Here is a 42,535-nt window from a genome sequence, read left to right as displayed (position 1 = left end):
GACCCATCGTCATTCACGAGGAATTTCGGCACGATGAAAAGCGAGATGCCCTTCACGCCTTCGGGCGCGTTGGGCGTGCGCGCCAGCACGAGATGCGCGATGTTCTTCGCCATGTCGTGCTCGCCCCACGTGATGAAAATCTTCGTACCGAACAGCTTGAACGAGCCGTCGCCTTGCGGCTCGGCGCGCGTGCGCACAAGCGCGAGGTCCGAGCCGGCCTGCGGCTCGGTGAGGTTCATGGTGCCGGTCCATTCGCCGGAAATGAGCTTCGGCACATAGGTCTGTTTTTGCGCGTCGCTGCCGGCGGTCAGGAGCGCTTCGATCGCGCCGTCGGTTAGCAACGGACAGAGCGCGAACGACAGATTCGACGCGTTCAGCATTTCCACGCAAGGCGTGGCGATGAGCTTGGGGAGGCCCTGCCCGTCATAGTCGACGGGATGCTGCACGCCTTGCCAGCCGCCTTCGGCAAACTGNCGGAANGCNTCCNTGAAGCCNGGNGTNGCGGTCACCACACCNTCTTTCCAACTGCTCGGATTGCGGTCGCCCTCGACGTTCAGCGGAGCCAGCACTTCGCCACACAATTTCGCCGACTCTTCGAGCACGGCCTGAGCGGTATCGAGATTCGCGTCCTCGAAGCCCGGCAGCGTCGCGATCTGTTCGAGGTCCGCCAGTTCCTTCATCACGAACAGCATGTCCTTGATGGGCGCCGTATAGCTCATTTCTGCTCTCCTCCTGCCTGATGGAAAAAGGGCGCGGGACTTGTCCGGTCCTGCGCCCTTCGTATGTCGCCAAACGCCTTGATGGCTTGTTAGATGGCTTTGATGTGTGGCGCCAGGACGCTCAGCCGAGTTCGTTCACGAGTTCCGGCACGAGCGTGAACAGATCGCCCACGAGGCCATAATCCGCGACGCTGAAAATCGGCGCTTCCGGGTCCTTGTTGATGGCGACGATCACCTTCGAATCCTTCATGCCCGCCAGATGCTGGATCGCACCTGAAATGCCGACTGCCACATACAGTTGCGGCGCGACGATCTTGCCGGTCTGGCCGACCTGGTAGTCGTTCGGCACGAAGCCCGCGTCGACCGCCGCGCGCGATGCACCGAGCGCCGCGTTCAGCTTGTCGGCCAGCGGCTCGAGAACCTGCGTGTAGTTCTCGCCATTGCCCAAACCGCGGCCACCCGACACGATGATCTTCGCCGACGTCAGTTCAGGCCGGTCCAGTTTCGTCACCTCGCGGCTCACGAACTGCGAGATGTCCGTGTCCGCAGCGGCTTCGATCTTTTCGACGGATGCGCTGCCGCCTTCGGCCGCGACAGCGTCGAAACCGGTCGTGCGCACCGTGATGACCTTGATCGGATCAGCCGATTGCACCGTGGCGATTGCGTTGCCCGCGTAGATCGGACGCTCGAACGTATCGGCGGAATCGACTGCGGTGATGTCGCTGATCTGCGCGACGTCGAGCTTCGCGGCGATACGCGGCGCGATGTTCTTGCCGTAGGCAGTCGCGGCGGTGAGGATGTGCGAGTAATCCTTCGCGATGTTCAGCACGGTGGCCTCGATGTTCTCCGCGAGACCTTCGGCCAGTTGCGGCGCGTCGGCCAGCAGCACCTTCGAAACGCCCGCGATCTTCGCAGCCGCGTCAGCCGCGGCCTGCGCGTTGTGGCCGGCCACCAGCACGTGAATATCGCCACCGACCTTCTGCGCGGCTGCAATCGTGTGCAGCGTCGCGGCCTTGATCGACTGATTGTCGTGTTCAGCTATTACAAGATTCACCAGATTCGTCATTTGCCCTGTCTCCCTGTCACAGCACCTTGGCTTCGGTCTTCAGCTTTTCGACCAGCGTCTTCACATCCGGCACCTTCACGCCGGCCGAACGCTTCGGCGGCTCGGCAACCTTCAGCGTTTTCAGACGCGGCGTGACATCGACGCCCAAGTCCTCGGGCTTGATCGTTTCCAGCGGCTTTTTCTTCGCCTTCATGATGTTCGGCAGCGTCACGTAGCGCGGCTCGTTCAGGCGCAGATCGGTCGTGACGACAGCGGGGAGTTTGAGCGACAGCGTCTCAGCACCGCCGTCGACTTCGCGAGAAACGGTTGCCTTGCCGTCGGCCACCACGACCTTCGACGCAAACGTCGCCTGCGGCAAACCCGCCAATGCGGCGAGCATCTGGCCAGTCTGATTCGAATCGTCGTCAATGGCCTGCTTGCCGAGGATCACCAGTTGCGGCTGTTCCTTGTCGACCAGCGCCTTCAGCAGCTTCGCGACCGCCAGCGGCTGCAACTCTTCATTCGACTCGATCAACACAGCGCGGTCCGCGCCAATCGCGAGCGCCGTGCGCAGCGTTTCCTGCGATTGCGTAACGCCGCACGACACGGCGATCACTTCGGTTGCCACGCCCGCTTCCTTCAGGCGGACCGCTTCTTCGACCGCGATTTCGTCGAAGGGATTCATCGACATCTTCACGTTCGCGATATCGACGCCCGTGCCGTCCGACTTGACCCGGACCTTCACGTTGTAGTCGACCACTCTCTTGACTGGCACCAGGATTTTCATGCACACGCTCCAAAGTTACGAATACGTCAACCCAACGAACATTATAACGACTGCCCTCGTGGCGGCCTTGTCGCGGGCGCTCTTGCAGGAGGATATCGCCCTCCAGCGGCGTGACGGCAATAACGAACGATCGTTCTATTTTAACCGCGAAAAAACCCGGGCGCCAACCCCGGGTTCCGACTTACGGCTCTAATTTTCATGTTGCCGGCTGGTCACGCAGTGTCTGAAACCTTCAGCTCACCACGCCGTGATCACGGCGCCGCCGAATTTGCCTTCGACAAACTGCTTTACTTCCGGCGAATGGTAGGCCGCGACCAGCTTCGCGACCCACGGCTTGTTCCGGTCGGCCTCGCGGATCGCGATGATGTTCACATACGGACCCTTCGGGTCTTCAATCGCGATCGCGTCCTGCTTGGGCTTGAGGCCCGCTTCCATCGCGAAGTTCGTGTTGATCGCGGCGGCGTCCACATCATTGAGCGAGCGCGGAATCTGCGCGGCATCGAGCTCGACGATCTTCAGCTTCTTCGGATTCTCGACGATGTCGAGCGGCGTCGCCTTCAGACCCGCTTCGGTGCGCAGTTTCAGCAGCCCCTGCTTTTGCAGCAGCAACAGCGCACGGCCGCCATTGGTCGGATCGTTCGGCACTGCGATCTTCGCACCCGGCTGCAGGTCCGTCAGCTTCTTCAGTTTCTTCGAATAGATGCCCATCGGATAAGTGACGGTGTCGGCCACGCGAATCAGCTTGTAGCCGCGATCCTTGACCTGCGCCTGCAAGTACGGGTCGTGCTGATAGCTGTTCGCGTCCAGATCGCCGCCCGCGAGCGCCGCGTTCGGCTGCACGTAGTCGGAAAATTCGACGACCTTGATGTTCAGACCGTTCTTCGCTGCGACCGTCTTCACGACTTCCATGATCTGCGCGTGCGGACCGCCGGTCACGCCGACCTTGATGGTGTCTTCAGCGCGAGCCGCATTGGCGGCGATGAGCGACGCGGCGCCGAGCGCCGCGACCAGCTTGAGAATCAAACGACGTTGCATGATGGACCTTTTGAATTATTTATGGCTCAGACGACGCACGAGCCAATCCCCGAACGACTGCACCAACTGCACGAAGACGATCAGAATGACCACGACCGTCAACATCACTTCCGGAAGGAAACGCTGATACCCGTAGCGAATGCCCAGGTCGCCGAGACCGCCGCCGCCAATCGCGCCCGCCATCGCCGAATAGCCGACCAGCGAGACGAAGGTGATCGTCAAGCCGGCCACCACACCCGGCAGCGATTCCGGCAACAGCACTTTGAAGACGATCTGACTGGTGGTCGCGCCCATCGCCTGCGCCGCCTCGATCAGGCCGCGGTCCACCTCACGCAGCGCCGTTTCCACGAGACGCGCGATGAACGGCGCCGCGGCAATGGTGAGCGGCACCACGGCTGCGGCCGTGCCGATCGACGATCCGACCACGAGGCGCGTAAACGGAATCACCGCCACCAGCAGAATGATGAACGGCGTCGAGCGCACCGCGTTGACGATCACGCCCACCACGCGATTGACCGCCACGTTCTGCAACACGCCCTGACGGTCCGTCAGATACAGCAGCACGCCAAGCGGCAAACCCACCAACGCGCCGACCAGTCCGGAAATGCCCACCATGACGAGCGTTTCCCAGAACGACTGGACGAACATATCGAACATTTCACTCAACATATGGGAGCTCCTCCACCACCACACCCTGCTCGCGCAGATACGCCAGCGCCTGCGCCACCTTCGCCGGTTCGCCGCCCGCCAGCACCGCGAGCGAGCCGAACGCCTGCCCCTGAATCTCGTCGATCTGGCCGTGCAGGATGTTGAAGTCGAGTTCGTAGCGGCGAATCGTCTCGGAGAGAATCGGCTGGTCGACGCCGGAGCCCGTGAACGCAAGGCGCAGCAAATGACCGCTGCCCGTCTTCAGACGCTCGGCGACGCGCGCCTTCATCGCGGGCGGCAGTTCCTGCGCGATCACGTCGCCGATCAGCGCGCGCGTGACTTCGTGGTGCGGTTGCAGGAACACGTCGATCACCTTGCCCTGTTCGACGACGCGGCCCGCGTCGAGCACCGCGACGCGATCGCACACCTGCTTGATCACATCCATCTGATGGGTGATCAGCACGATGGTCAGGTTCAGTTCGCGGTTGATGCGCTTGAGCAGTTCGAGAATCGCGCGCGTGGTTTCGGGATCGAGCGCGGACGTCGCCTCGTCGGAAAGCAGCACCTTCGGCTTGCTCGCGAGCGCCCGCGCGATGCCCACGCGCTGCTTCTGCCCGCCGCTGATCTGCGCCGGATAGCGGTCCTTCTGCGCGGACAGGCCCACCAGTTCCAATAGCGGCACCACGTTCGCTTCAATTTCGTCGCGCTTCATGCCGGCGAGTTCGAGCGGCAATGCGACGTTTTCAAACACTGTGCGCGAGGACAGCAGATTGAAGTGCTGGAAGATCATGCCGATTTCGCGGCGCGCCTCGCGCAACTGCGCCGCGGGCAGCGTCGTCAGATCGCGGCCGTCGACGACAATGTTGCCTTCGGTCGGCCGCGTCAGCAGATTGATGGTGCGTACAAGCGTGCTCTTGCCCGCGCCGCTGCGGCCGATGATGCCGAACACCTCGCCCGCCGGAATCGACAGATTGACGTTGTGCAGCGCCTCGACCCAGCCCCGGGGTCCGGCAAACCGCTGGGAAATATTGCGTATTTCGATCATGGAAAAACGAAACGGCGGGTTTGCCGACGAGTGCCGCGCGCTCCCCGGCCAAGCGGCCGCCGTCACTTTTATTAGGGTTTGAGCCGGCGATTCTACCGCAGCGAGGACATTCTCTTTAATAATCAATTACGATCTTTTCATAACCTGCAGAAATTAGAGGAGGCACCCGCAGCTCATGCGATCTCCGTACGACCGCAACGCTCTATGATCTCGCGAACCACAATGAACGGACGCGCCGCCATGGAGACATCCCAAGACAGCTTCATCAGTGCCGATCAGAAGGTGACGGATGGCGCCGAGCCTGTTCGCACGACCGTCATCACGGCGGATGGCCTTGAATTGCCGCTATACCGTTGGCCCACCAAAGATTCGCCGCGCGCCACCATTGTGCTGATTCACGGACTCGCTGAGCACGCGGGCCGCTATTCGCCGCTGGCCGCGCGGCTCAACGCGGCCGGCATTGAACTGCTGGCAATCGACCTGCGCGGTCACGGCTTGGCGCCGGGCAAACGGGCCTACGTCGACCGGTTCGACGACTACCTGCTCGACGCGCACGCCTTGCTCGACGCCGCCGCGCAAAGCGAAGCGCCCACACACGCGCCGCTCTTTCTGATGGGTCATAGCATGGGCGGTGCGGTCGCCGCGCTGCACACCATCGAGCGCGCGGGCGGCGCAGGCCAACAACCGGATAGCCGCGCGAAGCTGAGCGGCCTGATTCTGTCGAGCCCCGCGCTCGCGCCCGGACGAGACGTGCCCGGCTGGATGCTGAAGCTAAGCCAGGTGATCAGCCGCCTGTGGCCCACCTTCCCGGCGATGAAAATCGACCCCGCCCTGCTTTCGCGCGTGCAGTCCGTCGTCGACGCGAATCGCAGCGACCCGCTCGTGCATCATGGTCCGATTCCGGCGCGCACCGGCGCTGAGCTCTTGCTGGCGATGGCGCGCATCGGGCGCGGCCGCGCGGGACTGCGCCTGCCGCTCCTCGTCTATCACGGCACCGCCGACAAACTCACCGAGCCGGAAGGCAGCCGCGCGTTCGGCCAGCACGCCGGCTCACCGGACAAGACGCTGAGGCTATACGAAGGCAGCTATCACGAGACGATGAACGACCTCGACCGGGACCGAGTGATTGGCGACCTGATCGAGTGGATCGATCAACGCGTGGCGCCGGCGCATTAGCTGTTCAGGTAGATCAGCGCTTCCAGTCGGGCAGGCGTTTGTCGATGAACGCCTGCACGCCTTCGAGCGCGGAGTCGTCCATCATGTTGCAGGCCATGGTTTGGCCCGCGAGCTGGTAGGCGGCCTCGATGCCCATTTCGAGCTGCCGGTAGAAGAGGCCCTTGCCCGCGCTCACCGCTTCGACTGGCTTTGCGCAGATGCTGGTGGCGAGCCGCGCCACCTCGGCGTCGAGCGAGTCCATCGGCACCACGCGATTGATGAGACCCTGGTGCTTCGCCTCGGCGGCGTCGATGAAGTCTCCGGTCAGCAGCATTTCAAGCGCCGCCTTCCGCGACAGATTGCGCGACAACGGCACAGACGGCGTCGCGCAGAACAGCCCGAGATTCACGCCCGACACGGCGAAGCGCGCGGTGTCCGAGGCGACGGCCAGATCGCACATTGCGACGAGCTGACAACCCGCGGCCGTCGCAATGCCGTGGACACGCGCGATCACCGGCTGCGGCAAGCGCTGGATCGTCATCATGAGTTTCGTGCAGCGGGCGAACAGTGCCTGGTAATAGCCGAGCGACGGCGCCGCGCGCATTTCCTTCAGGTCATGCCCCGCGCAAAAGGCACGCCCTGCGCCGGCGATCACCACCACGCGCGCCTGCGACTGCGCGAGTCCGCTCAACGCGGTCTGCAAGGCGTCGAGCAGCCCCTCGGAGAGCGCATTGAAAGCGTCTGGCCGGTTCATCGTCAGACAGACGACGCCCGGCACGCCGTACGCGTCGATTTCCGTGTCCACCAGCGAGGCGGTCTGTGCATCGGCATTCATGGCTCGCTCCGTTGACGTGATCGGTTGGCGCGGAGTGCGGGGCGCGGTTGCGGTTGCTGGTCAGATGCCGGCCAGCGCGCGCACGTGCGCGACCACGCTGCGTCCGAGCGCAGAGAGGTTGTAGCCGCCTTCGAGACAGCTCACGATCCGCCCGCCCGCATAGCGTTTTGCGATGTCGCGGATCTGCTCGGTGATCCACACGTAGTCGTCCTCGACGAGGCCCATGTTGCCGAGATCGTCTTCGCGATGCGCGTCGAAGCCTGCGGAAATGAACAGCATCTCCGGCTTGAAATCGTTCAGGCGCGGCAGCCAGAGCATGTCCACCGCCTCGCGCACGGCCATGCCTTTCGAGCGCGCGGGCATGGGCACGTTGCACATGTTGGGCGCCTGATTGTCGGCGCCCGTGAACGGATAGAACGGATGCTGGAAGAAACTGCACATCAGCACGCGCGGGTCGCCGGAGAAGGCCGCCTCCGTGCCGTTGCCGTGATGCACGTCGAAGTCGATGACGGCCACCCGCTGCAGGCCGTGCACCTCGAGCGCATGGCGCGCGGCGATCGCCACGTTGTTGAAGAAGCAGAAGCCCATCGCGCGGGCCGGTTCGGCGTGATGGCCGGGCGGACGCACGCTGCAGAACGCGTTGTCGAAGCGGCCTTCGATCACCGCGTCGGTAGCGGCCACGGCCGCACCCGCCGCTCGCAAGGCGGCCTGCAACGTATGCGGGTTCATCGACGTGTCGGGGTCGATTTCCGCGAGGCCTTCGGCGGGCGAACGGCCGCGGATGTAGTCGACGTGCGCCTGCGTGTGCACGCGCAGCAGCGCCGCTTCGTCAGCGAGCGGCGGCGACTCGCGCTCGATCAGCGCGTCGATGCGGCTCGCGATCAATTGATCTTCGATGGCCTGCAGCCGCGCGGGGCATTCTGGATGCCATTGCCCCATGTCGTGCAGCAGACAGTCGGCGTGGGAATAGAAGCCTGTTGCCATGATTCTGTTCTGCGGCGCAGCGCCTTGACGGCGTGCGCGGCTTGTCTCCTTCCAGGGGCGCGCGCCCACGGCGCGCCAACATTTATCAAGTTACCACACGACGCGGCGTGGCCGCGTGCCATGATGCCCAGCTTCGCTGCCGCGTCCCACGACACGTGGCCGCTGTGACGCGTCCGGCACAGTTTCGCAGGATGCCTCGGGTATACTGCCCATTCCGTTTTCCTCCCACTTTTGTCCTCTCGCACTGCGCCCCCAGCTCACTATGACCGTCAAGCTTGCTCTGTCTGCACGAAACCGGCTCAGCACCCGAACCATCGCCGCCACACTCTCCGTCGCATCGTGCATGTTCATGGCAAACACTCCGGCTCTCGCGCAGAGCGTCGGCAAAAAACCGCCGGCGCTCGTGGCTCAGGCCCAGCCGCAAACCGGTGTTCCTCAGGGGCAAACGTTTGAGGAAGAAATCATTCCGCAGCGCTATGCGAACAACGCGAATGTGGATGCGTTCATCAACGACATGGTGGCGCGCTACGACTTCGACGAGTCCGCGCTGCATTCGCTCTTTTCCGGCGTCAGTTATTCGGCGACCGCGGTGAAACTGGTCACGCCGTCGCCCTCGCCCACGGTCAAGAACTGGCGCGCGTATCAGTCGCGCTTTCTCGATCAGGTTCGCATCAATGCGGGCATCCGCTTCTGGCGCGCGAACCAGGCCACGTTGCAGCGCGCGTACGAAGAGTTCGGCGTGCCACCGGAGGTGATCGTCGGCATTCTCGGTGTCGAGACGATTTACGGGCGTTTCATGGGCAACTTCCGCGTGCTGGATGCGCTCACCACGCTCAGTTTCGACTACCCGAACACGCCTAATCGCGCGGACCGGCAGGCGACCTTCCGCAAGAATCTCGAAGACTACCTGGTGTGGACGCGCGATTCGCAAATCGATCCGACCACGGTGCTCGGCTCGTACACCGGCGCGATCGGCATTCCGCAGTTCCTGCCGAGCAGCATCGTGCAGTATGCGGTGAGCTACGACGGCAAGAAGGACATCGACCTGCGCTCGAGCCAGGCCGATGCAATCGGCAGCGTTGCAAATTATCTGCGTCAGAACGGCTGGGAAAACGGCCGGCCGGTCGTGTGGAAAATCGGCTCGGACGCGGGCAGCCTGGGCGTCGCGCAAGCCGCCGCGGACGGCGCGCCGGAACCGCATTGGCCGCTCGACCAGTTGCTGCGCGCGGGACTGGTGCTCAACGAGCCGAACGTGAACATTGCGTCCGAAGCAGGGACGCCCGTCACGGTGGTCGATTTGCCGTCGCCGGGACGCGGCACCGAATACATGCTCGGCTTGAAGAATTTCTACGTGCTGACACGCTACAACCGCAGCTTCTTTTACGCGCTCGCGGTTTATCAGTTGGGGCAGCGGATCAAATCGCAGATGGAAGCGAGCGACTCCGCCAATGCCGTGGACAACGCGGCGCCGCCGGGCGCGGCATCGCAATAATGCGCGTAGCGGGCCGTCGGCTCGCTTCAGGTTTGATCGACTCAAAAAAAGCGCCGGCAGGCGCTTTTTTATTGCCGATGGCTTTGTGGCTTTCGGGCGCCAACCGCGCCCGAAAGCCCGCTCAGGCTGGAAACACGCCCGTCGACAAATAGCGGTCGCCGCGATCGCAGACGACAAACACAATGGTCGCGTTCTCGACCTGACGCGCGACCCGCAACGCCACCTCGCACGCGCCGCCCGACGAGATGCCCGCGAAAATGCCTTCGACCGACGCGAGGCGCCGCGCCATTGCTTCCGCCGCGGCCTGGCTCACGTTCTCGACACGGTCCACGCGGCTGCGGTCGAAAATTTTCGGCATGTACGCCTCGGGCCATTTGCGGATGCCCGGAATGCGCGAGCCTTCCTCCGGCTGCGCGCCGATGATCTCGATTGCCTCGTTCTGCTGCTTCAGATACGTGGACACGCCCATGATCGTGCCCGTCGTGCCCATGGACGACACGAAGTGCGTAATGCGCCCTTCCGTATCGCGCCAGATTTCGGGGCCCGTGCCCTCGACATGCGCGGCCGGATTGTCCGGGTTCGCGAACTGATCGAGGATGATGCCCTTTCCGTCGCGCTGCATCTGATCGGCCAGATCGCGCGCGTACTCCATGCCGCCCGTAACCGGCGTGAGAATGATCTGCGCGCCGTATGCAGCCATGCTCTGGCGGCGCTCCACCGAGAGGTCTTCCGGCATGATCAGCACCATCTTGTAGCCGCGGATCGCGGCCGCCATGGCAAGAGCAATGCCGGTGTTGCCGCTCGTGGATTCGATCAGCGTGTCGCCCGGTTTGATACGGCCGCGCGCTTCCGCTTTTTTTATCATCGACAACGCAGGGCGATCCTTCACCGAGCCGGCGGGATTGTTGCCCTCGAGCTTGGCGAGAACCACGTTGTTGCGGTTGCGGATCTCGTCGTCGGTAAGACGCACGAGTTGCACGAGCGGCGTATTGCCGATCGTGTCTTCAATCGTTTTGTAAGCCATATCGGTTCAGGTGCTGTCGATGCGCGGAGTGTTCAATCTACCGATTCTAAACTACCGTGCCCCCGGCTGCCGCGCGGCCCTTCCGCCCGCATGGATGCATGCCGCGCCAACGCAAAAAGCCCGCGGCCGGGTACCGCGGGGAGCCAGTCATACGAATGACAGCTTAAGGAGCGTTGTTGCCGACTCCGACCATGAAGGACAACGATGGCGAACCACGCACGGCGCAACACGCGCCGCGCCGGCCCGCGTCAGACTATTTCTTCACCGCCACTGCGGTGCCGCCTTTTGGCGTATTGGCCGCAGCGGCCGCGCCTTTGGTCTGTGAAGACGCCGCAACCTGCGGGCCAGCAGCCGCGCCAGCCGGACCGACAGCGAGACCCTCCGCCTGCAGGCGCTCGACGGTATGCCCGCCCATGCCTTTGACGCGCTTGCTGAGATCGGCCGGGTCCTTGAACGGACCATGCGCTGCACGCTCTTCGAGAATGGCTTTCGCTTTGGCAGGACCGATGCCTTTGATGCCGCGCAGCGCGTCCTCGTTAGCCGTGTTGACGTCAACCGACGCATACGCGTGGCCGAAAGCGGCGAGCATGGCCGCAGTAACCAGAATTTTTCGAAACATATGGAATCTCCCTCATACAACCGGTTGGCGTCATGACCAACCGGGAGATTCCAGTTTAAACAGGTATCCGAACTATTTACACCTGGCCGAATAGCCAACGCACGTAGCGATCGACACCTTCCTGCACGCTCAGAAACGGCGCGTCGTAGCCAGCCGCGCGCAGCTTCGTGAGGTCCGCTTGCGTGAAGCACTGATACTTGCCGCGCAACGCGTCGGGGAACGGAATGTATTCGATCAGCCCGCGCTGCACCTGGTCGGCGAGCGACAGCGGCGGCTCATTGTCGAGCGCGCGCAGCGTGTTGACGACCGTGCTCGCAATGTCGTTGAACGGCTGCGCGCGGCCGCTGCCCAGATTGAAGATGCCCGACTTGTCCGGATTGTCGAAGAAGAACAGGTTGACCTTCACCACATCTTCGACGGAAACGAAATCGCGCGTCTGCTCGCCCGCGGCATAGCCGTTGTATTCGCCAAACAGCTTGACCTTGCCCTCGGCGCGGAACTGGTTGAAATTGTGAAACGCGACGGACGCCATGCGCGCCTTGTGCGTTTCGCGCGGACCGTACACGTTGAAATAGCGGAAGCCTGCGATCTGGCTTTTCGCGTTCGGCAGCACGCGGCGAATCACCTGGTCGAACAGGAACTTCGAATAGCCGTACACGTTCAGTGGCTGCTCGACTTCGCGCTCTTCGACGAAACGGCTCGAGCCGCCGTACGTGGCCGCCGAGGACGCGTACAGAAACTGGATGTTCTGCGCGAGGCAGATATCCAGCACGTCGCGGCTATAGCGGAAATTGTTGTCCATCATGTAGCGGCCGTCGGTTTCCATCGTGTCCGAACAGGCGCCTTCGTGGAAAATCGCGCGCACGCGGCCGAAGTCGCCGCGCGCGAATCGCTCGAGGAATTCGGTCTTGTCCAGATAGTCGTCGATTTCGCAGTCGACGAGATTCCTGAACTTGTCCGCGCGCGTCAGATTGTCGACCGCGATGATTCGTTGTTCGCCGCGCTCGTTGAGCGCCTTCACGAGGTTGCTGCCAATAAAGCCGGCCGCGCCGGTGACGATGAGAGTCATGATGGTCCCGCGGTAATGAGCCTTGCATGGAGCGAAGCGGGCGACGAGGCGCCGGCTTCGAACGGCAGGTTGGCTGGCGCGCCGCCGGTCCTTTTGCGCGCTGCCCGTCGGCTCGCGGCCAAGGACCGGTTGGGCGCTTCAATGAAAGAGTTCGTCGTAGTCGACGGTGGCCGTGCCCAGTTTGCCGACCACGATGCCGGCCGCGCGATTGGCGAGACCGACCGCTTCGACGAGCGGCAGACCCGCGCCCAGCATGGTGGCGAGCGTGGCAATCACGGTGTCGCCCGCGCCCGAAACATCATACACTTCGCGCGCGACCGCCGATGTGTGCAGGATGCCGTCGTCGGAGAAGAGCGTCATGCCCTCTTCCGAACGCGTGAGCAGCAAGGCCTTGAACTGGAGATCCGCACGCAGTCTGCTCACGCGCCCGGTCAGGTCTTCTTCCGATTTCCACTGGCCGATCACCTCGCGCAGCTCCGCGCGGTTCGGCGTAATCAACGTGGCGCCGCGATAACGCTCCCAGTCATCGCCCTTCGGGTCCACCAGCACCGGCTTGCCGGCCGCATGCGCTCTCGCGATCATCTGCGTCACGTGGGTCAGGCCGCCCTTCGCGTAATCGGACATCAGGATCACGTCGTGCGACGGCAACAATTCGTCGAAGCGCGCGAGGCCGGCGAGCAACACCTCGTGCGCGGGTGAATTCTCGAAATCGACGCGCAGCAACTGTTGCTGACGCGACAGCACGCGCAGCTTGATGGTCGTGAGCAGCGCGGGATCGCGTTCAAGATGCGGGTTCACGCCGCTCTCGCCGAGCAACTGCACGATGCGCTCGCCCGGTTCGTCATGGCCGACGACGCACAGCAGGCCCGCCTGCGCGCCGAGCGCCGCCGCATTGCGCGCGACGTTCGCCGCGCCGCCCAGACGGTCTTCCTGGCGCTGCACATGCACGACCGGCACGGGTGCTTCCGGCGAGATGCGATTGACGTCGCCGAACCAGTAACGGTCGAGCATCACGTCACCGACGACGAGCACGCGCGCGGCCGCGATCTGCGCGCGCGGCACGACGGTCAAAGCCGGTGACGGCGACGGTGCAATAGAGCCGGGCCTGGTTTCAGGCATCGGCTGCAAGTTCAGAGGGTTGTGCATAAGGGCGTCCAATCGAGTGATAGTCGATGCCAAGCTCGGTCATCGCTTCGGGCTCGTACAGATTGCGGCCGTCGAAAATGACCGGCGACTTCAGCACGGATTTCAGATGCGCGAAGTCCGGGCTCTTGAACTCCTTCCACTCCGTGACGATGACGAGCGCGTCCGCGCCCGTGAGCGTTTCGTCCTGCGTGCTCGCGAAGCTCAGACGCGCGAGCTGGTCCGGCGAGTCGTGCAGGTCCATCGCGAAGACGCGGCGCGCCTCGGTCACGGCGACCGGATCGTACGCGCGCACCTGCGCGCCGCGCGCGAGCAGTTCCGCGATCACGCGGCGGCTCGGCGCTTCGCGCATGTCGTCGGTATTCGGCTTGAACGCCAGGCCCCACACAGCGAACGTTCGGCCCGCCAGATCATTGCCCCATTTGTGCGTGATCTTCTGCACGAGCACGTCTTTCTGTTTGTAGTTCACTTCCTCGACGGCTTCGAGAATGCGCAGATTGTGGCCTTCTTCGCTAGCCGTACGGATCAGCGCCTGAACGTCCTTCGGGAAACAGGAGCCGCCATAGCCGCAGCCGGCATACAGGAAGTGATAGCCGATACGCGGGTCAGAGCCGATGCCGCGGCGCACCGCCTCAATGTCGGCACCCACCCGGTCCGCGAGATTCGACATCTCGTTCATGAACGAGATGCGCGTGGCCAGCATCGCATTGGCCGCGTACTTGGTGAATTCAGCCGAGCGCACATCCATATACAACGTGCGTTCGTGATTGCGGTTGAACGGCGCGTACAGGCGCTTCATCAGTTCGCGCGCGCGCAGGCCGGCTTCGTCTTCGTCGCTGCCGAGCACGATGCGGTCGGGCCGCATGAAGTCGTCCACCGCCGCGCCTTCCTTCAGAAACTCGGGATTCGACACGACCGAGAAGCGGTGTTTTTCGCTACCCGCGAGCCCGCGTTTCGCGAGTTCTTCTTCGACGACCGCGCGCACGCGCTGCGCGGTGCCGACGGGCACCGTCGACTTGTCGACGATCACCTTGAAGCCGTTCATCGTACGGCCGATGTTGCGCGCCGCTTCCAGCACGTACTGCAGGTCTGCGGAGCCGTCTTCGTCGGGCGGCGTGCCGACGGCGATGAACTGCACGTCGCCGTGAGCGACGCTCGCCTCGATGTCCGTCGAAAAGGTAATGCGCCCGGCTGCACGCGTGCGCGCGATGATTTCCTGCAATCCCGGCTCGTGAATGGGCACGCCGCCGTTGTTTAGAATTTCGATCTTGCGCGGGTCGACGTCGAGACAGAATACGTCGTTGCCGATTTCAGCGAGACACGCGCCTGTGACGAGGCCCACATAGCCAGTGCCGATAATGGTGATTTTCATACGCTTTCCGGTTGAAGGTTCCGGTAATGAGTTCCGGCAATGAAGCCGGTCATGAACACGCTGCCCAAGCCCTACGCAACATCAGTTCGACGCGGCGATCGGCTCGACCCGCCGCGGCGCATAGGTTTCCCAACCGCTGCAGCCTGGGCACTGCCAGTAGAAAAGCCGCGCCCTGAAACCGCAATTCTGGCACGTGTAGCGCGGCAGATTTTTGGTGCGCTGACGGATCAGCGTGCGCATCAGTTCGAGCTCGCTGCGCCGCGGCTCTTCCGCCACGGCCTGTTGCGCCTCGAGCAGACGCGTCATGCCTGCGAGGTTGGGCGACTTCTGCATCTGCGAACGCGCGAGCGCATGCGCGGCATCTGCCCCGCGCAGCGACGCGACATGCTGATAGGCGACGTCGAGCAGATCGTTGCTCGGATAACGGTCGACCCAACTCGTGAGCAGATCGGCGCCTTCCTGCGCGCGGCCGAGCGCTTCATACGCCTTCATCAGCTTTTCGGCGACGAGCGGCAAATAAGCCGGGTTCTGTTCCTCGACGCGACGCCACTGCGCGATCGCCGCCTCCTGCGCACCTGCGGCGGCGTCGACGTCGCCGAACAGAATCGTGGCGCGCACGTTGGTTGGGTTCGCCTTCAGCGCAAAGCCGAGCTGGCGGCGTGCTTCGTCGGGCTTTTTCTGCTGCAGCGCTTCCTGTGCGAGTTCGCAATGGAATTGCGCGATCTCCTTGTCGAGCGACTCGGCGCCCATTGTTTCCAGATGGCGAGCTGTGTCGATCGACTTGAGCCAGTCTTTCTCGATTTCGTAAATGGTGAGAAGCGCGCGCTGCGCGCCCAACGCGTAGTCGCCGGTTTCGAGCGAGCGGAAGGTTTCTTCGGCACGATCCAGAAGGCCGGCCTTCAGGAAGTCCTGGCCGAGTTCGAACAGTGCGTGATCGCGCTCACTAACCGGCAGGTCCGCGCGGCTGAGAAGATTCTGATGCACGCGTATCGCGCGATCCGTCTCGCCGCGGCGCCGGAACAGATTGCCGAGCGCGAAATGCAGTTCGACCGTTTCGGGATCGAGTTTGACGACTTCGATAAACGCGTCGATCGCCTGGTCCGGCTGCTCGTTGAGCAGGAAGTTCAGGCCGCGGAAATATGAGCGCGGCAAATTGGCGCTTTCTGACAGCAGCGTCTTGAGGTCGTAGCGCGCAGCCATCCAGCCGAACGCGAACGCGACGGGAATGACGAGCAGCCACCAGAAGTCTAGATCCATGCGATGAATGCAAATGAGCCGGAAGGCGGGAACGGGATGCCGCGCGAAAGGCGCACGGCGAGCGACACAATCAGATCAGCGGCGGCATGGGCGGCTGTTCGACAGCCACCGGCGCCTCGCGAGCCACCCTCAACTCACGCTTCAGTCGGCCATTTTCCATGCGCAGGCGGACCACGGCGGGCATCGACGACACAAGGCCCGCGAGCAATCCGACCACGAAGAACGCGAGGCCGATCAGGATAAGCGGCGCCGACCAGGCGTAGCCAGCGAGGAAATTCAGCGTAGCGGGTTGTGTATTGGAGAGTGCCAGCACGAGCAGCAGCACGAACACCAGTACACGGATCAGCCAGACGATAAATTTCATGAATAGATCTCTTGACGGCAGTTGCGGGGTGACGCCGGCCTGATGACGCGTCGCGCCACGGTGTTTGCCCGCGCCGAAGTGACCCGTATTGTAATTGAAGCCCTCGCGGCTGGGCAGGAACTGGCGGATAGCAGGCTTACAGAAAAGTGTGGGGTGCGGATGCGGTCGGGAAATGAGGCAGTGAACAGGGTGAAAGCCGGGACTGGAAAATCCGATTGAAGACGCGACCGAAGATGCAAACCGTGGCATGAACCGAACGGCACATAAGGATGCAGAGCGCAAGGCAACGACCAATATCGCCAAAACGCGCGGGCGAAAAAAAAGCGCCGAAAGGCGCTTTTTCTGGTCTTTTGCCGACTGGCATTGGCCGCTGACACCGCCAACGCCACGCTGCAAAACTGCACAGCGCGCACAGCGGAGCATTTACAGATCGTCGTCCGGCTCTTCGGCTTTCAACGGCTCGCCCGCGCGACGATCAACCCGCTCACGCAATTCCTTGCCCGGCTTGAAGTGCGGCACGTACTTCTCGGGCACCAGCACTTTTTCGCCCGACTTGGGATTGCGCCCGACGCGGGAAGGACGGCGGTTCAGGCCGAAGCTGCCAAAACCTCGAATTTCGATGCGATGACCTTTGGCAAGCGCCTCCGACATCGCATCAAGCATCGTCTTGACCGCGAAATCCGCATCTTTCAGTACAAGTTGCGGGAAACGCGTAGCCAGTTGGGCGACCAATTCCGATTTGGTCATACTGCAGCAGACCTCTCAAGAAAACGCCGAGCCGCCCCTGTTAATCCCCGCGAGGGGTACCTGCCGCGAGCGCTTAGTCTGCGCGGCAGGCTGGGGCGTTCCTCAATTACTGGTTCTGGCCGTCGAGCTTGGCCTTCAGCAGCGCGCCGAGGTTCGTCGTGCCGGTGGCGGCTGCGCTGGAATCCGACGAAGCCAGGCCGCGAATCGCTTCCTGTTGCTCAGCCGAGTCCTTCGCCTTGATCGACAGGTTGATGCCACGCGACTTGCGATCGATGTTGATGATCATCGCGTTGACCTTGTCGCCTTCCTTCAGCACGTTGCGAGCGTCTTCCACGCGGTCTTGTGCGATTTCCGAAGCACGCAGGTAGCCTTCGACTTCACCCGACAGCTGAACCACTGCACCCTTCGCGTCCACCGACTTGACCACGCCGTCGACGATCGAACCCTTGTCGTTCATTGCAACGTAGTTGCTGAACGGGTCGCCTTCGAGCTGCTTGATACCCAGCGAAATGCGCTCCTTCTCGACGTCGATGCCGAGAACGATCGCTTCCACTTCGTCGCCCTTCTTGTACTTGCGAACGGCTTCTTCGCCCGTTTCCGACCACGACAGGTCCGACAGGTGAACCAGACCGTCGATGCCGCCCGGCAGACCGATGAAGACGCCGAAGTCGGTGATCGACTTGATTGCGCCTTGCAGCTTGTCGCCCTTCTTGAAGTTGCGGCTGAAGTCGTCCCACGGGTTCGGCTTGCACTGCTTCATGCCGAGGCTGATACGGCGGCGGTCTTCGTCGATTTCGAGAACCATGACTTCGACTTCGTCGCCCAGTTGCACAACCTTCGACGGTGCAACGTTCTTGTTCGTCCAGTCCATTTCCGACACGTGGACGAGGCCTTCGATGCCCGATTCCACTTCGACGAATGCGCCGTAGTCGGTGATGTTGGTGACCTTACCGAACAGGCGCGTGCCCGACGGGTAACGGCGCGAGATGCCTTCCCACGGATCGTCGCCCAACTGCTTGATGCCCAGCGAAACGCGGTTCTTTTCCTGGTCGAACTTGAGGATCTTCGCGGTGACTTCCTGGCCAACCGACAGCACTTCGCTCGGGTGACGCACGCGACGCCATGCGATGTCGGTGATGTGCAGCAGGCCGTCGATACCGCCCAGGTCCACGAACGCGCCGTAGTCGGTGATGTTCTTGACCACGCCTTCCACGATCGCGCCTTCCTTCAGCGTTTCGAGCAGCTTTGCGCGCTCTTCGCCCTGGGTTGCTTCGATCACGGCACGGCGCGACAGCACGACGTTGTTACGCTTGCGGTCGAGCTTGATGACGCGGAATTCCAGCGTCTTGCCTTCGTACGGGGTCGTGTCCTTGACCGGACGCGTGTCAACCAGCGAACCCGGCAGGAACGCGCGGATGCCGTTGACCATGACGGTCATGCCGCCCTTGACCTTGCCCGTGATCGTGCCGGTCACGAGTTCGTTGTTGTCGAGAGCCTTTTCCAGCGACAGCCACGAAGCCAGGCGCTTCGCCTTGTCGCGCGACAGGATCGTGTCGCCATAGCCGTTTTCCAGCGCGTCGATCGCGACGGAAACGAAGTCGCCCGCCTGCACTTCTACCTCGCCCGCGTCATTCAGGAACTCTTCGAGCGGGATGTAGGCTTCGGACTTGAGACCAGCGTTGACGACCACGAAGTTGTGGTCGACACGCACGACTTCGGCGGAGATCACTTCGCCGGCGCGCATGTCCTGCTTGGTCAGCGACTCTTCGAACAGAGCCGCGAAAGATTCGGTATTCGGGGTAGAGGTTTGCAGGTCGGACATAAAAATCAAAATTTGCATGGTTCTCGCGCTGCCCGGCTGGCCGGACGGTCAGCTACTTCGGCAAGAATGCGAATGCCATGCGGGGTTAAGGGGTTAATACAACGCTTCGCGATCATCGCGAAGCACCTACCAGCAACGTACTGATGCCGCGGCCGCCGCCGATTCCAAACCACTACTTCGATCAGCTTTGGGCAACGAGCGCTTCGTACCATTGCACTACCTGCTCGACCGCCTGATCGACCGACAAGGCGGACGTATCGAGCAGCTTTGCATCCGCTGCGGGCTTAAGCGGCGCGGCTGCGCGCAGACTGTCACGCTCGTCGCGCTCGCGCAAATCCCGGAGCAAGTCATCAATATTAGCAGAAAAGCCTTTTTGTATCAATTGCTTATGCCGCCGGGCCGCGCGGGCCTCCACGCTGGCGGTCATGAACACCTTCAGAATGGCGTCCTGGAAGATCACAGTGCCCATGTCGCGACCGTCCGCGACGAGCCCCGGTTCCTTGCGGAAAGCCCGCTGACGCGCCACCAGCGCGGCGCGCACCGGCGCGTGCACGGCAATCGCCGAAGCCCGGCTGCCAACCTCTTCGGCGCGAATTTCCGCCGATACGTCGACGCCGTCCAGCTGGGCAAGGCCCTCCCGGAACGTGATGTGCAGGTCGTCGATCAGTTTTACAAGAGCGTCGACGTCCTCAGCAGCCAGCCCGTAGCGCATGCTGGCGAGCGCCGCGAGCCGGTACAGCGCGCCGCTGTCGAGCAGGTGAAAGCCGAGGCTCGCGGCGACCAGCGCGGCCACCGTGCCTTTGCCGGAGGCACTGGGGCCGTCAATCGTAATGACGGGCGTCTGGTGAAAGGGACGGATCGGTTTCATCGAAAAAGTCGCACGTCGGGCGATTCCTACGCGAATCAGGGGTGAGCGAGCGCCGCGAAGCGCTCGAAATAATCGGGAAACGTCTTGCCGACGCACTTCGGGTCGTTGATCCGCACCGGCACGCCGCCCAGACTGACGAGCGAAAAACACATTGCCATGCGATGGTCGTCGTAGGTGTCGATGGAGGCGTTCGGGATCAGCTTCTCGGGCGGCGTGACCATGAGGAAGTCGTCACCTTCCTGCACCTTCGCGCCGACCTTGCGAAGCTCGGTCGCCATTGCCGCGATCCGGTCGGTCTCTTTCACACGCCAGCTCGCGATGTTGCGCAGCGTGGTCGTGCCGTCGGCAAACAGCGCGGCGACCGCAATGGTCATCGCAGCGTCGGGAATCAGGTTGAAGTCCATGTCAATCGGATCGAGCTTGCCGTGGTCGTTGCCGACGCCGCGCACTTCGATCCAGTCGTCGCCCATTTGCAGGTTCGCGCCCATTTTGATGAGCGCATCCGCGAAGCCGACATCGCCCTGAATGCTCGAACGCCCGACGCCCTCCACTTTCACCGGCCCGCCGCCGAGCACGCCCGCCGCGAGGAAATAGGACGCCGACGAGGCATCGCCTTCCACCATGATCGTGCCCGGCGACTGATAGCGCTGCCCAGCCGGCACAATGAACTGATGCCAGCCATTGCGTTCGACGTTGATGCCGAAGCGCGCCATCAGCTTGATCGTGATGTCGATATAGGGCTTCGAGATGAGTTCGCCGTCCACCTGAACGGTGCTCACGCCGCTTGCGGTGCGCACGAGCGGCAGCGTCATCAGGAGCGAAGTGAGGAACTGGCTCGACACGTCGCCACGCACGCGGATCGGCGCCTCGGCGGAAATCTGCGCCGGGCGAATTCGCAGCGGCGGATAGCCCTCGTTTTCCTCGTAGTCGATTCGCGCGCCGATCTGCCGCAGGCCGTCGACCAGATCGCCGATCGGCCGCTCGTGCATGCGCGGCACGCCGTGGATGCGGTAATCGCCGCCATTCACCGAAAGCGCCGCCGTCAACGGACGAACCGCCGTGCCCGCATTGCCCAGAAAGAGGTCGGCCGTGCGCGCCGTAAATGCACCGCGGGTGCCGGTCACGACACAGGTATCGCCCTCGCGCTTGAGCCGTACGCCGAGCTTTTCGAGCGCGTCGAGCATGACGCGCGTGTCGTCGGAGTCGAGCAGGTTCGTGATCGTCGTTTCGCCTTCGGCGAGTGCGGCAAGCAACAGCACGCGGTTCGAAATGCTTTTCGAGCCAGGCAGACGAACCGTGCCGGACGCACGAGAAAATGGTCCGAGATCGAGGAATTCCATGATTGAGTCCAGTTTCCGATTATGGCGACGCGCTCATTGCGACGCCCTCATTTTGACCCGTCGGCCGGCGCGACGCCGCCCGCGCGCTGTTCCTGCCACTCCGTGCGCGCCACGCGCGAGCGGGCGAATACCGCTTCGAGCGCCGTGCCGTCGGCAGCCTCGATGGCCGAGCGCAGCCGTGCGAGCACCGCCGTGTAGGCGTCGAGTTCGTCGAGCAGCGCGGCGCGATTGGCGACACACACGTCACGCCACATTTCCGGGCTCGACGCGGCAATGCGCGTGAAATCGCGAAAGCCGCCCGCGGCAAAAGAAAACTTCAGCGCGGCGTCGGGCGAATTCAGAATCTGCTCGACAAGCGCGAACGACAACACGTGCGGCAAATGGCTCACCGACGCAAACACGCGGTCGTGCTGCGCCGGCGTCATATCGCGCACCAGCGCGCCCGTCGCGCGCCACATTGCCGCGACGCGCTCGACGGTGTGCGGCGCATTTTCCGGCAACGGACACAGCACGACATTGCGACCGACGTACAAATCGGGCAACGCGGCTTCGACGCCGCTCGCCTCGCGGCCGGCAATCGGATGCCCCGGCACGAACTGCCCGATGCGCGCGCCGAGCGCGGCCTGGGCCGCCGCCACGACGTCGGACTTTGTGCTGCCGGCATCGGTGACGATGGTGTTCGCGTCGAGAAACGGCACGATGCGCTCGAGGAGCGGCTGGGTCTGGGCGACCGGCGCCGCGAGCAGTACGAGGTCGGCGCCGGCAAGCGCTTCGCGCAACGCGGCGTCGTCATCCAATGCCGCTGCGCTGTCGATCACGCCAAGTTCCAGCGCGCGAGCGCTCGACGCCGCCGAACGGCCCACGCCGACCACCGTGCGGGCCCCACCTGCTTCGCCGCGCTCGCGCAGCGCGCGCGCGAGCGATCCGCCAATCAGGCCGACACCAAATATCACCAGCTTGTTAAAAGAGAACGCGGCCACGTCGGTCACAGGAAAAGCGCGCCGTTCGTTCAGACGAGGCGCGCGGGTCAAGATCAGCCGCTCAGGCGGTGGCGAGGGTTTTTTCGAGCGCGGCGATGAACGCCTCGTTTTCTTCTGGCAGCCCGATCGTCACGCGCAACCACTGCGGCAAACCATAGTTGCCGACCGGACGCACAATTACGCCCTGCTTCAGCAATGCCAGATTCACGCGATTGCCCGCCGCATCGTCGTCGCCGACACGCACCAGCACGAAGTTGCCGTCAGACGGCACATATTCGAGGCCGAGCTTGTCGAACGCTTCTGTCAGACGGCGATAGCCCTGGGCGTTCAGCGCCGCGCTCTTCTCCAGGAACGCCTTATCGTTCAGCGCGGCAATGGCCGCGGCTTGCGCGAGCGTGTTCACATTGAACGGCTGGCGCAGGCGGTTCAGCAGATCGGTCAACTCGGGCTGCGCAATTGCAAAGCCGACGCGCAAGCCCGCCAGGCCGAACGCCTTCGAGAACGTGCGCGACACGAGCAGGTTCGGGTAACGGCGCACCCACTCGATCGAGTCGTAGCGCTTTTCCGCCGGCAGATATTCGGTGTATGCCTCGTCCAGCACGACCGCCACGTGGCGCGGCACTTGGGCGAGAAACGCTTCGAGCTTCGCGCCTTCGATAAAGGTGCCGGTCGGGTTGTTCGGATTAGCGACGAAGATAAGCCGCGTGTCCTCCGTGATTGCGGCCAGCATGGCATCGAGATCGTGGCCGAACTTCACCGCCGGCACAACGATCGCGCGTGCGCCGAGGCCCTGCGTGGCAAGTGCGTAGACCGCGAACGAATATTGCGCGTAAATGATCGACTGACCTTTCTCCACGAACGCGTGCGCGGCGATTTCGAGAATGTCGTTGCTGCCGTTGCCGAGCGTGATCCAGTCGGACGGCACGCCGTAGCGTTCGCTCAACGCGGTCTTCAGTTCGAACGCATTCGCATCCGGGTAGCGGCCCAGCTCGCTCGCGGCCTGCGCCATTGCGCGTTGCGCCGACTCGGGCATGCCGAGCGGATTCTCGTTAGACGCCAGTTTCACGATCTTCGCTTCGTCCAGCCCGAACTCGCGCGCGACCTCCGAAATCGGCTTGCCGGCGATGTAAGGCGCAATGGCGCGCACGTAAGAAGGACCGAAGGACGTTGTCATGAAATCTCCGAACGATTATTAGAAAAGTCAGCGGCGGGCACGCCGGCGGACTGCCCGCGCCCTGCGCTTGCCCGCCGCGGGTCAGTCATCAGCGCGCGCGCGGATACGAGCCCAGAATCTTCAGGAATGCTGCCTTCTCACCGAGTTCGGTGAGTGCGGCGGCCACGGCGGGATCGTCGCGATGGCCTTCTACGTCGATGTAGAAGTAGTACTCCCACGTGCCCACGCGCGCGGGACGCGATTCGAAGCGCGTCATGGAAACGCTGTGTCGCGCAAGCGGCTCCAGCAGCTTGAACACCGCGCCCGGCTGGTTCGGCACCGACACGATCAGCGACGTCTGATCATGGCCGCTGGGGCCTGTTCGCTCCTTGCCGATCATGACAAAGCGCGTGCGGTTGTGCGGGTCGTCCTGGATCAACGCGTAGGCGACCTGCAAACCGTAGTGGGTCGCCGCACGATCGCCGGCGATGGCCGCGACCGTCGGATCTTCCGCCGCCATGCGGGCCGCTTCCGCATTGCTCGACACGGCCTGGCGCTCCAGATGCGGCGCGTTCGTCGCGAGCCAGCGCTGACATTGCGCGAGCGCCTGCGCGTGCGCGCACACGCGTGTCACGCCTGTAAGGCCGCCATTCAGCGTCAACAGATTGTGATGAATCGGCAACGCGAGTTCGCCGCCGATTGTCAGTTGCGTTTGGAGCAGCAAGTCGAGCGTGCGCGACACCGCGCCTTCAGTCGAATTCTCGACCGGCACGACGCCGAATTCCGCGGCGCCCGCCTCGACCGAGCGGAACACTTCGTCGATTGACGGACACGGCAGACCTTCGATCGACTGACCGAAGTACTCGTGCATGGCCTGTTCGCTATACGTGCCGACCGGCCCGAGATACGCCGCCTTGATGGTCTTTTCGAGCGCGCGGCTCGCGGCCATGATCTCGCGCCAGATTGCGCTGATGTGCTCGCTCGCAAGCGGACCTTCGCTCATGTCCTGCAGACGTGCGATCACCTGCTGCTCGCGCTCCGGGCGGAACACCGGCGCGTTGAAATGCTTCTTGACCTCGCCCACTTCGAGCGCCACCGCGGCTCGCTGGTTGAGCAGCGCGATCAGTTGCGCGTCGAGCGCGTCGATGCGTTCGCGAAGGGGTTTGAGCCGATTGTTGAGTTCGTCGTCCATGCGTGAAAACGGTCCTGCCGGTAGCTACTGCAAAAATGCTTGCTGGAAAGGATGCGCGCGCCGAATGCTGGGCACTCAGGCGCTGTGCCGTTCGAATTCCTTCATGTATTCGACAAGCGCTTTGACGCCTTCGAGCGGGACGGCGTTGTAGATCGACGCCCGCATGCCGCCGACGGACTTGTGGCCCTTGAGCTGCACCATTCCCCGCGCTTTCGCGCCGGCGAGGAACTCTTCGTTGCGCGACTCGTCGGCGAGGAAAAACGGTACGTTCATCCGCGAGCGCGAGCCACGCTCGACCTTGTTCAGATAGAAGCTGCTCGAGTCGATTGCGTCATACAGCAGCTTCGACTTTTCGAGATTGCGCGCTTCGATCGCGGCAAGGCCGCCCTGCTTTTTCAACCACTTGAACACGAGCCCGGCAATGTAGATTGCATACGTGGGCGGCGTGTTGTACATGGAATTGTTTTCGGCGACGGTCTTCCATTCGAACGCCGACGGGCAAATGGCCAGCGCCCGGTCCAGCATGTCCTCGCGCACGATCACCACGGTCACGCCCGCCATGCCGATATTCTTCTGCGCGCCGCCGAACAGCACACCGTATTTCGCAATGTCCATGGGACGCGACAGGATGTGCGACGACGCGTCCGCCACGAGCGGGATATTACCGAGGTCGGGAATCTCGAACGTCTCGACGCCGTGGATCGTCTCGTTCGTGCATAAGTGTACGTAAGCCGGATCGTCGGACAATTGCCATTCGGAAAATGCCGGCGCGCGCGTGAAGCCCTCGGCCGTCTGGCCGCTCGCGGCTAGATGCACGGTGCCGTACTTTTGCGCTTCCTTGAACGACTTTTGCGACCACGAACCGGTGATCACAAAGTCGGCGCGCGGCTTCGAGCCGAGCAGGTTCATCGGCACGATTGCGTTTTCGCCGAGACCGCCGCCTTGCAGAAACAGAATCCGATGGCTCGCCGGCACGCGCAGCAATTCCCGCAGATCGACGAGCGCCTCCTCGTGAATGGACATGAATTCTTTTCCGCGATGGCTCATTTCCATCACGCTCATGCCGCTGCCTTGCCAGTCGAGCATCTCGGCGGCTGCCTGACGCAGCACTTCTTCGGGCATGGCCGCCGGGCCGGCGGAGAAATTAAAGACGCGCATCGTGAGATCCTGAAAACGGCGCGAACACGAAAGGTCGCGCACGAGTCGGCGAATAGGTGAACCGGTGAATCGGTGAATCGGGGCCGCCGTAAAAACAGACTACCGGAAAGTGGCTGCATCTGAGCGGATACGAACAATCGCCTCGGCCTGCTGGCTGACGAAGCCACAGCGGCATTGAGCTCATCGCCCCCATTGACCCATCAGCCATTTGGCGCCGAAAAAACAATGGCCGTTCGCGCATCTGCGCAAACGGCCATTATCGCATTGTCCCCGCTAACCCGCCAAACGCGGCGGCCCTTGAATTGGACCGCCGGGCGGCGCGCTAACGCAGTTTCTGCGCAGCTTTCGCCTAAGGCTTACTTAGCCGGCTTGACCGAAGCGACTTCCTTGTCGGCCTGGGCACGCGTTGCCTTGATCGATTGCGGCATGTACTTCTGCATCAAGCCGTTGACGACGTCGCGGCCCACCTGGTCCTGAACCTGGATGAACTTGCGGCCGGTCGGGCTCTTGTAGAAAGCGGTCAAATCCTTGATTTCCGACGTGCTGTAGTACTTCGCGTACGCGTCGTACTGAGCCTGCATTGCGTCCTGGCGGAAGCCGTCCGTCGCGAAGACCTGGCCCGCGCCGTCAACCAGCTTCGGCACTGCGTTCTTTTGCAGCGTCGGGACGGAAGCCTGCTTCTGCTTTTCCGTCATCGTCGTGTTTTCGCTCAGCGCGTCCGACAGGATGGCCGGGACCAACTGCTTTGCCTGCATTTGTGCGCTATTGCCGATTGCGCCGACGAGCTTCTGTGCGTCGATTGCGTCCAGCAGGTCCTTGATTGCAGCCTGCTTGGCCGGATCAACCGGTGCCGCTGCAGCCGCCGGAGCGGACGAAGCCTGGCTCTGAAGCGCTTGAGCCATGGCAAACGTCGGCACGAGGGCAGCCAGCAACGCCAGTTGTTTGAATCGTTTCTGCATCATTACTCCCTAATAGAAATTAACTTGACCTGCGAGCCGCGCGGGAAGCGTGTCGGCCGGACACGCCATTATTTCCCACGGAGCTTTCAATCAGTCACCGGACGTGAAGCAAGAATGCCTGTCACGCCGCGCCACCGTCTTCGCCGCCGCTACCGCTTTCAGCGGGACCTTCGGCGTCGCCTTCGACATCGCCTTCCGCTTCCGCCTCGGCAACCTGTTGCAGACCTGAAAGCTTGGTCCCTTCGTCAAGGCTGATGAGTGTAACACCTTGAGTTGCACGGCCCATTTCTCGAATTTCCGACACGCGCGTACGAATCAGAACGCCCGTGGTCGTGATCAGCATGATCTGCGCTTCCTGGTCGACCAGCGTCGCCGCGACGACCCTGCCGTTACGCTCGGACGTCTGGATTGCGATCATGCCCTTCGTGCCGCGGCCGTGACGCGTGTACTCGGTGATCGGCGTGCGCTTGCCGAAGCCGTTTTCCGTGGCGGTGAGCACCGACTGCTGCTCGTCGCCCGCCACCAGCAGCGCGATCACGTTCTGGCCGTCTTCGAGCTGCATGCCGCGCACGCCGCGCGCCTCGCGGCCCATCGGACGCACGTCGTTTTCGTCGAAGCGGACCGCTTTGCCCGAGTCGGAGAACAGCATCACGTCGTGCTGACCGTCTGTGATGGCGGCACCGATCAGGTAGTCGCCGTCATCCAGACCGACCGCAATAATACCCTTGCGCAACGGCCGGCTGAAGGCTTCCAGCGGCGTCTTCTTTACCGTTCCTAACGCGGTGGCCATGAACACGAACTTGTCTGCGGAAAATTCCTTGACCGGCAGCACGACCGTGATCTTTTCGCCTTCCTGAAGCGGGAACATGTTGACGATTGGACGGCCGCGCGAGTTGCGCGAGCCCTGGGGGACCTCGTAGACCTTGACCCAATACACGCGGCCCCGGTTGGAGAAGCACAGAATGTGGTCGTGCGTATTGGCGATGAAGAGCGTGTCGATCCAGTCGTCTTCCTTCATGGAAGTCGCCTGTTTGCCGCGACCGCCGCGCTTTTGCGCGCGATATTCCGACAACGGCTGCGATTTCACGTAACCCGCGTGCGACATGGTCACGACCATCTCTTGCGGCGTGATCAGGTCTTCAGTATTCAGCTCGGTGGCGTTGAGCTCGATCTTCGAGCGGCGCGCGTCGCCGAATTCGGCCTTGATCGACGTGAGTTCGTCGACGATGATCGCCGTAATGCGCTCCGGGCGAGCCAGGATGTCCAGCAGGTCGGCGATCTGCGCCATCACGTCGCGGTACTCGCCAATGATTTTGTCCTGCTCGAGGCCGGTCAGGCGTTGCAGACGCATCTGCAGAATTTCCTGAGCCTGAGTGTCGGACAAGCGGTAGAGGCCGTCGGCCTGCATACCGAAGGACGGATTCAGTCCGTCAGGACGGTAAGCCTCGCGACCACCCGCCGACGCGTTTTCCGTCTCGGCGCGCGACAACATTTCGCGCACCAGCGACGAATCCCACGGACGCGCCATCAATTCCTGTTTGGCGATGGGCGGAGTCGGCGCAGCCTTGATGATGGCGATGAACTCGTCGATGTTGGCGAGCGCAACTGCCAGACCTTCGAGCACGTGCCCGCGTTCGCGAGCCTTGCGCAGTTCGTATACAGTGCGCCGCGTCAGCACTTCCCGCCGATGAGACAGGAAGCACGACAACATCTCCTTCAGGTTCAGGAGCTTCGGCTGGCCGTCGACGAGCGCGACCATGTTCATGCCGAAAGTGTCCTGGAGCTGGGTCGCCTTATACAGATTGTTGAGAACCACTTCCGGCACTTCGCCGCGCTTCAGCTCGATCACGACGCGCATGCCGCTCTTGTCGGACTCGTCGCGAATATCGGAAATGCCTTCGAGCTTCTTCTCGTTGACCAGTTCGGCGATACGCTCGAGCAGCGAGCGCTTGTTCACCTGATACGGCAATTCGTCGACGATGATCGCCATGCGCTGGCCGCGGTCGATCTCCTCGAAGTGCGTGAGCGCGCGCATCACCACGCGGCCGCGGCCGGTGCGATAACCGTCGCGCACGCCGGCCACGCCGTAGATGATGCCGGCGGTCGGGAAATCGGGCGCCGGGATGATCTCGATCAGCTCGTCGATTGAGGCTTCCGGGTTCTTGAGCAGGTGCTGGCAGGCGTCGACAACCTCGTTGAGGTTGTGCGGCGGGATATTCGTCGCCATGCCGACCGCGATGCCGGACGAGCCGTTGATCAGCAGATTCGGGATGCGCGCGGGCAGGATGGCCGGCTCGTTTTCGCTGCCGTCGTAGTTCGGCGTGAAGTCGACCGTTTCCTTGTCGATGTCGGCGAGCAGTTCGTGGCCGATCTTCGCCATGCGGATTTCGGTGTAACGCATGGCCGCGGCATTGTCGCCGTCGACCGAACCGAAGTTGCCCTGACCGTCCACGAGCATGTAGCGCAACGAAAAGTCCTGCGCCATCCGGACGATGGTGTCGTATACAGCTGTGTCGCCGTGCGGATGGTACTTACCGATGACGTCGCCGACGATACGCGCCGACTTCTTGTACGCGCGGTTCCAGTCGTTGTTCAGCTCGTGCATCGCGTATAGCACGCGCCGGTGCACCGGCTTCAGGCCATCGCGGACATCGGGAAGCGCACGCCCTACGATCACGCTCATCGCGTAATCGAGATACGAACGGCGCATTTCCTCCTCTAGGGAGATTGGCAGAGTCTCTTTGGCGAATTGATCCATTATCCGTATCTTTTACGTGCGAAGGCGGCGAGAAGCCGGCGCCTTCGCGTAAGCATTGCAGGCGCAACGCATCACGCGATTCTAACATGCCGCCAATCCCCGCCCGGCGACGGGACGTATACCTATTAGCAGCGCGTCACGAAAAAGTTCCGCACGGCATGCTTTTGGGGCGGATCAGGCTCGATTCGTGCGTAGGGCAATTCGCCGCTCAGCCATGACTGGCGGGACACTCCGGGCGATTGTTCTGTTGCGCATGCACCACAATTGGAAGGCGATTTGATCGGGGGCGGATTTTTTTATCGTCGGAAGGGAACGATATGGCAAAATGCCAACGCACAAAGAGTCAGACACTGCTCGAAGTCTACACACAGCGTTTTTTGTTCCGCACCAATGTTATACTTCGAGCAATGTATGACTTGTCTTCGTCAACAGGCTCGCAGTAAACCTGCGGTAATCTCAATTTCGAGAGGAGAAATATGAATAAACTTTCAAAGCTCGCGTTCATTGCAGCTACCGCGGTTATGGCTGCATCCGCCATGGCACAGTCGGTGCCGGCGTCGCGACAAGCTACCAATGACAACTGGGTGAATGGTACTGGCGAATACGTGTGGATGAACGGCACGAACGAGCTTTGCTGGCGCGATGCATTCTGGACGCCGGCAACGGCTAACGCCAAGTGCGACGGCGCACTGGTCGCCCAGGCTCCGACGCCGCCGGCTCCGGTCGCACCGGCACCGGCCATCACCAGCCAGAAGATCACCTACCAGGCTGACGCACTGTTCGACTTCGACAAGGCTATCCTGAAGCCGGCTGGCAAGGAAAAGCTGGACGATCTCGCATCGAAGATTCAAGGCCTGAACCTCGAAGTCGTCGTGGCAACGGGTTACACGGACCGCATCGGTTCGGACAAGTACAACGACCGTCTGTCGCTGCGTCGCGCTCAAGCTGTGAAGGCGTATCTGGTCAGCAAGGGCATCGAATCCAACCGTATCTACACGGAAGGCAAGGGCAAGCGCAACCCGGTCACGACCGGCTGCAACCAGAAGAACCGCAAGCAACTGATCGCCTGCCTCGCACCGGATCGTCGCGTGGAAGTCGAAGTTGTCGGTACTTCGAAGCAGTAAGCTGCAAACACGCTGTATCAAAGCCCCGCTTCGGCGGGGCTTTTTTATTGCCGACCGGCTCGCGGTTCTCAGCCCGGCCGCACCACAAGGCCCCAAAGCCAGCGAGCCGCCTGCATCTTGCGGCGGCATTTTGCCGCCCCGGCCCCTCGCCTATATACTCCGGGTTTATCCTCGAGCGCCCGCTCACCGCTCTCATCGAGGCAGCTTCGCCATGACCAACGCCGATCCCCACGAACTGCAGAAATTCAGCGACCTCGCGCATCGCTGGTGGGACCCGAACGCCGAATTCAAACCGCTGCACGAACTCAACCCGGTGCGCCTTAACTGGATCGACACGCACGCCCATCTCGCCGGCAAGCGAGTGCTGGATATTGGCTGCGGCGGCGGCATTCTGTCGGAATCCATGGCGAGTCTCGGTGCAGACGTCAAAGGCATTGACCTGTCCAGCGAGGCGCTCGGCGTCGCGGATCTTCACAGCCTTGAAAGTGGTGTAACCGTTAGTTACGAGGAAATCGCCGCTGAAGCGCTCGCCGCGCGCGAACCGGGTGCCTACGACGTAGTCACGTGCATGGAAATGCTGGAGCACGTGCCGCAGCCGTCGGCGATCGTCGAGGCATGCAGGACGCTAGTCAAGCCGGGCGGATGGGTGTTCTTTTCCACGCTCAACCGCAACGTCAAATCCTATCTGTTCGCGGTAATCGGCGCCGAATACATTGCCCGGATGCTGCCCAAGGGCACGCACGACTACGCGCGCTTCATCCGCCCGTCTGAACTGGCCGGCTTCGCGCGCGCGGCAGGCCTGCGCACGGTAGACATCAAGGGTATCGTCTATAACCCGCTCTCCAGGCACTTCGCGCTTTCCGCTGACACGAGCGTGAATTACATGCTGGCGTGCCGTCGCGACGCATGATCCGCCCAACGCCAACAAGATTGAACCAATGAGCGATCCCACGCCCCTGCCCCAGCGCGAAGACAATGAAGATTCGCTCGGCCTTTGCCAAGCCGTGCTGTTCGACCTTGACGGCACGCTTGCCGACACCGCGCCCGATCTGGCCGCGGCCGTCAACAAGATGCGTCACGATCGCGGACTCGAGATGGTGCCGCTCGAAAAGCTGCGGCCGCTCGCGTCCGCCGGCGCGCGCGGGTTGATCTGCGGCGGCTTCGGCATCGGTCCGGACGACCACGAATTTGCGTCGATGCGCGAAGAGTTTCTCGCCAACTACGAAGCGGATCTATGCATCGAGACCACGCTCTTTCCAGGCATTCCCGAATTGCTCGACGAGCTCGACGCACGCGGCGTGCGCTGGGGCATCGTGACCAACAAGGTCGCGCGGCTCACGGAACCGCTGATCGCGCAACTCGGTCTGGAAGAGCGTGCGGGCTGCGTGGTCAGCGGCGACACGACCCCTCACTCGAAGCCTCACCCTGCGCCGCTGTTGTACGCAGCGCGCGCACTCGACACGGCGCCCGAGCGCATCGTCTATGTCGGCGACGATTTGCGCGACGTGCAGGCGGGCTTCGCTGCCGGCATGAAAACGGTGGCCGCCGCTTACGGCTACTGCGGCGACGACATCCCGCCCACGCAATGGCATGCGCAGCATGTCGTGCAATCGCCCGCCGAACTGCAGCGGCTGTTGCGCGACATCGCCTAACCCGCTTAACGTCTCCCACGAGCCCGCCGTGACGCGCAGGCTGGCACGAACCGGGGGGAGCCGAGACAGGGCCGTCAAAATATTGTAAAATCTACGTTGGCTCGAAGTTTCGAGCAACGAACCGCGGGGGCGACCTGGTTTCGACAGGGGTTGCGAAGCGGCTAGGGCATGTCGAGGACCCGTCACCTCGTTAATCAATGGGAAAAACGTAACTGCAAACGACGATACGTTCGCACTGGCAGCCTAAGGGCCGCCGTCCTCTGCCTAGTTCACTGACGGGCTAGTGTCGCAAGACCGGTAGCAATACCGACAGAGGTCATATACGTCAGTTAAGCCTTGACGGAGTCACGACGTCCGGGTCGAAAACCTAGTGAATCGCCGTAGTGCAGCGTGTTCGTCCGCGTCACTGCGGTTAAATCAAAAGACAGAACTAAACATGTAGAACTGGTCGTAGAGTGCTTCTGGACGCGGGTTCGATTCCCGCCGCCTCCACCATACAGCTTGCACCAAACGGCGTTGCCCCGGCAGCGCCACGACAAAGACCCCGACGGCGTCAGCCGGGCGGGGTCTTTTCATTTCCGATTGCCGGCGCGTCCCGCGTGTTGCACACAGCGCGCGCTGCGCTGGCGCCGCACGCGCTCTCGTTTCCACCGCTTACCGGCGAATCGCCACCAGCGCCCGCAAGATGTCGGCGTCGATCTTTGCCGGCTGCGCGTCTGGAACCGCCACCGACGTTTGCGCATTCACGGCGGTAATTGCCGGCTCCGCATTCACGCCGCTTACTGGCCGCTGCACCGTAGCAGCAGGCACGGGCACGGTTATGGACAACCCAGCACCAGCCGCTGCACGGTGCGCCCCAGTGCCATTCATCGCGCGGCCCACCGGTGCATCAGCCACCGCCCGACCGCTATCCGTGCTCAGCAACAGCTCGTTCACACGCGCGACCTCGTCGACATCCAGGCTGGCCGTAGCCGCCTTCAACTGAAGGAGCGCCACCACTGTCGCATAGCGCGCGCGAATCAGATCGCGCCGATTCGCGAAAAATGTGTCCGATGCACGCAGCACGTCCGTGCTCGCGCGACTGCCTACCCTATAGCCGACCCTGGTCGCATCCAGCGCCGCGCGCGAACCCTGCACCACGCGTGACAGCAATTCGACCCGCGCGGCGCCGGCACGAAAGCGCGACCAGTATTCCCGCGCGCTCGCGCCAGCCGCGCGTGTCGCCGCAACCAGTTCGTCCTGCGCTTTATCCTCCAGCGCCAGCTTTTCGTCGATAGTCGCCGTCGCTCCGCCGCCTTCGAAAATGGGGATGGTGACCGATAGCATCGCGGTGGTCGTGGTTGTGGGCCGCATATAGCCCGACGCTGCGCCAGCCGGCGTATGGCTCGCGGTCAGGTTGACGACGGGCAGCCGCGCTGCGCGGGCCTTCTCGACCTCCAGCCCGGCGATGCGCCTATCCACCTGCTTCAGTTGCACGTCGTAGTCATGGGCCTGCGCTTGTGAGGCCCAGCTTTCCACGTCCTGCGGATCGAGCCCCGGCATGCCGGCAAGCTCCGACACACGCGAGAGCCCAGCAAACGGCTGCCCAGTGAGCTGCTCGAGCGCCAACCGTTTCAGTTGCAAGTCGTCGCGCGCATCCTGTTGTTGCGCTTGCGCCTGTTGGCGTGCCGCCTCGGCTTCGCGCACGTCGATTACCGTCGCCTCCCCCGCATTCCGCTTACGGCGCAGTTCGTCCAGATGAAGATCGAGCGTCGCGGCATAGTCGTTGGCACGCGTCAGCTCGTCTTCGGCGGCAAGTTCGTCGAAATACGCCTGCACGGATCGCAAAATGAGCACTTGCCGCGCGCGCGCGAAGTCCACGGCGCCGCGTGCCTGAACAAAATCCGCCTGCTTGTATGCAGTCCATCGGCTCCAGTCGAACACAGGCTGCGTCAACGCCACAGTCCATCCGCTTTGCCAGTAATGCGTGTTGGGAAGGCTCTCGGTGACGACATTGTTGTACCCGCGCCCCCACCCACCGACCACCTGCGGCAGGAGCGCCGCACGCGCCTTCGGCACAGCTTCGCGCGCCGCTCTCGAGCCTGCACCGAACGCCGCGAGATCGGCGTCATGATCGGTACTCTGCTCGACGACGGTGAGCAGATCGACCGCGGCCGCGGCACCGGCATACCCCACGCCAGCGAGCACGACGATTGCGCCCGCCCATGCATGCTTAGTCATCCACCAGCACTCCTTGTCGAGCCTCGCACAGCAGTTGGCCGTCGACCAGTCGATAGCGCGTGCCGAACGCCGCTGCCAGCGACATGTCATGCGTAATCACCACCACCGTGCGGTTCAGACTGAGCAGCAAGTCGACGACACGCCGCACTGAAGCTGGATCGAGATTCGAAGTCGGCTCGTCCAGCAGCAGCAGTTCGCGCTGCGGATACAACGCGCGCGCGAGCAGCAGACGCTGCCGCTGGCCCGCCGAGATATTGGCGATCGTGTCGCTTATCACAGTGCGCGTGCGCATCGGCAGGCGCATCACATCTGGCAACAGGCCCACGTCGTCGAGCAATGCGTGAATTCGGGCTTCGTCGGCATTGCCGCTGAAAAGCGACACGTTGTCCGCGATCGAACCATGCAGTATCAAATCGCCTTGCCGCATATGAACTGCATGCCGGCGGATTTCGTCGACGCTGAGATTAGGCCAGGCGATACCATTCAACGCGATCTCGCCTTCCTGCAGTGGCTCTGCTGCCGCGAGCAATTTGAAGAGCGTCGACTTGCCGCTGCCCGACGCGCCGGTGATCACGATCTTGTCGCCCCTGCGGATGACGAGGTTCGCGTCCTCGAGCACCGGCTGATCCGAGACGCCGTAGCGGAAGGTGACGCCGCGCATCTCGATCTGCTCGAACGTGCGCACCTCGACGGCCTTATGCAGGTCGGCCGGCGGCGTATAGCGCTCCGTTTCGCAATCGACGATATCGCTCACGCGCGCGACCGGCACGCTCAGCATGAAATAGTCGAACGCGCCGTTGACGGCGCGAGCAAAGCGCTCCGACAACAGCGATTTGTAGATCAGAAACGAATAGAACACGCCGACTGAGATCGCACCGCCCAGCATGAGGCGCGCGGCGAACCAGCTCACCGCAATCATGTCCGCGTACTCAATCAGCTTGAGGATCGCATCGCGCGCGCTGGTGAGGCGGCTGCTGCTCACGAGCGCCGCAATGTATGCGCGATACCTCGTCATGAACATCGCGGTGCGCCGCGTCTCGCCCTGCGACAGCTTGATCAGCGACGCGGCGCGAATCGTTTCGATCAGCGTGTCGTCGCAACGCGCCGATTCTTCGAGGACAAGCGCGTGCGTATCGCGCATGCGTGCGAACAGCGCAAACGCCACCGCGACGTAGGCTACGAAGATCAGCAACGCGATCAGCGTCAGTTGCCTGCTTTGCGCGAGCATCAATGCCAGCGCAAGCGTGCCGACCATGATGTCGATGCCCGCCGAGATCGCCGTGCGCGTCGAAAAGGCGCTGATTTCGTCCTGCGCCTTGACGCGCGAGAACAGATCGCCGACGTGGCGCTTCTCGAAGTACGGTTGCTCAACAGCTTCGCGACGATACCCTGGGTCATGCTGATCTGAACCAGACCGTGCAGAAGTTCGACGAGGTAAGTCTGCACATATTGGCTCAATGCACCAGTCGCGAAGATGCCGGCGAACGTCAGCATAAGGACGTTCAGCAGATTGAGGTTGTCGGCGGCGACCACGTCGTCGAGCAACAGGTTGCCGAGATACGGCATCGCGAGAATCGCAAACTGACTGCCGAGCGCGACGAACATGACCTTGGCGATCTGCGCGGCGAGTTGCGGATTAAGCAAGCGCACGCGAGCAAGCGCCTGCGGCACGCGCGACTTGCTGCGCACGCGCGGCATGTCGGGCGTGGGCGCGCACTCGAGCAGATAGCCGGACACATTGGCGACGAACGTGTCCATGGAAATGCGCCGCCGGCCGCTCGCCGGGTCGATCACCTGCACGTATCCGCGTGCGCTTTTTTCGAAAACGACGAAATGCGCGCCGCCGAAGTGCAGGATCGAACCGCGCTTGATGTCCCGCAGATCGCCCGCGCCGAAACGGTAAGCCTCTACTGCCAGACCGAATTCAGCCGCGACATCGTACAGATCCATCAACGTCAGGCCGTTGGCCGAGACCGGCCTGAACGCCTGCAATTCGCGAACCTCGATAGCGCGGCCCAGATGCGTCAGGACCATTGCAAGGCATGCGTAGCCGCATTCCGCGACTTCGTTCTGGTAAATCACGCGCATCGTCAACCTCGCAGCATGCGGAAAAGCGGCGCGAGCACCCATTCGGCGATGGTGCGGCGCTCGATCACGATGCTCGCCGTCGCCGTCATGCCCGGCAGAATGTCGAACCGTTGCCGCTCGAATTTGAACTGGCCGTCGGCGAGCGTGGCCCAGGCCATGTAATCGCCTTCGGCGCCGCGCGGCTCCGAAGCGCCGGCTGGCGACATGGCCGAGCGCACGGTGGTTCGCGAAATGGAATCGATGCGAGCCGCGTAGCTGCCGAACCTGGCATACGGAAAAGCGTCGAGCTTGAGCCGCACGACTTGCCCTTCGCGCACGAAACCTCGCCGACGCGAAGGGATGCGCAACGCGGCACGCAGCGGACCCTTTCCATCTGTGGAGATGACGAGCGCGACGTCCTCCGGGGTCAGCGTGCGGCCAGGGACGAGCCCCGAGAAAGTCACGACGCCCGCCTTCGGCGCGGAAATGGTGGCGTCCTGGCGAATCTGCTCGAAACGCATGCGGATGTCCTGCAGATCCCGTGCGTGACGCGCGGCGAGTTCGGCGAGTTGCGCGTCGAGGCTCGTTTGCGTGCCCATGGCGGCACCCAGTTCGGCATTCAGTTGCTGACGACGAGCGGTGCCTTGCGCGACCGATACCTTCGCCTGGTGTGTCTGCGCCCTCGCCTGCTCGATGCGGTCTGCGGTGACATAGTCAGACACCGACTCGAGCCGCGCGAGCGCGCGTTGCGCTTCCGCGGCGAGTTGCTGGTTCTGGCCCGACTGCTCGTCTAGCGCCGCGATTTCCGCGCGACGGCTTTGCGCCGCGAGCCGCGCGGCGTCGAGCTGCGCCAGCAGGTCCGACTTGCGCTGCAGGTATTGTGCTTCGGTGGTGCGGATCTGCTCGTCGCGCGCGTGTTCGTCGAACGCGGGCCTCTGCCGGCCGTCGCTCGCGAGAGACAGATCGCGCTCGAGCCGGAACAGCGGCGTTCCCTGCTCGACCCGTGCCGGGCTGCTTACGTAAATGTCGGAGACAAGCCCGCTCAGCCCCTGAACCTTGATCTCGGACGGCGACACGATCTCCGCGCGCACGTCCTGCTTCATCTCGACTTCGTGGACGAACGCAAAAACGATCGCGCAAACGACGAGCGTGGACGCCGCGTAAGCGAGCCAACGCCAGGAAACGTCCCTGAACTGCGGGAGATGAGTAGGTTGCATAAGTCGTTGCGGTCGGGAAGCGAGCCGCGCTCCGATATGAGCGCTAGCGGAAAATGCGGGGCGCCGGCCTTCGCGCCGGGCGTGGAAAGTTTCAGCGGGCGGGTGCGAACGAATACATCGATGGGTGCCCGGCGACTAGCCAGTCCGCATAGTTGTCGGTCACTGCTGCTTCGATATACCGCGCCACTTGCTGAGGCGCGCCGGTCAGGGCAAGCGGCAACGGGTCGAAAATTTCGGCACCGAAGCGGCCGCGTTCGTAGCGCAGATAGAACGGCAGCAAGATTGCGTCGAACTGCGCGCCGAGACGGAACACGCCGTTGTGAATGCGCGCGTTGCGCCCGAACAGGGAGACGCTCACCGTTTCCATCGGATAACGGTGCAGCGTGAACGGCGGCACGTCGGCGAACAGCACCGCGACGCCGCCGCGCTTCAACGCCCGCGCGAGACGCAGTCCGAGGCCGTTGCGGTCGTCGTCGCCATACGTGTACAGCACGGTCACGCCGGGTATCAGCGAATGGTCGTCGCCATACAGGTCGCGGGGCACGCCGGATACGACAGCGATCGACTCGAGTCCGAGCAGTGCCCGCAATTCGTCGATCACGTAGATGTTCGCGTACTGCGAGACATAGTGGAACGGCGACACGATGACGGGCCGCCCGGGTTCCGCTGCACGCAACTGCGCGATTTTCGTGGCGAGCGCACGCGCGACCTCCTGCAGATCGGGCCACGCTTCGCTCCCCCTCGTCAGCCTGCCGAAATAGATGCGCTGGTCGATCAGATGCTCGCGAAAACGGCCGGATGCAACGCGGCTCGAATTGGCCAACCTCAGCTTCAGTACGTTGCGGCCTATGTCGGCACGGCAAATGCCTTCCCAGCGGATGCGCGCGTCGGTAAGCGCGCGGATTCGCCACCAAACGGTGGCAAGCGGTTCGATTGCGGTACGCGGCAAACGGGCAATCAACGCACGGCGAACACCGCCCATAGCATAGGCAACCCGGTCAGGTAGTGACGCTAACAAGCGTAGCCCAGCGGCCGGCAGCTTCAGGTTCATGTCGGCTTGCTTGCCGGGACGACCCTAGGGGCACAGTCCCGGCTTCAAACATCAGGCGCGCGGCACCGGTGCGGAGGCCTTCAGCGTGGTTTGCGTCGGGGTCTTGCAGCTGCACTTGCAGCAACCACCAGCAACGGCGGATTTAGCCAGTTCATTGCGATTGATTTTTTGCATTTTTGCTTACCAGATTAGTGAATTAACAAGTTGGCCCACGAGTGATCAATCACCGACTAATCAATCAATTGAGCTGCGGCGATTCTATCACCGGGATTTTATCAAAAATAGATTTGACGCAATTTTGCACTTGTCTTATTAACCAATCAATTCCATCGTTATTCGACGAAATTTCGGGAACGCACGAACGCTAAGATATTGCGTATTCTCGCACGCGCCGGCGGGCTGGCGCCGCGCCCGTCTAGCTAATGTCGCAGCGCCGACAGGCATCCTGGCCAGGCGAAATGCCCACCGCTTAAGGCTTAAACGAGGGCCATTTGAATTAATCTGAAACTGCAATGAATATTTCCAGACAACAAATAAGAAATTTCGCAGCCTTTAATTCCTGTTCACCGCAGCCACAAAACGGAAATTCACGTATTCCGCGACGAAAATAACCGCCGCAATACTCACAAAGGAATGGCACGACCACTCCCGATCCGGCTGTCCCTCCCGGGCAGCCAGTCGGTCAGCGCAAAAAAAGCACACCCGTCGCCCGCAACCTGACCGCAAACACGCGACCCGATGGAATAAACCCGCCGGCTGGTTCGTTGATGCCTGACGACGCGTGCACGCATGCCGCGTTGTATGCCAGCGTTGCATGTGCACCTCGCAAAGCCAACTCACACGAACAACCAGGAGCCACATCATGCGTAAGACTTTCTTCTGCCTCGCATTGCTCGCACTGCAACAAAGCGCTTTCGCCGAGCCGCCGAAAGTGGTCGACGGCCGCTTCGTCACCTCGGACGGCATGACGCTCTACACCTTCGACAAGGACACCACACCCGGCGTCAGCGCGTGCACCGGCGGCTGCACGAGCTATTGGCCCGCTGCCGTGGCGGGCCCGTCGGACAAGCCGTCGGGAGACTGGACGCTGATACCGTCGGCGGACGGCAAGCAGCAATGGGCGTACAAAGGACATCCGCTCTATCGCTACGCGGCGGACAAGCAGGCGGGAGACATGAAAGGCGACGGCTTCAAGGACGTCTGGCACACGGCGAAGCCGTAACCCGCGCGGTTGGCAAGCCAATGCAAAACGCCGGCAAAGCGCCGGCGTCCCGATTCATGCAGCCAGCTTAAGCGGGCACGACTTACTGCAACGGCACCGCCTTTTCCAGGCGGCACGGCCGATTACTCCTTCGGACACTGCAGGTTGCAGCCGTTCGGGTCCCCCAGGTCGCCGCGCTTGCGCATCGCCGACTTCTTGCCGGACTGATACTTGTCCGACGGGGCCGACGCAGCAAACGGCATTTGCGGATGTTCGGCAAGCCGGAACTGTTCCTGCAGAATGCCGCCCGGCACGCCCGGCGAATTCTGCGCGAAAGCGACGCAGGCGCTCGCGAGAAACAACCCGGCCGACGCGGCCGCGGCACATGTGTGTAGAAGAACTTTCATATCGATTCGAAGCGCAGCGACGCGCGCAGTTGAGCAAAAGGCGGAAAGCTTAGAGATTATCCGAAACGAAAGCCAGTCGCAGCGTGCTACGCGCTCTGCTGTTTACCGCCGCTTACTTGTCCCCGCTTACCGCCACAACTCACGCACCCGTCCCGCTCAATCCCGCCTCCAGATCCACCAGCTTGCCGCACTCGCGCGGATCGTAGCCTTGCAGTTGATCGACGCTCGTATGAAACGCACTGCCCCGCAGCAATTCGATCACCGCCGACAACGGCGCGCGCTCGAGACGCGCGCGGTCGCACGCGAAGTAATAGTCCTCGTCGACGGCGGGAAGGAAGTCGAGCCCGAAATGATGCGCCGCGGGTTCCACGCCGAAGCCCACGTCCGCCATACCGCTCGCCACGAACGCCGCAATCGCCGAATGCGTCAGTTCGGCCGACGCATAACCGTTCACGCGGTCCGGGTCGATGCCGAGTTTGCGCAACGCGAGATCGAGCAGCATGCGCGTGCCCGAGCCATGCTGGCGATTGACGAAGCGGATGTCGTCGCGCGACAGATCTGCAAGCCCGGCGATCTGCTTCGGATTGCCCTTGCCGAGAAACAGCCCCTGCTTGCGCCGCGTCAAATGCACCAGCACGTGACGCTGCGGATCGAGCCAGCGCCGGTACGTGTCGGCACAGGCCGCGCGGAATTCGCCGAGCGGCAAGTGGAAACCGGCCAGATCGCATTCGCCGCGCGCGAGTGCGCTCACCGCGTCGGCGCCATCGCGATACTTGATGTCGACCGGCAAGTCGCGCGCGACCAGTGCGGTGACGAGCGCGGCCACCGCATAGCCATGCGACGCATGAATGCGCACATGATCGACAGGCGGCGCGAGCCAGCGGTTCAGATCGCTCGCCACTTCGCTCGCGAGCGCCTGCATGTTGCCGTCGAGCCGCTCGCCGCATAGACGCTGCGCGCGCAGCACCGCCTGCCCGAGTTCGGACAGCACCGAACCGCGGCCGCGCTCCTTCGCAATCAGCGGACCGCCCAGACGCTCCTCGATTCCGCGCAACAAACCCCACGCATGACGGTAGGACAAACCCTTAAGCGCCGCCGCCTGCGCGATGCTGCCGGATTCGTTCACGAGCGCGAGCAGCGGCACGACGTCCGACAGGCTTGCCTCCCGGCCATCCGGGCCCTTCAATACCAATTGAGCATGGCACTCGATTCTGATCATATATGTGCAGGTATTTCCTATTGCGTCAGCCGTTTCGCCCGCCTATCGTTCGGCTATCCCATATCGAATATACGAAGCATAAATGCACGCATTATGAATAACAAGTGCATATATGACTTTGGAGGAGCCCCCACTTGGACGATCTCATCGCCATCGCGCCGGAAGAGCTCGTAGCGCGTCACGCGCAACCCGGCAGTTCCCTGCTGGCCGTGCTGCACGCGATTCAGGACGAACTCGGCTACGTGCCGTCTGAAGCCGTTGCGCCGCTCGCGCGCGTGATGAACCTGTCGCGCGCGGAAGTGCACGGCGTCATCACCTACTACCACCATTTCCGCACGCAGCCGGCCGCGCCCGTCACGGTGCAGCTGTGCCGCGCGGAAGCCTGCCGCAGCATGGGCACCGAGTCCCTCGCGCAGCACATCGAGTCGCACACCGGTTGCCGCTTCGACGCCGAGCATCAGACCGGTGCCGCGGTGGAACTGGAATCGGTGTATTGCCTCGGTCAATGCGCGCTTTCTCCGGCGATGATGGTCAACGGCACGCTGCACGCGAGAGTCACGCCACAAAAGTTCGACGCGATTTTCGCGGCCGCCAGCAAATGCGTGGAGGTGACGGCATGACCCGCATCCATGTTCCCCGCGATTCATCGGCGCTTGCCTTGGGCGCGGACGCCCTCGCCGACGCGATCAAGGCCGAGGCCGCACGCCGCGGCATCGCCATCGAGCTGGTGCGCAACGGCTCGCGCGGCCTGCTGTGGCTCGAACCGCTCGTCGAGGTGCAGACGGCCGAAGGCCGCATCGGCTACGC

Annotated in this window: 37 protein-coding genes, 1 other RNA gene and 2 pseudogenes; 9 read left to right on the top strand and 31 right to left on the bottom strand. The window is 62.8% G+C overall.

Annotation, left to right across the window (positions count from 1 at the left end; all coding sequences use genetic code 11):
• The 6 genes from A3AC_RS0128835 to A3AC_RS0128805 all read right to left on the bottom strand — a co-directional run.
• The coding region (locus A3AC_RS0128835) for an acyl-CoA dehydrogenase family protein (RefSeq protein WP_025603087.1) at nt 1–719 on the bottom strand (719 nt) is incomplete at its 3' end.
• A gap of 121 nt (nt 720–840) precedes the next feature.
• A complete protein-coding gene (locus tag A3AC_RS0128830) occupies nt 841–1,776 on the bottom strand; it encodes an electron transfer flavoprotein subunit alpha/FixB family protein (RefSeq protein ID WP_025603085.1) in 936 nt (311 codons plus the stop codon).
• A gap of 25 nt (nt 1,777–1,801) precedes the next feature.
• Nucleotides 1,802–2,551: an electron transfer flavoprotein subunit beta/FixA family protein gene (locus A3AC_RS0128825; RefSeq protein ID WP_025603083.1), complete on the bottom strand. Its 750-nt coding sequence runs from the start codon at nt 2,549–2,551 to the stop codon at nt 1,802–1,804.
• A gap of 237 nt (nt 2,552–2,788) precedes the next feature.
• Complete coding sequence (locus A3AC_RS0128815; protein WP_025603079.1) at nt 2,789–3,586, bottom strand: MetQ/NlpA family ABC transporter substrate-binding protein; 798 nt, start codon at nt 3,584–3,586, stop codon at nt 2,789–2,791.
• Between the two features lie 15 nt (nt 3,587–3,601).
• Nucleotides 3,602–4,255: a methionine ABC transporter permease gene (locus A3AC_RS0128810; protein ID WP_025603090.1), complete on the bottom strand. Its 654-nt coding sequence runs from the start codon at nt 4,253–4,255 to the stop codon at nt 3,602–3,604.
• Nucleotides 4,245–5,279, bottom strand: a complete 1,035-nt coding sequence (locus tag A3AC_RS0128805; protein WP_025603077.1) for a methionine ABC transporter ATP-binding protein — start codon at nt 5,277–5,279, stop codon at nt 4,245–4,247. The genes A3AC_RS0128810 and A3AC_RS0128805 overlap by 11 nt, the downstream gene beginning before the upstream one ends.
• Before the next feature lie 240 nt (nt 5,280–5,519).
• Here A3AC_RS0128805 and A3AC_RS0128800 point away from each other — a divergent pair, with 240 nt between their 5' ends.
• Nucleotides 5,520–6,455: an alpha/beta hydrolase gene (locus A3AC_RS0128800; RefSeq protein WP_025603075.1), complete on the top strand. Its 936-nt coding sequence runs from the start codon at nt 5,520–5,522 to the stop codon at nt 6,453–6,455.
• A 13-nt stretch (nt 6,456–6,468) separates the two neighbouring features.
• Here A3AC_RS0128800 and A3AC_RS0128795 read toward each other — a convergent pair whose 3' ends face one another.
• Both A3AC_RS0128795 and A3AC_RS0128790 read right to left on the bottom strand, forming a co-directional pair.
• Nucleotides 6,469–7,269, bottom strand: coding sequence for an enoyl-CoA hydratase (locus tag A3AC_RS0128795; RefSeq protein WP_025603073.1), 801 nt, complete (start codon nt 7,267–7,269; stop codon nt 6,469–6,471).
• A gap of 60 nt (nt 7,270–7,329) precedes the next feature.
• A complete protein-coding gene (locus A3AC_RS0128790) occupies nt 7,330–8,253 on the bottom strand; it encodes a histone deacetylase family protein (protein ID WP_025603072.1) in 924 nt (307 codons plus the stop codon).
• Between the two features lie 343 nt (nt 8,254–8,596).
• Here A3AC_RS0128790 and mltB point away from each other — a divergent pair, with 343 nt between their 5' ends.
• Nucleotides 8,597–9,745, top strand: coding sequence for a lytic murein transglycosylase B (gene mltB / locus A3AC_RS0128785; RefSeq protein WP_025603071.1), 1,149 nt, complete (start codon nt 8,597–8,599; stop codon nt 9,743–9,745).
• Between the two features lie 121 nt (nt 9,746–9,866).
• Here mltB and cysM read toward each other — a convergent pair whose 3' ends face one another.
• The 17 genes from cysM to gyrA form a co-directional block, all read right to left on the bottom strand.
• Nucleotides 9,867–10,769 carry a cysteine synthase CysM gene (gene cysM / locus A3AC_RS0128780; protein ID WP_025603069.1) on the bottom strand — a complete coding sequence of 301 codons (903 nt, stop codon included), beginning with the start codon at nt 10,767–10,769 and terminating at the stop codon, nt 9,867–9,869.
• A 253-nt stretch (nt 10,770–11,022) separates the two neighbouring features.
• Nucleotides 11,023–11,388 (bottom strand): ComEA family DNA-binding protein, encoded by a 366-nt coding sequence (locus tag A3AC_RS0128775; RefSeq protein ID WP_025603067.1) that lies wholly within the window; start codon nt 11,386–11,388, stop codon nt 11,023–11,025.
• A gap of 76 nt (nt 11,389–11,464) precedes the next feature.
• Nucleotides 11,465–12,457, bottom strand: coding sequence for an ADP-glyceromanno-heptose 6-epimerase (gene rfaD, locus A3AC_RS0128770; protein ID WP_025603089.1), 993 nt, complete (start codon nt 12,455–12,457; stop codon nt 11,465–11,467).
• A gap of 138 nt (nt 12,458–12,595) precedes the next feature.
• Nucleotides 12,596–13,603 carry a D-glycero-beta-D-manno-heptose-7-phosphate kinase gene (rfaE1, locus tag A3AC_RS29610; protein WP_084515604.1) on the bottom strand — a complete coding sequence of 336 codons (1,008 nt, stop codon included), beginning with the start codon at nt 13,601–13,603 and terminating at the stop codon, nt 12,596–12,598.
• A complete protein-coding gene (locus A3AC_RS0128760) occupies nt 13,569–14,972 on the bottom strand; it encodes a UDP-glucose dehydrogenase family protein (protein ID WP_025603065.1) in 1,404 nt (467 codons plus the stop codon). Before A3AC_RS0128760 ends, rfaE1 begins: the two co-directional genes overlap by 35 nt.
• Nucleotides 14,973–15,053: 81 nt before the next feature.
• Nucleotides 15,054–16,229 (bottom strand): lipopolysaccharide assembly protein LapB, encoded by a 1,176-nt coding sequence (gene lapB, locus A3AC_RS0128755; protein ID WP_025603063.1) that lies wholly within the window; start codon nt 16,227–16,229, stop codon nt 15,054–15,056.
• A 70-nt stretch (nt 16,230–16,299) separates the two neighbouring features.
• A complete protein-coding gene (locus A3AC_RS0128750) occupies nt 16,300–16,593 on the bottom strand; it encodes a LapA family protein (protein ID WP_013589238.1) in 294 nt (97 codons plus the stop codon).
• Nucleotides 16,594–17,016: 423 nt separating this feature from the next.
• A complete protein-coding gene (locus A3AC_RS0128745; protein WP_006050255.1) occupies nt 17,017–17,340 on the bottom strand; it encodes an integration host factor subunit beta in 324 nt (107 codons plus the stop codon).
• 106 nt (nt 17,341–17,446) lie between these two features.
• Nucleotides 17,447–19,180, bottom strand: a complete 1,734-nt coding sequence (rpsA, locus tag A3AC_RS0128740) for a 30S ribosomal protein S1 (RefSeq protein WP_025603060.1) — start codon at nt 19,178–19,180, stop codon at nt 17,447–17,449.
• A 163-nt stretch (nt 19,181–19,343) separates the two neighbouring features.
• Complete coding sequence (gene cmk / locus A3AC_RS0128735) at nt 19,344–20,030, bottom strand: (d)CMP kinase (protein ID WP_025603059.1); 687 nt, start codon at nt 20,028–20,030, stop codon at nt 19,344–19,346.
• Between the two features lie 35 nt (nt 20,031–20,065).
• Entirely contained in the window at nt 20,066–21,370 is a 1,305-nt protein-coding gene (gene aroA / locus A3AC_RS0128730) for a 3-phosphoshikimate 1-carboxyvinyltransferase (RefSeq protein WP_025603057.1), read from the bottom strand.
• Nucleotides 21,371–21,417: 47 nt separating this feature from the next.
• Nucleotides 21,418–22,359, bottom strand: a complete 942-nt coding sequence (locus A3AC_RS0128725) for a prephenate dehydrogenase (RefSeq protein WP_025603055.1) — start codon at nt 22,357–22,359, stop codon at nt 21,418–21,420.
• A gap of 52 nt (nt 22,360–22,411) precedes the next feature.
• Nucleotides 22,412–23,524 carry a histidinol-phosphate transaminase gene (gene hisC / locus A3AC_RS0128720; RefSeq protein ID WP_025603052.1) on the bottom strand — a complete coding sequence of 371 codons (1,113 nt, stop codon included), beginning with the start codon at nt 23,522–23,524 and terminating at the stop codon, nt 22,412–22,414.
• Between the two features lie 88 nt (nt 23,525–23,612).
• On the bottom strand, nt 23,613–24,695 hold the full coding sequence (gene pheA / locus A3AC_RS0128715; protein ID WP_025603050.1) for a prephenate dehydratase: 1,083 nt from the start codon (nt 24,693–24,695) through the stop codon (nt 23,613–23,615).
• 75 nt (nt 24,696–24,770) lie between these two features.
• On the bottom strand, nt 24,771–25,853 hold the full coding sequence (gene serC, locus A3AC_RS0128710) for a 3-phosphoserine/phosphohydroxythreonine transaminase (RefSeq protein ID WP_025603048.1): 1,083 nt from the start codon (nt 25,851–25,853) through the stop codon (nt 24,771–24,773).
• A 356-nt stretch (nt 25,854–26,209) separates the two neighbouring features.
• Nucleotides 26,210–26,812, bottom strand: a complete 603-nt coding sequence (locus tag A3AC_RS0128705; RefSeq protein WP_025603046.1) for a DUF2059 domain-containing protein — start codon at nt 26,810–26,812, stop codon at nt 26,210–26,212.
• Nucleotides 26,813–26,933: 121 nt separating this feature from the next.
• Nucleotides 26,934–29,570: a DNA gyrase subunit A gene (gyrA, locus tag A3AC_RS0128700; RefSeq protein WP_084515602.1), complete on the bottom strand. Its 2,637-nt coding sequence runs from the start codon at nt 29,568–29,570 to the stop codon at nt 26,934–26,936.
• 476 nt (nt 29,571–30,046) lie between these two features.
• Here gyrA and ompA point away from each other — a divergent pair, with 476 nt between their 5' ends.
• The 4 genes from ompA to ssrA all read left to right on the top strand — a co-directional run bounded on the left by ompA (nt 30,047) and on the right by ssrA (nt 32,841).
• Nucleotides 30,047–30,694, top strand: coding sequence for an outer membrane protein OmpA (ompA, locus tag A3AC_RS0128695; protein ID WP_013340148.1), 648 nt, complete (start codon nt 30,047–30,049; stop codon nt 30,692–30,694).
• 211 nt (nt 30,695–30,905) lie between these two features.
• The gene (gene ubiG / locus A3AC_RS0128690; RefSeq protein WP_025603043.1) at nt 30,906–31,604 is read left to right on the top strand and encodes a bifunctional 2-polyprenyl-6-hydroxyphenol methylase/3-demethylubiquinol 3-O-methyltransferase UbiG; all 699 of its coding nucleotides are present in this window, start codon (nt 30,906–30,908) and stop codon (nt 31,602–31,604) included.
• A 28-nt stretch (nt 31,605–31,632) separates the two neighbouring features.
• Complete coding sequence (locus A3AC_RS0128685; protein WP_025603041.1) at nt 31,633–32,346, top strand: HAD family hydrolase; 714 nt, start codon at nt 31,633–31,635, stop codon at nt 32,344–32,346.
• A 125-nt stretch (nt 32,347–32,471) separates the two neighbouring features.
• Nucleotides 32,472–32,841: a transfer-messenger RNA gene (gene ssrA, locus A3AC_RS30290) on the top strand.
• A gap of 159 nt (nt 32,842–33,000) precedes the next feature.
• Here ssrA and A3AC_RS0128680 read toward each other — a convergent pair.
• The 4 genes and pseudogenes from A3AC_RS0128680 to A3AC_RS0128665 form a co-directional block, all read right to left on the bottom strand.
• On the bottom strand, nt 33,001–34,566 hold the full coding sequence (locus tag A3AC_RS0128680) for a TolC family outer membrane protein (RefSeq protein ID WP_025603039.1): 1,566 nt from the start codon (nt 34,564–34,566) through the stop codon (nt 33,001–33,003).
• Nucleotides 34,559–36,654: pseudogene (locus tag A3AC_RS29605) on the bottom strand (peptidase domain-containing ABC transporter). Before A3AC_RS29605 ends, A3AC_RS0128680 begins: the two are co-directional and overlap by 8 nt.
• 2 nt (nt 36,655–36,656) lie before the next feature.
• On the bottom strand, nt 36,657–37,850 hold the full coding sequence (locus tag A3AC_RS0128670) for an HlyD family secretion protein (protein ID WP_025603037.1): 1,194 nt from the start codon (nt 37,848–37,850) through the stop codon (nt 36,657–36,659).
• A 91-nt stretch (nt 37,851–37,941) separates the two neighbouring features.
• The gene (locus A3AC_RS0128665) at nt 37,942–38,901 is read right to left on the bottom strand and encodes a hypothetical protein (RefSeq protein WP_025603035.1); all 960 of its coding nucleotides are present in this window, start codon (nt 38,899–38,901) and stop codon (nt 37,942–37,944) included.
• A gap of 862 nt (nt 38,902–39,763) precedes the next feature.
• On the opposite strand from A3AC_RS0128665, the gene A3AC_RS0128660 reads away from it, so the two are divergent.
• Nucleotides 39,764–40,123 carry a COG4315 family predicted lipoprotein gene (locus A3AC_RS0128660; RefSeq protein ID WP_025603033.1) on the top strand — a complete coding sequence of 120 codons (360 nt, stop codon included), beginning with the start codon at nt 39,764–39,766 and terminating at the stop codon, nt 40,121–40,123.
• 122 nt (nt 40,124–40,245) lie between these two features.
• Here A3AC_RS0128660 and A3AC_RS0128655 read toward each other — a convergent pair whose 3' ends face one another.
• Entirely contained in the window at nt 40,246–40,509 is a 264-nt protein-coding gene (locus A3AC_RS0128655) for a hypothetical protein (RefSeq protein WP_025603031.1), read from the bottom strand.
• Between the two features lie 139 nt (nt 40,510–40,648).
• Complete coding sequence (locus A3AC_RS0128650) at nt 40,649–41,728, bottom strand: substrate-binding domain-containing protein (protein WP_025603029.1); 1,080 nt, start codon at nt 41,726–41,728, stop codon at nt 40,649–40,651.
• Nucleotides 41,729–41,862: 134 nt separating this feature from the next.
• On the opposite strand from A3AC_RS0128650, the gene A3AC_RS0128645 reads away from it, so the two are divergent.
• Together A3AC_RS0128645 and A3AC_RS29600 are read left to right on the top strand one after the other, a co-directional pair.
• Nucleotides 41,863–42,348, top strand: coding sequence for an NAD(P)H-dependent oxidoreductase subunit E (locus tag A3AC_RS0128645; RefSeq protein WP_025603027.1), 486 nt, complete (start codon nt 41,863–41,865; stop codon nt 42,346–42,348).
• A pseudogene (locus A3AC_RS29600) lies at nt 42,345–42,535 on the top strand (formate dehydrogenase); the annotation flags it as partial. The gene A3AC_RS0128645 and the pseudogene A3AC_RS29600, both read left to right, overlap by 4 nt.

This window comes from Burkholderia sp. WSM2230 (assembly GCF_000472445.1).
GTDB lineage: Bacteria > Pseudomonadota > Gammaproteobacteria > Burkholderiales > Burkholderiaceae > Paraburkholderia.
The sequence above is the reverse complement of the archived record's forward strand: the minus strand, read 5'-3'. Positions and strand labels throughout refer to the sequence as shown.

Coding starts and splice junctions, on each gene's coding strand:
- A3AC_RS0128805 (WP_025603077.1), bottom strand. CDS start 5,279: ATGATCGAAATACGCAATATTTCCCAGCGGTTTGCCGGACCCCGGGGC.
- cmk (WP_025603059.1), bottom strand. CDS start 20,030: ATGAAACCGATCCGTCCCTTTCACCAGACGCCCGTCATTACGATTGAC.
- serC (WP_025603048.1), bottom strand. CDS start 25,853: ATGCGCGTCTTTAATTTCTCCGCCGGCCCGGCGGCCATGCCCGAAGAA.
- A3AC_RS0128670 (WP_025603037.1), bottom strand. CDS start 37,850: ATGCAACCTACTCATCTCCCGCAGTTCAGGGACGTTTCCTGGCGTTGG.
- A3AC_RS0128815 (WP_025603079.1), bottom strand. CDS start 3,586: ATGCAACGTCGTTTGATTCTCAAGCTGGTCGCGGCGCTCGGCGCCGCG.
- A3AC_RS0128810 (WP_025603090.1), bottom strand. CDS start 4,255: ATGTTGAGTGAAATGTTCGATATGTTCGTCCAGTCGTTCTGGGAAACG.
- A3AC_RS0128680 (WP_025603039.1), bottom strand. CDS start 34,566: ATGACTAAGCATGCATGGGCGGGCGCAATCGTCGTGCTCGCTGGCGTG.
- A3AC_RS0128750 (WP_013589238.1), bottom strand. CDS start 16,593: ATGAAATTTATCGTCTGGCTGATCCGTGTACTGGTGTTCGTGCTGCTG.
- ompA (WP_013340148.1), top strand. CDS start 30,047: ATGAATAAACTTTCAAAGCTCGCGTTCATTGCAGCTACCGCGGTTATG.
- A3AC_RS0128660 (WP_025603033.1), top strand. CDS start 39,764: ATGCGTAAGACTTTCTTCTGCCTCGCATTGCTCGCACTGCAACAAAGC.
- pheA (WP_025603050.1), bottom strand. CDS start 24,695: ATGGACGACGAACTCAACAATCGGCTCAAACCCCTTCGCGAACGCATC.
- mltB (WP_025603071.1), top strand. CDS start 8,597: ATGTTCATGGCAAACACTCCGGCTCTCGCGCAGAGCGTCGGCAAAAAA.
- A3AC_RS0128800 (WP_025603075.1), top strand. CDS start 5,520: ATGGAGACATCCCAAGACAGCTTCATCAGTGCCGATCAGAAGGTGACG.
- A3AC_RS0128650 (WP_025603029.1), bottom strand. CDS start 41,728: ATGATCAGAATCGAGTGCCATGCTCAATTGGTATTGAAGGGCCCGGAT.
- rfaD (WP_025603089.1), bottom strand. CDS start 12,457: ATGACTCTCATCGTCACCGGCGCGGCCGGCTTTATTGGCAGCAACCTC.
- A3AC_RS0128775 (WP_025603067.1), bottom strand. CDS start 11,388: ATGTTTCGAAAAATTCTGGTTACTGCGGCCATGCTCGCCGCTTTCGGC.
- cysM (WP_025603069.1), bottom strand. CDS start 10,769: ATGGCTTACAAAACGATTGAAGACACGATCGGCAATACGCCGCTCGTG.
- hisC (WP_025603052.1), bottom strand. CDS start 23,524: ATGACAACGTCCTTCGGTCCTTCTTACGTGCGCGCCATTGCGCCTTAC.
- A3AC_RS0128745 (WP_006050255.1), bottom strand. CDS start 17,340: ATGACCAAATCGGAATTGGTCGCCCAACTGGCTACGCGTTTCCCGCAA.
- A3AC_RS0128760 (WP_025603065.1), bottom strand. CDS start 14,972: ATGAAAATCACCATTATCGGCACTGGCTATGTGGGCCTCGTCACAGGC.
- A3AC_RS0128655 (WP_025603031.1), bottom strand. CDS start 40,509: ATGAAAGTTCTTCTACACACATGTGCCGCGGCCGCGTCGGCCGGGTTG.
- lapB (WP_025603063.1), bottom strand. CDS start 16,229: ATGGATCTAGACTTCTGGTGGCTGCTCGTCATTCCCGTCGCGTTCGCG.
- A3AC_RS0128685 (WP_025603041.1), top strand. CDS start 31,633: ATGAGCGATCCCACGCCCCTGCCCCAGCGCGAAGACAATGAAGATTCG.
- A3AC_RS0128790 (WP_025603072.1), bottom strand. CDS start 8,253: ATGGCAACAGGCTTCTATTCCCACGCCGACTGTCTGCTGCACGACATG.
- A3AC_RS0128665 (WP_025603035.1), bottom strand. CDS start 38,901: ATGAACCTGAAGCTGCCGGCCGCTGGGCTACGCTTGTTAGCGTCACTA.
- A3AC_RS0128705 (WP_025603046.1), bottom strand. CDS start 26,812: ATGCAGAAACGATTCAAACAACTGGCGTTGCTGGCTGCCCTCGTGCCG.
- A3AC_RS0128795 (WP_025603073.1), bottom strand. CDS start 7,269: ATGAATGCCGATGCACAGACCGCCTCGCTGGTGGACACGGAAATCGAC.
- gyrA (WP_084515602.1), bottom strand. CDS start 29,570: ATGGATCAATTCGCCAAAGAGACTCTGCCAATCTCCCTAGAGGAGGAA.
- rpsA (WP_025603060.1), bottom strand. CDS start 19,180: ATGCAAATTTTGATTTTTATGTCCGACCTGCAAACCTCTACCCCGAAT.
- aroA (WP_025603057.1), bottom strand. CDS start 21,370: ATGGAATTCCTCGATCTCGGACCATTTTCTCGTGCGTCCGGCACGGTT.
- rfaE1 (WP_084515604.1), bottom strand. CDS start 13,603: ATGCACAACCCTCTGAACTTGCAGCCGATGCCTGAAACCAGGCCCGGC.
- ubiG (WP_025603043.1), top strand. CDS start 30,906: ATGACCAACGCCGATCCCCACGAACTGCAGAAATTCAGCGACCTCGCG.
- A3AC_RS0128825 (WP_025603083.1), bottom strand. CDS start 2,551: ATGAAAATCCTGGTGCCAGTCAAGAGAGTGGTCGACTACAACGTGAAG.